49 protein-coding genes and 1 other RNA gene (1 of these 50 running past the window's edge) are annotated in these 57,671 nt (G+C 63.0%); 14 read left to right on the plus strand and 36 right to left on the minus strand.

Going from position 1 to position 57,671, the window contains the following annotated elements:
• Positions 1 to 123: 123 nt before the first annotated feature.
• The 24 genes from V6767_RS15705 to V6767_RS15820 all read right to left on the minus strand — a co-directional run bounded on the left by V6767_RS15705 (position 124) and on the right by V6767_RS15820 (position 28,206).
• Positions 124 to 960: an endonuclease/exonuclease/phosphatase family protein gene (locus tag V6767_RS15705; RefSeq protein ID WP_448474346.1), complete on the minus strand. Its 837-nt coding sequence runs from the start codon at positions 958 to 960 to the stop codon at positions 124 to 126.
• A gap of 39 nt (positions 961 to 999) precedes the next feature.
• A complete protein-coding gene (locus V6767_RS15710; protein ID WP_448474347.1) occupies positions 1,000 to 2,442 on the minus strand; it encodes a phospholipase D-like domain-containing protein in 1,443 nt (480 codons plus the stop codon).
• A gap of 146 nt (positions 2,443 to 2,588) precedes the next feature.
• The gene (gene recN / locus V6767_RS15715) at positions 2,589 to 4,256 is read right to left on the minus strand and encodes a DNA repair protein RecN (protein WP_448474348.1); all 1,668 of its coding nucleotides are present in this window, start codon (positions 4,254 to 4,256) and stop codon (positions 2,589 to 2,591) included.
• 28 nt (positions 4,257 to 4,284) lie between these two features.
• Positions 4,285 to 5,145, minus strand: a complete 861-nt coding sequence (locus V6767_RS15720; protein ID WP_448474349.1) for an outer membrane protein assembly factor BamD — start codon at positions 5,143 to 5,145, stop codon at positions 4,285 to 4,287.
• A gap of 246 nt (positions 5,146 to 5,391) precedes the next feature.
• Positions 5,392 to 6,330: a UDP-3-O-acyl-N-acetylglucosamine deacetylase gene (gene lpxC / locus V6767_RS15725; protein ID WP_448474350.1), complete on the minus strand. Its 939-nt coding sequence runs from the start codon at positions 6,328 to 6,330 to the stop codon at positions 5,392 to 5,394.
• Between the two features lie 284 nt (positions 6,331 to 6,614).
• A complete protein-coding gene (gene ftsZ, locus V6767_RS15730) occupies positions 6,615 to 8,216 on the minus strand; it encodes a cell division protein FtsZ (RefSeq protein ID WP_448474351.1) in 1,602 nt (533 codons plus the stop codon).
• Between the two features lie 58 nt (positions 8,217 to 8,274).
• The gene (gene ftsA, locus V6767_RS15735) at positions 8,275 to 9,594 is read right to left on the minus strand and encodes a cell division protein FtsA (RefSeq protein WP_448428239.1); all 1,320 of its coding nucleotides are present in this window, start codon (positions 9,592 to 9,594) and stop codon (positions 8,275 to 8,277) included.
• Positions 9,591 to 10,469 (minus strand): cell division protein FtsQ/DivIB, encoded by an 879-nt coding sequence (locus tag V6767_RS15740; protein WP_448474352.1) that lies wholly within the window; start codon positions 10,467 to 10,469, stop codon positions 9,591 to 9,593. Before V6767_RS15740 ends, ftsA begins: the two co-directional genes overlap by 4 nt.
• Positions 10,470 to 10,504: 35 nt before the next feature.
• Entirely contained in the window at positions 10,505 to 11,428 is a 924-nt protein-coding gene (locus V6767_RS15745) for a D-alanine--D-alanine ligase (RefSeq protein ID WP_448474353.1), read from the minus strand.
• A gap of 518 nt (positions 11,429 to 11,946) precedes the next feature.
• Positions 11,947 to 13,347, minus strand: a complete 1,401-nt coding sequence (murC, locus tag V6767_RS15750) for a UDP-N-acetylmuramate--L-alanine ligase (protein WP_448474354.1) — start codon at positions 13,345 to 13,347, stop codon at positions 11,947 to 11,949.
• Positions 13,347 to 14,459, minus strand: a complete 1,113-nt coding sequence (gene murG / locus V6767_RS15755; RefSeq protein ID WP_448474355.1) for an undecaprenyldiphospho-muramoylpentapeptide beta-N-acetylglucosaminyltransferase — start codon at positions 14,457 to 14,459, stop codon at positions 13,347 to 13,349. The genes murC and murG overlap by 1 nt, the downstream gene beginning before the upstream one ends.
• Positions 14,460 to 14,462: 3 nt before the next feature.
• On the minus strand, positions 14,463 to 15,623 hold the full coding sequence (gene ftsW / locus V6767_RS15760; RefSeq protein WP_448474356.1) for a putative lipid II flippase FtsW: 1,161 nt from the start codon (positions 15,621 to 15,623) through the stop codon (positions 14,463 to 14,465).
• A 3-nt stretch (positions 15,624 to 15,626) separates the two neighbouring features.
• Positions 15,627 to 17,033 (minus strand): UDP-N-acetylmuramoyl-L-alanine--D-glutamate ligase, encoded by a 1,407-nt coding sequence (murD, locus tag V6767_RS15765; RefSeq protein ID WP_448474357.1) that lies wholly within the window; start codon positions 17,031 to 17,033, stop codon positions 15,627 to 15,629.
• A gap of 4 nt (positions 17,034 to 17,037) precedes the next feature.
• On the minus strand, positions 17,038 to 18,138 hold the full coding sequence (gene mraY / locus V6767_RS15770) for a phospho-N-acetylmuramoyl-pentapeptide-transferase (RefSeq protein ID WP_230720929.1): 1,101 nt from the start codon (positions 18,136 to 18,138) through the stop codon (positions 17,038 to 17,040).
• A gap of 128 nt (positions 18,139 to 18,266) precedes the next feature.
• On the minus strand, positions 18,267 to 19,688 hold the full coding sequence (locus V6767_RS15775) for a UDP-N-acetylmuramoylalanyl-D-glutamyl-2,6-diaminopimelate--D-alanyl-D-alanine ligase (protein WP_448474358.1): 1,422 nt from the start codon (positions 19,686 to 19,688) through the stop codon (positions 18,267 to 18,269).
• Positions 19,685 to 21,148: a UDP-N-acetylmuramoyl-L-alanyl-D-glutamate--2,6-diaminopimelate ligase gene (locus tag V6767_RS15780; RefSeq protein ID WP_448474359.1), complete on the minus strand. Its 1,464-nt coding sequence runs from the start codon at positions 21,146 to 21,148 to the stop codon at positions 19,685 to 19,687. Before V6767_RS15780 ends, V6767_RS15775 begins: the two co-directional genes overlap by 4 nt.
• Before the next feature lie 45 nt (positions 21,149 to 21,193).
• Complete coding sequence (locus tag V6767_RS15785) at positions 21,194 to 22,951, minus strand: peptidoglycan D,D-transpeptidase FtsI family protein (protein WP_448474360.1); 1,758 nt, start codon at positions 22,949 to 22,951, stop codon at positions 21,194 to 21,196.
• Positions 22,948 to 23,325, minus strand: a complete 378-nt coding sequence (ftsL, locus tag V6767_RS15790; RefSeq protein WP_448474361.1) for a cell division protein FtsL — start codon at positions 23,323 to 23,325, stop codon at positions 22,948 to 22,950. The genes V6767_RS15785 and ftsL overlap by 4 nt, the downstream gene beginning before the upstream one ends.
• The gene (gene rsmH / locus V6767_RS15795) at positions 23,325 to 24,344 is read right to left on the minus strand and encodes a 16S rRNA (cytosine(1402)-N(4))-methyltransferase RsmH (RefSeq protein WP_448474362.1); all 1,020 of its coding nucleotides are present in this window, start codon (positions 24,342 to 24,344) and stop codon (positions 23,325 to 23,327) included. The genes ftsL and rsmH overlap by 1 nt, the downstream gene beginning before the upstream one ends.
• 17 nt (positions 24,345 to 24,361) lie before the next feature.
• Positions 24,362 to 24,799: a division/cell wall cluster transcriptional repressor MraZ gene (gene mraZ / locus V6767_RS15800; RefSeq protein ID WP_018063609.1), complete on the minus strand. Its 438-nt coding sequence runs from the start codon at positions 24,797 to 24,799 to the stop codon at positions 24,362 to 24,364.
• Between the two features lie 334 nt (positions 24,800 to 25,133).
• Positions 25,134 to 25,529, minus strand: an RNA gene (gene rnpB, locus V6767_RS15805) — RNase P RNA component class A.
• A gap of 40 nt (positions 25,530 to 25,569) precedes the next feature.
• The gene (locus V6767_RS15810; RefSeq protein WP_448474363.1) at positions 25,570 to 26,757 is read right to left on the minus strand and encodes an NAD(P)/FAD-dependent oxidoreductase; all 1,188 of its coding nucleotides are present in this window, start codon (positions 26,755 to 26,757) and stop codon (positions 25,570 to 25,572) included.
• A gap of 86 nt (positions 26,758 to 26,843) precedes the next feature.
• On the minus strand, positions 26,844 to 27,494 hold the full coding sequence (locus V6767_RS15815; RefSeq protein WP_448474364.1) for a DUF1176 domain-containing protein: 651 nt from the start codon (positions 27,492 to 27,494) through the stop codon (positions 26,844 to 26,846).
• A gap of 1 nt (position 27,495) precedes the next feature.
• Positions 27,496 to 28,206 (minus strand): TerB family tellurite resistance protein, encoded by a 711-nt coding sequence (locus V6767_RS15820; protein ID WP_448474365.1) that lies wholly within the window; start codon positions 28,204 to 28,206, stop codon positions 27,496 to 27,498.
• 237 nt (positions 28,207 to 28,443) lie between these two features.
• Here V6767_RS15820 and ftsH point away from each other — a divergent pair, with 237 nt between their 5' ends.
• The 6 genes from ftsH (at position 28,444) to V6767_RS15850 (ending at position 35,625) form a co-directional block, all read left to right on the plus strand.
• Positions 28,444 to 30,273, plus strand: a complete 1,830-nt coding sequence (gene ftsH / locus V6767_RS15825) for an ATP-dependent zinc metalloprotease FtsH (protein WP_448474366.1) — start codon at positions 28,444 to 28,446, stop codon at positions 30,271 to 30,273.
• Positions 30,274 to 30,454: 181 nt separating this feature from the next.
• Positions 30,455 to 31,669 (plus strand): pyrophosphate--fructose-6-phosphate 1-phosphotransferase, encoded by a 1,215-nt coding sequence (locus V6767_RS15830; RefSeq protein WP_448474367.1) that lies wholly within the window; start codon positions 30,455 to 30,457, stop codon positions 31,667 to 31,669.
• 50 nt (positions 31,670 to 31,719) lie between these two features.
• Entirely contained in the window at positions 31,720 to 32,358 is a 639-nt protein-coding gene (locus tag V6767_RS15835; RefSeq protein WP_448474368.1) for a hypothetical protein, read from the plus strand.
• Positions 32,359 to 32,457: 99 nt separating this feature from the next.
• Positions 32,458 to 33,696: a DUF3419 family protein gene (locus tag V6767_RS15840; RefSeq protein ID WP_448474369.1), complete on the plus strand. Its 1,239-nt coding sequence runs from the start codon at positions 32,458 to 32,460 to the stop codon at positions 33,694 to 33,696.
• On the plus strand, positions 33,689 to 34,330 hold the full coding sequence (locus tag V6767_RS15845; RefSeq protein WP_448474370.1) for a class I SAM-dependent methyltransferase: 642 nt from the start codon (positions 33,689 to 33,691) through the stop codon (positions 34,328 to 34,330). Before V6767_RS15840 ends, V6767_RS15845 begins: the two co-directional genes overlap by 8 nt.
• A gap of 101 nt (positions 34,331 to 34,431) precedes the next feature.
• Positions 34,432 to 35,625, plus strand: a complete 1,194-nt coding sequence (locus tag V6767_RS15850) for a lytic murein transglycosylase (RefSeq protein WP_448474371.1) — start codon at positions 34,432 to 34,434, stop codon at positions 35,623 to 35,625.
• A 78-nt stretch (positions 35,626 to 35,703) separates the two neighbouring features.
• Here the strand turns inward: V6767_RS15850 and prfB are convergent.
• The 3 genes from prfB to V6767_RS15865 form a co-directional block, all read right to left on the minus strand.
• Positions 35,704 to 36,832 (minus strand): peptide chain release factor 2 gene (prfB, locus tag V6767_RS15855; RefSeq protein WP_448469372.1). Its coding sequence is split into 2 segments (ribosomal slippage): positions 35,704 to 36,762 and positions 36,764 to 36,832, totalling 1,128 coding nucleotides; the frame shifts between segments, so codons are not numbered across the junction.
• A 79-nt stretch (positions 36,833 to 36,911) separates the two neighbouring features.
• A complete protein-coding gene (locus tag V6767_RS15860) occupies positions 36,912 to 39,362 on the minus strand; it encodes a penicillin-binding protein 1A (RefSeq protein WP_448474404.1) in 2,451 nt (816 codons plus the stop codon).
• Between the two features lie 240 nt (positions 39,363 to 39,602).
• On the minus strand, positions 39,603 to 40,811 hold the full coding sequence (locus tag V6767_RS15865; RefSeq protein ID WP_448474372.1) for an N-acetylmuramoyl-L-alanine amidase: 1,209 nt from the start codon (positions 40,809 to 40,811) through the stop codon (positions 39,603 to 39,605).
• 697 nt (positions 40,812 to 41,508) lie between these two features.
• Between V6767_RS15865 and V6767_RS15870 the strand changes: the two genes are divergently transcribed.
• On the plus strand, positions 41,509 to 44,523 hold the full coding sequence (locus tag V6767_RS15870; RefSeq protein WP_448474373.1) for an Rne/Rng family ribonuclease: 3,015 nt from the start codon (positions 41,509 to 41,511) through the stop codon (positions 44,521 to 44,523).
• 313 nt (positions 44,524 to 44,836) lie between these two features.
• Here V6767_RS15870 and V6767_RS15875 read toward each other — a convergent pair whose 3' ends face one another.
• Entirely contained in the window at positions 44,837 to 45,991 is a 1,155-nt protein-coding gene (locus tag V6767_RS15875; RefSeq protein ID WP_448474374.1) for a pyridoxal phosphate-dependent aminotransferase, read from the minus strand.
• A gap of 245 nt (positions 45,992 to 46,236) precedes the next feature.
• Between V6767_RS15875 and V6767_RS15880 the strand changes: the two genes are divergently transcribed.
• The 5 genes from V6767_RS15880 to aat all read left to right on the plus strand — a co-directional run bounded on the left by V6767_RS15880 (position 46,237) and on the right by aat (position 50,076).
• On the plus strand, positions 46,237 to 47,049 hold the full coding sequence (locus tag V6767_RS15880; RefSeq protein WP_448474375.1) for a DsbA family protein: 813 nt from the start codon (positions 46,237 to 46,239) through the stop codon (positions 47,047 to 47,049).
• A 107-nt stretch (positions 47,050 to 47,156) separates the two neighbouring features.
• Complete coding sequence (gene aroQ, locus V6767_RS15885) at positions 47,157 to 47,594, plus strand: type II 3-dehydroquinate dehydratase (RefSeq protein WP_448474376.1); 438 nt, start codon at positions 47,157 to 47,159, stop codon at positions 47,592 to 47,594.
• A 22-nt stretch (positions 47,595 to 47,616) separates the two neighbouring features.
• Positions 47,617 to 48,093, plus strand: a complete 477-nt coding sequence (gene accB / locus V6767_RS15890; RefSeq protein WP_448474377.1) for an acetyl-CoA carboxylase biotin carboxyl carrier protein — start codon at positions 47,617 to 47,619, stop codon at positions 48,091 to 48,093.
• Between the two features lie 15 nt (positions 48,094 to 48,108).
• The gene (gene accC, locus V6767_RS15895; protein WP_448474378.1) at positions 48,109 to 49,455 is read left to right on the plus strand and encodes an acetyl-CoA carboxylase biotin carboxylase subunit; all 1,347 of its coding nucleotides are present in this window, start codon (positions 48,109 to 48,111) and stop codon (positions 49,453 to 49,455) included.
• Between the two features lie 3 nt (positions 49,456 to 49,458).
• Positions 49,459 to 50,076, plus strand: coding sequence for a leucyl/phenylalanyl-tRNA--protein transferase (gene aat / locus V6767_RS15900; protein WP_448469356.1), 618 nt, complete (start codon positions 49,459 to 49,461; stop codon positions 50,074 to 50,076).
• A gap of 7 nt (positions 50,077 to 50,083) precedes the next feature.
• On the opposite strand, the gene V6767_RS15905 is transcribed toward aat, so the two are convergent.
• From V6767_RS15905 to gatB, 5 genes are all read right to left on the minus strand, one after another.
• The gene (locus tag V6767_RS15905) at positions 50,084 to 50,494 is read right to left on the minus strand and encodes a DUF2155 domain-containing protein (protein ID WP_448474405.1); all 411 of its coding nucleotides are present in this window, start codon (positions 50,492 to 50,494) and stop codon (positions 50,084 to 50,086) included.
• A 334-nt stretch (positions 50,495 to 50,828) separates the two neighbouring features.
• Entirely contained in the window at positions 50,829 to 51,227 is a 399-nt protein-coding gene (locus tag V6767_RS15910) for an NADH:ubiquinone oxidoreductase subunit NDUFA12 (RefSeq protein ID WP_448474379.1), read from the minus strand.
• An 89-nt stretch (positions 51,228 to 51,316) separates the two neighbouring features.
• Entirely contained in the window at positions 51,317 to 51,805 is a 489-nt protein-coding gene (locus V6767_RS15915; protein ID WP_448474380.1) for an N-acetyltransferase family protein, read from the minus strand.
• Positions 51,798 to 52,301 (minus strand): N-acetyltransferase family protein, encoded by a 504-nt coding sequence (locus tag V6767_RS15920; RefSeq protein WP_448474381.1) that lies wholly within the window; start codon positions 52,299 to 52,301, stop codon positions 51,798 to 51,800. Before V6767_RS15920 ends, V6767_RS15915 begins: the two co-directional genes overlap by 8 nt.
• Positions 52,302 to 52,305: 4 nt before the next feature.
• On the minus strand, positions 52,306 to 53,808 hold the full coding sequence (gene gatB / locus V6767_RS15925) for an Asp-tRNA(Asn)/Glu-tRNA(Gln) amidotransferase subunit GatB (protein WP_448474406.1): 1,503 nt from the start codon (positions 53,806 to 53,808) through the stop codon (positions 52,306 to 52,308).
• A gap of 303 nt (positions 53,809 to 54,111) precedes the next feature.
• Between gatB and V6767_RS15930 the strand changes: the two genes are divergently transcribed.
• Entirely contained in the window at positions 54,112 to 54,369 is a 258-nt protein-coding gene (locus tag V6767_RS15930) for a YjhX family toxin (protein WP_026173266.1), read from the plus strand.
• A 150-nt stretch (positions 54,370 to 54,519) separates the two neighbouring features.
• The gene (locus V6767_RS15935; RefSeq protein ID WP_448474382.1) at positions 54,520 to 55,950 is read left to right on the plus strand and encodes a DUF1254 domain-containing protein; all 1,431 of its coding nucleotides are present in this window, start codon (positions 54,520 to 54,522) and stop codon (positions 55,948 to 55,950) included.
• An 84-nt stretch (positions 55,951 to 56,034) separates the two neighbouring features.
• Here V6767_RS15935 and V6767_RS15940 read toward each other — a convergent pair whose 3' ends face one another.
• From V6767_RS15940 to serA, 3 genes are all read right to left on the minus strand, one after another.
• Positions 56,035 to 56,307 (minus strand): hypothetical protein, encoded by a 273-nt coding sequence (locus V6767_RS15940; protein ID WP_448474383.1) that lies wholly within the window; start codon positions 56,305 to 56,307, stop codon positions 56,035 to 56,037.
• 31 nt (positions 56,308 to 56,338) lie between these two features.
• Positions 56,339 to 57,094: an EAL domain-containing protein gene (locus V6767_RS15945; RefSeq protein WP_448474384.1), complete on the minus strand. Its 756-nt coding sequence runs from the start codon at positions 57,092 to 57,094 to the stop codon at positions 56,339 to 56,341.
• A gap of 117 nt (positions 57,095 to 57,211) precedes the next feature.
• Positions 57,212 to 57,671, minus strand: partial view of a phosphoglycerate dehydrogenase gene (serA, locus tag V6767_RS15950; RefSeq protein ID WP_448474385.1) — the end only. It continues 1,136 nt past the right edge of the window; the window shows 460 of its 1,596 coding nt (coding positions 1,137-1,596); the start codon falls outside the window, past its right edge; its stop codon occupies positions 57,212 to 57,214.

Genomic DNA, 57,671 nt, shown 5'->3' on the forward strand with positions numbered 1-57,671 from the left:
CGATTTGCGTCAAATATTCAATAGCTTAAAAGCCATACGCGATTCCCCTGCCCCTCAAGGGGGGAGATTATGGGCTGATGGGTTCGAGAATCAAACGAAGACCCTTCCCGGCAGCGCGTCCATTCACCCCGAAATCCGCGCCGTCCCGGTCGTCTCGCCGCTCAACACCCCCGTATCCAGCAACGCCGTCAAAGGCAGATGGTCGGAAGCCAAGCGGGCGAGGAGCGAATCATGCGCCGCCAGATCGGCGACCAGATCGTCCCGATTGGCGATGATGCGGTCGAGCGCCAGCACCGGCCAGCGGGCGGGGAAGCTTGCTCTGGGCGGCGGCAGCGCGCCGAAACTGTCCTCGAAGCGGCGCAGCGCCGAGCCATTACCCAGCCGCCACTCGTTCATGTCGCCCATGATCAGCGTCGCAGCCTCGTCGCGATTGCCGAGCAGGCCGATAATGTGGTCCGCCTGCTGGCGGCGCGAGGCGCGGAACAGGCCGAGGTGAACGGCGACGACGCGCAGGTGGATACCGCTCTTGAGCTCGATATCGGTCAAAAGCGCGCCGCGCGGCTCCAGCCCCGGCAGTTTCTCGCGGTGAATGTCGCGCACCGCGCCGTCGCGGAACAGCAGCACGTTGCCGTGCCAGCCATGGGCCCTGACGCTGGGTTCGGCTGGAACCGCGATCAGTCCGGTCTCGGCCTCGATGCGCTTCAGGTCCAGAAGCCCGGTGCGTTCTCCGAAACGGGTATCGGCCTCCTGCAGCGCGATCAGGTCTGCGCCGATCTCGCGGATCACCTCGAAGGTGCGGTCGGGATCGAAACGACCGTCGGTGCCGACGCATTTATGCACGTTGTAGGTCGCCACCCTCAGCCCCTCGCCCGCTACCGGCACGGCCGAATCCGGGCGCTTTCCGTTTTCACGGAAGGAGCGCAGCACGGCATTGGCAAGGGGAGATTTGATCGGGTTCATGTCTCACACATTTCTGATGAACATGAATATGGGTGTTTTTCAGAGATACGGCAATCCCAGCCACAAGATCCGGTCGCGAAGCCGATAGGGGAACGGCCGCTCCTGCAGCTTGGCGATCGTCACTTCCGTGGAATTGGCTCTGACGGCGCTGATGCGCGCCTGCAGCTCGGCGGCGAACTCCGTGTCGAAGACTTCGAGATCGGTTTCGAAATTCAGGCGCAGCGAGCGCGAGTCGAGATTGGACGAGCCGAGATAGGACCAGCGCCCGTCGATCGTCATCAGCTTGGAATGGTTGAACGGCCCGTTGTCGCGAAAGATCCGGCATCCGCCCTCCAGGATCTCCTCGAACTGCGCCGTCATGGCCTTGTCGACGAGCCCGAGATTGTTCTTGCCCGGCACGATGATATCGACGGCGACGCCGCGCTTGGCGGCAGTCGCCAGCGCTGACAGAAGGTCGCGGTCGGGCAGGAAATAGGGCGACATGATCATCACGCTTTCTTCCGCCACCGAAAGCGCGCCGATGATCATGCTGTTGTTGTTGCCGAGATTGCGGTCCGGTCCGGAGGGCACGACGCGGGCGATGACGCCGTCATGGGTCTCCGGGGCGGAGACCTTCCAGGCTGGCCCCTCAAGCTTTTCACGGGTTTCGAAATACCAGTCGGCGGCCGCCACGGTGAAATAATCGCCCGCTGCCGCGCCCCGCAGCATGAAATGGGTGTCGTGGGCGGCGTTCGGGCCGGTGAAGGCCGCGCGGATATTCATGCCGCCGGCGAACACCGTTTCGCCATCGATCACCATGATCTTGCGGTGGGTGCGCAGATTGGCATAGGGCAGCCGCATCTTCAAAAGCACGGCACCATTGAAGGTCGCGACCCTGATGCCGCGTTCGCGCAGGAGCGATGTGATGCGCGGGCGGGAATAGCGCGCGCCGATGGAATCGACGAGGATCCGCACCTCGACGCCGCGCTTGACCGCCGCATCAAGACTGTCGACGAACCGGCGGCCGATCTGGTCGGAGTCGAAAATGTAGGTTTCCATCAGGATCGAGCGCTCGGCCTTGTCGATCGCCTCCAGCATGGCGGCATAGGCGGCGTCGCCGGTTTCCAGCAGGTGGATGATATTCCCGTCGGTCGCCGGCATGCCCGTGACGCGGTTGCCGAGGTTCCACATCGCCCCCATGCGCGGGCCAAAGGCGGAGACGATTGCGGCGCGCCCGACATGATGCTCCTTTTCCTCGTTGGCAACGGCGTCCGGAATGCTGCCGCGCCGGTCGAGGATCGAGGCCCGGCGCATCCGGTTGATGCCGGCAACGGCATAGATCGCCGCGCCCAGAAGCGGTGACAGCATGATCACGCCGACCCAGCCGATGGCGGCGCGGACCTCGTCCTTGGTCATCGCGGCATGGATCGCCGCCGTCGCGCCGAGGAGGAACGATATCGCCGCCAGAATATGCGGCCAGTAGTGTTCCAGAAAAGTCTCCATCGGCGGCGGTCCCCTTGATTCCTGCGCCACCGGAAAATGGAGGCGGCTATCCTGTCCGTCAACGTCCCGCCCTCCAATCGCCCTGTCATGGGAGATCGGCGGGAGCAATTCCGGGTTCGCTTTCAGCTTATATCAGCAAATGCCGATCAGCCATCGCCGGCGAGCAGTTTCGCGGCCGCAGCGCGCGCCTCCGCCGTAACCTTGGCGCCGGCCAGCATGCGGGCGATTTCTTCCTGGCGGGCCTCGGGACCGATCACCTCCACATGGGTGCTGACCGTATCCTTGCCACGATCGCCCTTGGAGATCAGGAAGTGTCCCTCCGCACGCGCAGCCACCTGCGGCGCGTGGGTGACGGACAGAACCTGGACGTTCTCGGCAAGCCGCTTCAGCCGCTGGCCGATCGCATCGGCAACCGCGCCCCCGACCCCGGTATCGATCTCGTCGAAGACCAGCGTCGGCGCCGACCCCTTGTCGGCAAGCGCCACCTTCAGCGCCAGAAGGAAACGCGAGAGTTCGCCGCCGGAGGCGACCTTCATGATCGGCCCCGCCCTTGTGCCCGGATTGGTTTGCACCTCGAAGGAGACGGTATCGATTCCTTCCGCGCCCGCCGCCTCGTCATCGGCTGTAACCACGGCGGTGAACCGCGCCCGCTCCAGCTTCAGCGCCGGCAGCTCCGCCATCACGGCAGCGCTCAACTGCTCGCCGGCCACCTGCCTGCGCTCCGAAAGCGCGCGGGCGGCAGAGAAATAGGCGGTTTCGGCAGCAGTCACGGCCTCGGTCAGCGCCGCAAGCTTCGCCTCGCCGGCATCGAGTTCGTCGAGATCGGCGACCATGCGTTCGGCCAGCGCCGGCAGTTCCGTTACCGGCACATTGTATTTGCGGGCAGCGCCCCTGAGTGCAAACAGCCGTTCCTCGGTAAGCTCCAGTTCCTTGGGGTCGAAGGCCGCGCGATTCAGCGCCGCTTCCACCTCCATCTGCGCGCTGGAGAGCTTTTCGAGCGCGGCGTCGAGCAGTTCGACCGTCTCTTCCAGCAGGCCCGGCGCCTCGTGCGACTTGCGCTCAAGCCGGCGCACCAGCGAGGCGATCATCGGCACCGGCGAGGCATTGCCGTTCAAAAATTCCAGCGCCTCGGCGATGTCGCCCGCGATCCGCTCGGATTTCATCATGTTCGCGCGCTTTTCGGCCAGCGCATCCTCCTCGCCATCGACCGGAGAAAGCTCCTGAAGCTCGTCGACGGAGGCGCGCAGATAATCCGCCTCGCGCATCGCCGCCTCGATATGGGCACGATGCTGCTTCAGTTTTCGTTCCGCATCCCGCCAGCCGCGATAGAGGCCAGCGACGAACTCCGCTTCAGTCGTCAGACCGCCGAAGGCATCGAGCAGAAGGCGGTGGCCGTCAGTGTCGATCAGCGCGCGTTCGTCATGCTGTCCGTGGATTTCGACGAGCAGCCGCCCGGCCTGGCGCATCATCTGCACGCTCACCGACTGGTCGTTGATAAAGGCGCGGGTGCGCCCATCGGCCGACTGCATCCGCCGGAAGATCAGGTCGCCGTCGTCATCGAGACCGTTTTCGCGCATATGAAGCCGCACCGGATGGTCCATCGGCACGTCGAAGACCGCGATCACCTGTCCCGAATCCTGCCCATGACGCACCAAGGCGCCATCACCGCGCGCGCCGAGCGCGAGCGAAAGGCTGTCGAGCAGAATGGATTTTCCCGCGCCGGTCTCGCCGGTCAGCACCGAAAGACCCGCGCCGAGGTCAAGCTCCAGCCGCTCGATCAAAACGATGTCCCGAATGGAAAGCTGGACGAGCATGTTTTTCGCGACCTGGCGGATGCGCCGTTTAGCTCGGCGTGGCATCCGAAACAGCGGAGCCCCGGCCGGCCGATTTCGGTTCAAGCCCCTTGGAATTCAGGAGCTTATACGCACGCGCATACCACGGGCTGTCGGGATAGTTATGCCCCAGCACCCAGGCCGCGTTCTGCGCCTCGGAGACCACGCCCATGGCGTAATAGGCCTCGACAAGGCGCTCCAGCGCTTCCTCGATCTGGTTGGTGTCGGAATACTCGTCGACCACCTGATTGAAGCGGGAGATCGCGGCGACATAGTCCTTGCGCTCGAGATAGTAGCGGCCGACCTGCATGTCCTTGCCGGCGAGCTGGTCGCGGGCATAGCGGATCTTGGCGCGGGCGTCGCCGGCGTAATCAGAATCCGGATAGTTGTCGATCACCTTCTGCATCGCGACGATCGTCTGCTCGGCCGCCGTCTGGTCCTGGGTGACGTCGACGATTTCCTTGGAATAGGCAAGGCCGATCAGATACTGCGCGTAGGCGGCATCCTTGGAGTTCGGATAAAGCTGAACATAGCGCGTGCCGGATTTGACCGCCGCCTCATATTTGCGCGAACGGTATTCCAGGTAGGTCTGCATCAGGAGCGCCTGCCGCGCATAGTCGGAAAGCGGGTTCTGGTCCTGCACAGCCTTGAACTTGCGCAGCGCCTCGCTCACCTTGCCGGCATTGATGTTGGCAAGCGCCTCATCATAAAGCTGCTGGGGCGGATCCGCCTCGTACTGCAGCGTAGTGATGTCGACATCCTTGTCCCGGGAGCAGCCGCCAAGAACGATACCTGCTCCGATAATTATGGCCGCCGGCAGCGCCGCTGCGCGAAACGCTCCCCGTCTTTTCCGGTTCAAAGTATCAGACATTGCTTGTGCCCCAGTTGCGCGTCATACCGACGCATTTCTGTTTCAACCGACGTTTTACGCATATCCCGCTGCCAAGAGCAATCGCAGGCGCGCGAAAAACGCACAAATTAATGGCGCTTCAATAACGCATTCTTAAGCAGCCCGAAAGGCAGGAAGTGGCCCGAGCGGACAGAGCCAGTAAATGAAAAGGCGGACCGCCGCAAATGCGCCGATCCGCCTGATTATTTAGCTTTATCCGATAAAACCTCAGGACGCGGGCCCAGCGGCAACCACGTCTTCCTGACGCAGGCGGAAGGGCAGCGCGCCCCGCGGCGAAACGATAACGGCAGCGCCGGGCGTTTCGAACAGCTTGCGCACGGCGGCGGCATTCAGCGCGTGGCCGCCGCGATAGGAGCGGAATGCGCCGGCGAAACGCATGCCCATCATCGCCAGATCGCCAACAGCGTCGAGCGTCTTGTGACGAACGAATTCGTTTTCGTAGCGCAGACCCTCGGCATTGATGACACGGTCGTCATCGGAGATCACCACCGAGTTTTCGAGCGACGAGCCGAGCGCGAAGCCGCGCGCCCACATCGGCTCGACGTCACGCATGAAGCCGAAGGTGCGCGCGCCGGAAAGCTCCTTGCGGAACGTGTCGGCGTTCATGTCGCCGGCCCATTTCTGGCGGCCGATGACCGGTGTTTCGAAATCGATCTCGACGTCGAAACGGGTGCCGTCATAAGGCGAGAACTCGGCCCAGCCGGCACCGTTTTCAACGCGCACCGTCTTGGCGACCTTGATATAGCTGCGCTGCTTGGCAAGCTTGACGATGCCCGCCTCATCCAGCGCATCGACGAAAACCCGCGAGCTGCCGTCCATGATCGGCATTTCCCCGCCGTCCACGGAGATGACGAGGTTGTCGATCCCAAGCGCGTAGATCGCGGCCATCAGGTGCTCGATCGTGGCGATCCACTCGCCCGGATGCGTGCCGAGAACGGTGCAGAGCGCGGTCGGGCCGACATTGTCCGCCACCGCCTTGAAGCTGCTGATGCGCTTGCCGTTCTCATAGCGTTCGAACAGGATGCCCTGATCGGCCTCGCCCGGCTGCAAAACGATCGTCGCAGGCTTGCCCGAATGCACGCCGATCCCCGAAATCCTGACGGAGTTCGAGATGGTCGTCTGCAATCCGAAAATACCTGTCGACATGATCATGTCCCTACTCAACTGAATTGCGACCCTGCCTTATCAACGCCAGATACCGTGTTCAGGTTGCGGGGCGACCCCTAGAGGACGGCGTGCGCATGGCGTGCGGCGAGTCGATGCCTTGCATGTAGTTACGCATACGTCCGCACGATTCCAAATCACTGTTTCTTTCGTAATGTTACGAAACACGTAAAAACCCGGCCGCGCGGGCGACCGGGTTCGTTGTGCGAGAAGGTTTTCAAAAAAGACGGTTACCGGTCCCCTAACAAACGGGGACCGATCGGGTTTCAGTTCGCCTGACGACGCAGGAAGGCGGGGATATCGAACTGATCGTCATCCTGACGGGCCGGCTGCGCTTCGGCGCGGCGCGGCGCGTAGGGGTTCTGCTGCGGCTGAGCCTGCTGCGTGGGTTCGCGACGAGCCGCCGGCTCCTCGTGATGGCCCTCGAAGCTTTCGTCGCCGCGGCCAAGCGTGTTGGAAAGGCGCTTGAACAGGCCCTTCGGTCCACGCTCTTCATGCTCCTGACGGCGGCTTGCGCTCATTTCGCCCTGAACCACCGGCGGAAAGTCGGAGACTTCCGGCATGCGGCGCGGCTCGGCCATCTGCGGGCGCGGCTGCTGGGGAGCGGCCTGCGGCGCGGCCTGACGCGGAGCCTGAGCGGAGAAGATCTGGCTCTTCGGCTGCATCTGCGGGGCCTCGGCGCGCGGCTGCGGCTTTGCCTGCTGCGGCTGATGGCTCATCGCTATCTGCAGCTCGCGTTCCATTTCAGCTTCGGCGGAACGGATCGTTTCGGCGATCGGGTCCTGACGCGGCTGGGGGGCTGCGGGCTGGGCCGGCTGGCTCGGCTGGGCGTTGCTGGAGCGGATTTCCGGCGCGCGGGTCTCGCGGCGCGGTTCCGGCACATCCTCATCGCCGTGGTTGACCGAACGGTCGATACCGGTCGCGACGACCGAGACGCGGATGATGCCTTCCAGTTCCTCGTCGAAGGTGGCGCCGAGAATGATGTTGGCGTCCGGATCGACTTCTTCACGAATACGCGTTGCAGCTTCGTCGACTTCGAACAGCGTGAGGTCACGGCCGCCGGTGATCGAGATCAGCAGGCCCTGCGCGCCGCGCATCGAGGTTTCGTCCAGCAGCGGATTGGCGATCGCTGCTTCTGCGGCCTGCATGGCACGGCCTTCGCCGGATGCCTCGCCCGTGCCCATCATGGCGCGGCCCATCTCGCGCATCACCGAACGGACGTCGGCGAAGTCGAGGTTGATCAGGCCTTCCTTGACCATCAGGTCGGTGATGCAGGCAACGCCCGAATAGAGCACCTGGTCGGCCATCGCGAAAGCGTCGGCGAAGGTGGTCTTGTCATTGGCGATCCGGAACAGGTTCTGGTTCGGAATGACGATCAGCGTATCGACCGACTTCTGCAGTTCTTCGATACCGGCGTCGGCAAGACGCATACGACGCTGGCCTTCGAACTGGAACGGCTTGGTGACGACGCCGACGGTCAGGATGCCCTTGTTGCGGGCGGCCTGGGCGACAATCGGGGCAGCGCCCGTGCCGGTTCCGCCGCCCATGCCGGCGGTGACGAAGCACATATGGGTGTTGTTGAGGTGATCGATGATCTCATCAATGCACTCCTCGGCGGCCGCCCGGCCGACTTCCGGCTGCGAGCCAGCGCCGAGACCTTCGGTAACGCCGACGCCGAGCTGGATGACGCGTTCGGCCTTGGTCATGGTCAGCGCCTGGGCATCGGTGTTGGCGACCACGAAGTCGACCCCCTGGAGGCCTGCGGTGATCATGTTGTTGACGGCGTTGCCACCGCCGCCGCCGACACCGAATACGGTGATGCGCGGCTTCAGTTCAGTAATATCTGGCTTCTGCAGCGTGATAGTCATGAGTTTCGTTCCTTCTCGCTATGGCCGTACCGCCTAGCCGGCCAATCTCTGGTGTTCGTTAAAAACTTTCCCTGAACCACTGGCCGACGCGTGCTAGGCGTCCGCCGCCCGACGACAGAAAGCCCCGCTGCTCGCTGCCATAGGTTTCGCTCTCCGCAAGCTGCGGATAGATCAGAAGGCCGGCGGCCGTCGAAAACGACGGCCCCTTGGCCGGAAGCGGCAGACCGGAAACGCCCATCGGACGACCGATGCGGACGTTTCTGCTCAAGATCCGCCGCGACAATTCACTGAGGCCGATCAGCTGGCTCGCGCCACCCGTCAGCACCACCCGCTTTCCGACAACCGCCGAAAAGCCCGAAAGCTGGATCCGGTCGCGGATCAGTTCCAGCGTTTCCTCGATCCGCGCCCTGACGATCTTCGAAAGCAGCGCCTTCGAGACCTGACGGGGCTGGTCGTGATCATCCTCGCCGATGGAGGGCACCGCGATCATCTCGCGCTCGTCGGCGCTGGAGGTGATCGTCGAGCCGTGAACGCATTTCAACCGCTCGGCGTCTTCCATCCGCGTCGAAAGCCCGCGGGCCAGATCGGTCGTCACATGATGGCCGCCGAGGCTGATCGCATCGGTATGAACAAGCCGGCCTTCGGAGAAGACCGAGATCGACGTCGTGCCGGCGCCCATGTCGATCGCCGCGCAGCCGAGTTCGACTTCATCGTCCACCAGAGCGGCAAGACCGCTGGCGTAGGGGGTCGCCACCATGCGCTCCACAGAGAGATGCGCGCGGTTGACGCAAAGTTCGAGATTGCGCAGCGCCAGCCGTTCGGCCGTCACCACATGCAGGTCGACGCCGAGCGTCTCGCCATACATGCCCAGCGGATCGCGAATGCCGCGCTCGCCGTCGAGCGTGAAGCCGGCGGGCAGCGAATGCAGGACCTGCCGTTCCTCGTTGATCGAGCGGCGGGAGACGGCGGACAGAACGCGGCGAAGATCGGAGGAGTCCACGTCCTGCCCGCCAAGGTCGATCGCAGCGGTATAGGTATCGCTCTTCAGGCGACCGGCCGAAACATTGACGATCAGGCTGTCGATGGTGATGCCGGCCATACTTTCGGCCGCGTCCACCGCCAGCCGGACCACATGTTCGGCCGCATCCAGATTGACGATAACGCCGCTCTTGATGCCCTGGGAGCGCTGATGGCCGATGCCGATAATCTCGATATTGTGGGTGCGGCCCGGCAGAATCTGGCTTTCCTCACGCGGGGTGAGCCGCGCGATCATGCACACGACCTTCGACGAGCCGACGTCGAGCACGCTGACGATATGCGTCTTCTTGGCCGAGAGAGGCTTGGCGCGACTGAAGCCGGACGAGCGGAACAGGGTCAAAGACGCCTCCCCTTGTTCTTGAAAGTCTTTTTGAGGGCTTCTGTGGCCTCGGCGCGGCGCTCCATGGCGTCAGGCGTCAGCTGGATCGCGACCCGGTCGTCGAGACGAAGGTCGACAGCGGCAATTTCGCGCTCGAGGATCGAGCGTTCGGCCTCAAGCTTGCGCAGGCGAACCAGCGCCGCGTCGCTGCCTTTTTCCGGCAGCTTCACGATCATGCCATTGTCGAGATAGAGGTCCCAGCGGCGCTCGTCGACGCGCTTGAAGGCCCGGACGCGCTCGGAAAGCTCCGGCCATTCCTGCATCAGCTCCTCGACATCCTTGGCCGCGACATTGCCGCCCTGCCCCAGCACCAGCGGCAGGCGGCGGAACTTCGGCGCGCTCAGCGGACCGATGATATTGCCGTCACGCTCGACCATCAGGAGCCGACCGTCTTCCTGCTGCCACAGCGCATAGGGCACGCGCTCCTTCAGCGAAATCTTCAGGGTCGAGGGATAGACCTTGCGGATATCGGCATCGGCGACCCAGGGGAGGTTCAGAAGCTGGCCGCGCGCCATCTGGATATCCACGCCCTGCAGCGAATAGGCGCCCTCAAGGCCGAGGCTCTGCAGGACCACGATTTCCGAGGTCTCGCTGTTGCCCGAAATCTCGATGTCTTCCACGGCAAAACCGGCAACCTGGAACGCGGCGCGGCGCACGAGATCACCCTTGCCGGCCACGATTACGGCGTTGGCGCCGACGGCGGCGAAAAACACCAGCGCGGCAGCGCTGCCGATATGTCTGGGAGCGCCGGTGCGGCCGGTGAAGATGCCCGTCGTGGCGCGCACCAGACGGCGAAAAGGACGCGGCAATACGCCCGCGCGGCTGCCCTGAGCCATGCGATCGCTTACCCCGCTATCACCCTTTCCAGTCTTCAACGCAAACACGAAGCGTCCTCCACCATCCAACGGAGAAAAGCACCAAAACTCATGCCGGCTTCCGCCGCCATTTCAGGAACCAGGGAGGTGGGGGTCATGCCGGGCTGAGTATTGATTTCCAGCCAGATCAGCCCTTCCTCGCCCCTCTCCTCATCGAACCGGAAATCCGAACGGCTGACGCCGCGGCATCCCATGATCTGATGCGCCTGAACGGCCAATGATTGAATCTTTTGGTAAATATTCGGTTTAACTTCCGCCGGCAGAATGTGTTTTGAGCCGCCGGGTTTGTATTTTGCGTCGAAATCGTAGAATTTCTGACCCACCGGCACGATTTCGGTGACGCAGAGCGGCTTGCCGTCCACCACGCCGCAGGTAAATTCGCGCCCGCGCACGAAGCGCTCGACCATGACGGTTTCGCCATAAGGCCACTCGGACGATGTGATCGACTGCGGCGGCGCGCTCTGGCCTTCATCGACGATGACGACGCCGAAGGAGGACCCTTCATTGACGGGCTTGACCACATAGGGCGGCGCCATCGGATGCGTCTTGCCGATTTCGGAGCGCTGCATCAGCCGGTCTTCCGCCACCGGAATGCCACCGGCGGCCGCCACGCGCTTTGCCTGGATCTTGTTCATGGCGAGCGCCGAGGCCAGCACGCCGGAATGGGTGTAGGGGATTTCCAGATATTCGAGAATGCCCTGAATGGTGCCGTCCTCGCCGAAGGGCCCGTGCAGCGCGTTGAAAGCGACATCGGGCTTCAGCTCGGCAAGCACGCTTGCCACATTGCGGGTGACATCGACGCGGGTGACCCGGAAGCCTTCCGCTTCCAGTGCGTCGGCGCAGGGGTTGCCCGAGGCAAGGCTCACCGGCCGCTCGGAGGAAAACCCGCCCATCAATACCGCTACGTGTAAGGCACCCATGCCCGTCCCCATCTTTTCCAGCCAAAGCCGGAAAGCACACTCACAATGCCGCTTTTTTAAGGAAAGCGTGATGGGGCCATTAGTGAACGAGGATGGTTAATGAAGCGTTTACTTTGGTTAACCGGGGCAAAAAAATCGATGCGGTGAAACGGGTTAAGGGGGCGATGACAGCGCAGGTCAATTGATCGGGAAAGCGTGGTTTCGTCCCTGCACCCAAGGCTTTTGCTGCCTGGGACGAACTGAAACACGGTTCGGAAAATACGTTTGGTCAAGCCGCCCAAGTCCCTGATGCTCGAACCGGGCAGCGCCGTCCAACCGCGACTATCGGCATCACCCGCCCCTCTCAGCCCCCAATCTCCCCCCTTGAGGGGGAGATGTCGCGAAAGCGACAGAGAGGGGTAAAGGGCGTAAGCCCTAAAAGCCGCAAACACTGTGCTCTCGGAGAGGGTTCACCCCTCTCTGCCCCTGTCGGGGCATCTCTCCCTCAAGGGGAGAGATTGTGGGTGGCAACCTCCGAATCACGCCTGCGCCGCCAACTCACCCGGCAGCTTTGCAGCCCAGTTGGTGATGCTGCCGGCGCCGAGAAGGACGACGAAGTCGCCGGGCTTGGCGATCTTGGCCACGGCGCCCGCGAGACCCGCTTCATCGGCCAGATATTGCGCGTCGCGGTGGCCGGCGGCCTTCATGCCGGAAACCAGCGTTTCGGCATCGAAGCCCGGGCGCGGGTCCTCGCCGGCGGCGTAGACCGGAGCGATGAACACGGTGTCGGCATCGTTGAAGCAATTGGTGAAGTCCTCGAACAGGCTTTCGAGGCGGGAGTAGCGGTGCGGCTGGTGGATGGCGATGATCCGCCCCTGACAGGCCTCGCGTGCCGCCCTCAGCACCGAACGGATTTCAACCGGGTGATGGCCATAGTCGTCAAAAATCTGCGCGCCATTCCACTCTCCCACCAGCGTGAACCGGCGCTTGACGCCGCCAAAGGCGGCCAGTCCCTTGCGGATATCCGCCTCGGAAATATGCAGCCGGTCGGCGACCGCGATCGCTGCCGTGGCGTTGGAGACATTGTGACGGCCGGGCATCGGCAAGGAGAGGTTTTCGAGCTTTACCGAAGGACGGCGGCGGCGGCGGATATCAACGTCGAAGATCGTGCGCGTGCCCTCGTTGCGGATATTGGAAAAGCGCACATCGGCCTGGCGGTTTTCGCCATAGGTCACGATCCGGCGATCCTCGATCTGGCCGACCAGCGTTTGCACTTCCGGATGATCAAGGCACATCACGCCGCAGCCGTAAAACGGCACGCTCTCGACGAATTGCCGGAAGGCAGCGCGCACGCCGTCAAATGTGCCGTAGTGATCGAGATGTTCGGGATCGATATTGGTAACGACCGCGATTTCGGCGGGGAGCTTCAGGAAGGTGCCGTCCGATTCGTCGGCCTCGACAACCATCCACTCGCCCTCCCCCATGCGCGCATTGGTGCCATAGGCATTGATGATGCCGCCATTGATGACGGTCGGGTCGAGCCCGCCGGCCTCAAGCAGCGTCGCCACCATCGAGGTGGTGGTGGTCTTGCCATGGGTGCCGCCGATCGCGATCGCATCGCGGAAACGCATCAGCTCGGCCAGCATCTCGGCGCGGCGCACCACCGGCAGGTGTCTTTCACGCGCCGCCGCAAGCTCCGGATTGGCGCGCTTGATCGCGGAGGAGACAACGACGACTTCGGCATCGCCCAGATTTTCGGCCTTGTGGCCGATGAAAACGGAAATGCCCTTCTCGCGGAGGCGCAAAACATTGGCGCTTTCCGCCTGATCGGAGCCCTGCACCTTGTAGCCGAGATTGTTCAGCACCTCGGCAATCCCGCTCATGCCGATGCCGCCGATCCCGACAAAATGGACCACGCCGATCGCTTCAGGCATTCTCATCAGTCAATTCCTTCAATCTTCTGTCCCGACGCCAGCGCCTCGGCCATGTCGGCGAGTTTCTGCGTTGCATCGGGGCGGCCGGCCGCGCGCGCGGCGGCGGCGGCGGTTGCAAGTTTTTCGGGATGCACGATCGCATCCTTCAGAATGTCCGCGAAGCGCTCCGTCGTCAGTTCCGACTGGCGCACGACTTCTGCCCCTCCGTTGCGGGACACCAATGCCGCGTTGGCCGCCTGATCGTGATCGAGCGCATGAGGATAGGGCACATAGATCGCCGGCCGGCCGATCACCGAAAGCTCCGAAACGGTGGAGGCTCCCGAGCGGCAGACCACGAGATGAGCACTGGCAATCCGTTCCGCCATATTGCCGAAGAACGGCGAAATCTCTGCGGGTACGCCGAGCGCGTCGAAGCGTTCGGTGACGGCCTCGACATCTTCCGGTCGGGCCTGCTGGGTGACATTGACGCAGCGGCGAAGCTCGTCCGGCAGCGCGGCAATCGCATCCGGCACAGCGTCGGCAAAAAAATGCGCGCCCTGGCTTCCGCCGAAAACCAGCAGGTTGAAGGCTTCGCCTTCGCTTCGCGCCGGATAGGACGTCTTCGCCGCTTCCAGCACCGCCGGACGCACCGGGTTTCCGGTCTCGAATATCTTCGCGCCAAGCGGCTCTTCGGAACGGGTGAGGAAACCGCCGGCAATGGCGTTGACGCGTGGCGCCAGCATCTTGTTGGCCCGGCCCATCACCGCGTTCTGCTCATGCAGCATTGTCGGGATGCCGCCGCTTGAGGCAGCGTAAACCGGGGGCACCGTCGGGTAGCCGCCGAAGCCAATCACGGCTGCCGGCCGGTATTCTGCAAAAAGCGATCTGGCGATCCGCGACCCCCTGAACAGGGTGAAGCCGGCGCGAATGACGGAAACCGGGTTCTTCGACCCGATCGTCGCAGACGGCACGACATGGATTTTTTCAGCCGGAAAGGTCCCGGCGTAACGCTCGGCGCGGCTGTCTGTAACAAAGTGCACCTTGTGCCCGCGCGCAATCAGTTCATGGGCCAGAGCTTCAGCGGGGAACACGTGACCGCCTGTCCCCCCGGCAGCCAGGAAAAACAGTTTGCTTTCCATCATCTACTCCGCCGGTACGCCGCGCGGTCGGCCCGGCTCGAAGAAATGGTCCTGACGCGCGCGCTTGTCGGGGCGGTGGCGGGTCAGCGCCAGCACGAAGCCCGCGCCGATGCAGGTTGCGATCATGGACGAGCCGCCCGCCGAAATCAGCGGCAGCGTCATGCCCTTGGCAGGCATCAGCTGCAGCGCCACGCCGATATTGATCACCGACTGCATGCCGATCTGCAGCACGAGGCCAGCGACGGCGAAGCGGGCGAAATCGTCGCGCTCGCGATAGGCGTGGCTGAGGCCCCGCAGCACGATGAAGGCGAAGATTGCGACGATGAACATGCAGAACAGGATGCCGAACTCCTCCGCCGCGACGGAGAACACGAAGTCGGTATGGCTGTCCGGCAACCGCCGCTTGACGATCCCCTCGCCCGGTCCGAGACCGAAGAGGCCACCGCTCTGGATCGCCTTGGCGGCAAGCTCCACCTGGAGGTTGTCGCCCTCCCCGGTCAGGAACCGGTCGATACGCGAGGTCACGTGCGGCAGCCAGGTATAGGCCGCCAGAATGCCCGCCACCCCGGCGCCGCCGAGGCCCGCGATCCATATCCACGACATGCCGGCCATGAAGAAGATGCCGCCCCAGACGATGCCCAGAAGCACGGTCTGACCAAAGTCCGGCTGCGCGATCAGCAGCACCGCGGAGACGATGAACAGCATGCCGGCAAAGAGATTGCCCGGGATTTCCGGATAGCGCTGATGCTCGGCGAACAGCCAGGCGCAGACCACCGCGAAGGCGGGTTTAAGGAATTCCGAGGGCTGCACCGAGAAGCCGGCCAGCACGATCCAGCGGCGCGAGCCGTTGTTGGAGGTGCCGATGAACAGCGCCGCGACCATCGCGAGCAGCGAGCCGATGAGAATGATCACCGCAAGGCGGCGGATCATGCGCGGCGAGCAGAAGGAAAGAGAGATCATCACCGCCAGCGAGGGCACCAGGAAGATCGCGTGGCGGGTGACGAAGTGGAAACTGTCATAGCCGAGGCGTTCGGCGACGGCGGGCGAAGCGGCAAACGAGAGCATGAAACCAATGCCCATCAGCACGATGAAGGCCGCCAGCAACCATCGGTCGATGGTCCAGAACCAGTCTGCGATTGGGCCTCGCTGAACGCGACTGACCATGGATCAGGCCTCCTTGCCGGTTGCTGCAAACGGCTCAATGCCGTCAAGCGCCATGACGGCGCTGACGAAGGCATCGCCGCGTTTTTCGAAATTGCGGTACTGGTCGAAGCTGGCGCAGGCGGGCGACAGCAGCACCACCGGCATCTCGGCCTTGCTCTTCCCCGCGTCGTCTGCCGCTTGTTTGACGGCGTTTTCCAGCGTGCCGCAGATCACGGTGTCGGCAGCGCCCGAAAGCGTGGCCGAAAAGGCCTCCGCCGCCTCGCCGATGAGATAGGCGCGGGCGATCTTGGGAAAGAAGGGCGCAAGGGCCGCGATGCCGCCTTCCTTGGCGCGGCCGCCGGCGATCCAGTGGATGTCGCTGAAGGTTTTCAGCGCCGGGGCGGATGCCTCGGCATTGGTGGCCTTGGAATCGTTGACGAAAATCACGGAGCCCAATCGCGCCACCGGCTGCATGCGGTGGGCAAGACCGGGGAAGGTCGCGAGACCATCGCGGATCTCGGCGTCGGAGAGCCCGACCGCACGGCAGGCCGCGATCGCGGCAGCGGCGTTCTGGCCGTTATGCGCGCCGCGCAGAACGGGATGATCGGAAAGGTCTGCTACAACCGCCCCGTTCTCCGCAGAGACGATCGCCCCGCCATCGAAGGCGAGACCACTGCCGATATGGGCTAGATCGCTGGAAATCGGAACGACATCGTGTCCGGCCGCCTCCAGCCGTCCGGCGATCGCCGTACAATAGGTATCGTCGGCGCCGACCACCGCGCGCTTCGCCCCGGCCACCAGCCGCTCCTTGATCGCGGCATAGCGGGTCATGTCGCCATGGCGATCGAGATGGTCGGGCGTCAGGTTCAGGAGCAGGCCGACATCGGCGTCCAGCGTCGGCGCAAGGTCGATCTGGTAGGACGAGCACTCGACGACATAGATGCGTCCGGGTTGAAGCGGCGCAAGATCGAGAACGGCGTGGCCGATATTGCCGCCGACCTCCACATCGCGGCCTGCCGCCTTCAGGATATGACCGATCAGCGCCGTGGTGGTGGACTTGCCGTTGGTGCCGGTGATCGCGATCAGCTTTGCCTCGGGGCAGGTCGCGCAGCGTTCGCGCGCCAGAAGCTCGACATCACCGATGATCTCGGTCTCTGCGGCCTTCGCCTGCTCCACCACCCAATGCGGTTTCGGATGCGTCAGCGGCACGCCGGGGGCAAGGACGAGCGCGGTAAAACCGCTCCAGTCCATATGGCGCAGATCGGCGATCGGAATGCCCTTTTCCGCGGCAAGGCGGCAGCTTTCGGCATTGTCGTCGAAGGCGGTCACCTGCGCTCCGCCGGCAATCAGCGCCAGCGCGGTCGCCATGCCCGAACCGCCAAGCCCGAACAGCGCGACCTTCTTGCCGGAAAATTGCGAGACCGCGATCATCGACCTACCTGAGCTTCAGCGTTGAAAGCCCGATCAGCGCGAGGCCGAAGGAGATGATCCAGAAGCGGATCACCACCTGGCTTTCGGTCCAGCCGAGCTTTTCGAAATGATGATGGATCGGCGCCATCAGGAAGACGCGCCGCTTGGTGCGCCGGAACACGGCGACCTGGATGATCACCGAGAGCGCTTCCAGCACGAACAGGCCGCAGATGATCGCCATGACAATCTCGTGCTTGGTGGCGACCGCGACCGAGCCGATCAGCCCGCCTAGCGCCAGCGATCCGGTATCGCCCATGAAGATGGCGGCCGGCGGGGCGTTGAACCACAAAAAGCCCATGCAAGCCCCGATCACGGCGGACAGCAGCACGACGAGTTCGCCGGTGCCCGGCACATAGTTGATCTGCAGATAGGAAGCGAACACCGAGTTGCCGACGACATAGGCGATCAGCGCGAAGGAGCCGGCGGCGATCATCACCGGCACGGTGGCGAGGCCATCGAGCCCGTCCGTCAGGTTGACGGAGTTGCCGGCGGCGACGATCACAAAGGCGCCGAACGGGATGAAGAACCAGCCGAGGTCGATCACGAAATCCTTGAAGAAGGGAAAGGTCAGCGCCGAGCCGAGCGTCGCGCCGTCAATGCTGGCAAGGTTGGCCGCGTACATCATGAAGGCAACCGCGACGCCGGCAATGACGAATTCGAAGAACAGCCGGCGGCGGCCGGAAAAGCCCTTGTCGGACTGCTTGGTGACCTTGAGATAGTCGTCATAAAAACCAATCGCGCCGAAGCCGAGCGTCACCAACAGCGTGGCCACGACATAGGCATTGGAAAGATCGGCCCACAGCAGCGCGGAGCCGATGATGCCGGCCAAAATCATCAGCCCGCCCATGGTCGGCGTGCCTGCCTTCTTGAAATGGGTCTGCGGACCGTCTGCGCGGATCGGCTGGCCCTTGCCCTGGCGCAATCTCAGCGCGGCGATGATCCGCGGGCCGAACAGGAAGACGATCAGTGCCGAGGTGAATACGGCGGCGCCGGAGCGGAATGTGATGTAGCGGAACAGATTGAAAAACTGAAACCTGTCCGACAACTCCACGAGCCAAATCAGCATGAACGCCCCTTTCCAGAAAAGGCAGAGCGCGCGCCATCATTCCCTTTCGGGCCACGGCGGGCGCAGTCATTTATTGTTGTTCGCAGCATGTTGAACACCGGTATGCCACGAAATTGTTTACGCCCGGTTTACCCTTCCGCCGGATAGGTCTCGGTCAGTTTCTGAACGATGACGCCGAATCCCATTCCGTTTGACGACTTTAGCATTATCGTGTCGCCGGCCGCGACAGCGCCAACGGCGAATTCAGCCAATTCGGCGGCGTTGTCGCGATATTCCACAACAATGCTTTCCGGCAGCGCCTCGCTGAGCGCCTGCATTTCATCACCCGCTAGCCAGACATGGGTGACACCGGCTGCGACCAGCGGACCGGCCAGCGCCTCATGCGCCGGTCGGGCGTATTCGCCAAGTTCCAGCATATCGCCGAGCACCGCGATCCTGCGGCCGGGCTCGTTTCCGGAGCCCAGAAGCTCCAGCGCCGCCCGCATCGAGGCCGGGTTGGCATTATAGCTTTCATCGATCAGCGTGAAGACGCCATCGGGCGCCTTCAGACGCTGACGCCGTCCCCTGCCCTTCATCTGCTCGACGGTCTCGAACGCGCCGAGCGCGGCATGGACATCGCCGCCGGCCTCGGCGATCGCCGCAAGGGCGGCAAGCGCGTTTTCCGCCATGTGCTGGCCCGGCAGGCCGAGATTGAAGGCCGTCGGCTCCTCCGTGCCAAGGGCTGCGAGAACATGGCCGCGCTCGTTGCGCTTGTCGCTGACGGTGCGGTACTCGAGCAGGCGATAATCGGCCTTGGCATGTTCGCCGAAGGAGACGATGCGCGCGCCATGGCGCCGGGCAATCCGCGCCAGCTTGTCGAAGGCATCGATATCGCGGTTGAGGATCGCCGCGCCGTCGGGCTCCAGCCCCTCGAAAATCTCAGCCTTGGCGGCGACAATCCCCTCAATGCCGGAGAAATTACCGATATGGACCGGCGCGATGGTGGTGATTACCGCCACATGCGGGCGCACCATTCTCGTCAGCGGGCGGATTTCGCCGGAATGGTTCATGCCGATCTCGAACACGCCGAACTCGGTATCGGCCGGCATGCGGGCAAGCGTCAGCGGCACGCCCCAATGGTTGTTGAACGAGGCAACGGCCGAATGAACCTTGCCGGAGGCCTTCAGCCCGGCGGCGATCATTTCCTTGGTGCTGGTCTTGCCGACGGAGCCGGTGACGGCGATGATGCGGGCGTCCGTGCGCGCCCTCGCCGCCATCGCCAGACGCCCCATGGCCTCCAGCACATCGTCGACGACGATCATACCGCAGGTCAGCCGGCCGAGCGCCGGCAGCTTGGCCTCGGCCACAACCAGCAGCGTCGCGCCGTTCTTGGCGGCAAGGCCCGCGAACTTGTGGCCATCCACACGGTCGCCGACGATGGCGAAGAATGCTTCGCCGTGAGAAATCGTGCGGCTGTCGATCGAAACGCCCGTGACGCCTTCCGGCAGTTCGCCCACCGGACGCCCGTCCATGGCCTCGACCATTTCGGCTGATGTCCAAAGCAAACTCACGATGCGTGGCCCTCCAATGCCTTCTTGACTTCGACAAGGTCGGAGAAGGGGCGTGTCACGCCGCCCGCCGTCTGCCCTTCCTCATGCCCCTTGCCGGCTACGATCAATGTATCGCCCGTCTGCAAAAGGCCGACGGCATGGGCGATCGCCTCGGCCCGGTCGCCGATCTCCTTCGCAGCCGGAGCGGCCGCCAGGATTTCCGAGCGGATCTCGGCGGGCACCTCGGAGCGCGGATTGTCGTCGGTGACGATCACGATATCGGCAAGCCGGGTGGCGATCTCGCCCATGATAGGCCGCTTACCCTTATCGCGATCGCCGCCGCAGCCGAAGACCACGATAACCCGGCCCGTGGTGAAGGGACGCACCGCGGTGAGCACCTTCTCCAGTGCATCGGGCTTGTGGGCGTAATCGATATAGGCGAGCGCGCCGTTTTCGGCCTTGCCGGCAAGCTGAAGCCGGCCGGCAGCGCCTTCCACCTTTTCCAGCGCCAGAAGCGCGGTCCGGGCGTCAACGCCCGTTGCAATCGCAAGACCAGCAGCGACCAGCGCGTTCGAAATCTGGAACTCGCCGGCCAGCGGCAGCCGCACCTCGTAAATCGTGCCGTCATGCAGGATTTCGGCGAACTGGCTGTCACGCTTCTGCTCGACGCGCTTCAGCGCCAGAAATTCACCCTTGCGGCCGACGGTGAGCACGCGCTGGCCAGCGCCTTCCGCCGCGGCAATCGCGCGATCCGACCATTCGTCATCGGCGTTGATAACGGCCGGCGAACCGGTCGGCAAAACACGTTCGAAAAGCTGCATCTTGGCTGCGAAATAATGCTCCACGGTCGGATGATAATCCATGTGGTCGCGGCCGAGATTGGTGAACGCGCCGGCCGAAAGCCGAACGCCGTCGAGCCGGTACTGGTCGAGCCCGTGGCTGGAGGCTTCCATCGCGCCATGGGTGACGCCGTCGCGGGCAAGCTCGGCAAGCAGCGCATGCAGCGCCACCGGATCAGGCGTGGTCAGCGAGCCGTATTCGGTGCGACCGGGGGCCGTGACGCCGGTGGTGCCGATCATGGCGGCGGATAGGCCGGCATGGGCCCAGATCTGGCGGGTGAAGGAGGCGACGGAGGTTTTGCCCGCCGTACCGGTCACGGCCACCATGGTTTCCGGCTGTGCGCCGTAGAAACGGGCAGCCGCGATCGCAAGAAAGGCGCGTGGATTTTCAACCGTGAGCACCGGTATGCGGGCGTCGTCGTGAGGCGAAGCGCTAATCGCCGCGACCGCGCCGCGCTTGGCGGCGTCATCGATGAAGGCAGCGCCGTCCGCCTTGCTGCCGGCAATCGCCACGAACAGCGCGCCGGGTTCGGCCTTGCGGCTATCGGCGGTCAGAGAGGTGATGTCGAGCGCGCCGGCGCTGCCGGCAAGCGCCGCATTCAGTTCGGGAAAGGCCGTTCCGGCGAGAGCGCTCAGTTTCATCGTGTCAGTCTCTGTTCTGCACCCGGCGGGCCGGATGGCATGGCATCAGTAGGAAGCGAGGAGGGCTGCCCCTTCCGCGCCGAAATCGGGATCAACGCCGAGGATTGGCGCCGTCCGGCGAATGATCTCGCCATTCATCGGCCCGGCGTTCCAGGCGGCCGTACGACCGGGGACCCCCTCGACCTTCTTGGCATCGTCAATCGTCACCAGGACGACATATTGCGGGTTGTCCATGGGAAATGCGGCAAGAAAAGCGTTGAAATTGCGATCTTTCGAATATTTCCCATCGATAATCTTCTCCGACGTGCCGGTCTTGCCGCCAACGCGGTAGCCGGGCACCTGGCCGTTGCGGCCCGAGCCGTCCGTGCCGTTCAGCCTCAAAAGATAACGCATCTTGTCGCTGGTTTCCTTGGAGACCACGTGCTTGGCGATCCGGTCGGCCTCCTCTTGGCTGCGCGGCAGGAAGGTCGGCGTCAGAAGCTTGCCGCCATTGACCAGCGCCGCCGCGGCGGCCGCCGTCTGCAGCGAGGTTGTGGTCACGCCCTGGCCGAAGGAGACGGTCGCGGAAAAGACCCCGCCCCATTTCTGCGGGCGCTGCGGCGTTCCCGCACCGCCGATCTCGGTATCCATCTTGTCGAGCAGGCCGAGATTTTCCAGAAACGTGCGCTGGTAGTCCGGGCCGACGGCGGCCGCGATACGCGACGCGCCAATATTGGAGGAATAGGTGAAGACCTCCGGATAGGTGAGAATCCGGTTCTGGGCATGGTCGTCGCGGATGCGCGAGCGGCCGAAGATCAGCGGCGTTTTCGCGTCGACAAGGCTATTCATGTTGAACTTGCCGGATTCCAGCCCCATGGCCAGCGTGAAGGCCTTGAAGGTCGAGCCCATTTCGTAAACGCCGGTGATCGCGTCATTCAGCATCCGCGGATCGGTCGCCGGCGGCGGATTGTTCGGGTCGAAATCGGGCACCGATGCGAGCGCAATGATCTCGCCGGTGTTGACGTCCAGAACCGTGCCGGTCGCGCCGATGGCATGGAACTTGTTGACGCCCTCCACCAGAACGTCGCGCAGGATGCTCTGCACGCGCAGATCGATCGAGGTCTCGAACGGTTTCAGGTCCATCGCGCCCGACAGACCGAGGCCCATCAGGCCGGAAATGCCGTCGGTCTTGTCCATGTAGCGCTCGATGCCGGACAGGCCGCGATTGTCGATATCGACGAGGCCGAGGACGTGGGCCGCCTGCGGACCGCCGGGATAGAAGCGATGCACCTCCGGGCGGAAGCCGACGCCGGGCACGCCGGCGGCCAGAACCTGGCTCTGCTGCTTGGGCGTGATCTGGCGCTTCAGCCACACGAATTCGCCCTTCGAATTCAACAGCCGGTAGGCGCGCTTGGCATCGAGATCGGGAAAGATCGGCAGCAGCGCGTCGAGAACATCGTCGGCGCTGGTGATCATCGAGGGGTCGGCATAAAGCGACATCATCCGGACGTCGGTCGCCAGCACCGCGCCGTTGCGGTCGACGATATCCGGACGGCGCGCCAGCGTCAGCGGCATCGCCGCGCGGGCAACCGCGCCATCATCCTTGGCCAGCGAATAATGCACCAGCCGCCCGCCGATCACGGCATAGACGGCGACGAAGGCGAAGGTGACGAAGCCGACCCGGCTGCGCGCAAGATTGACGCGTTTCTTGGCCGTGCCCTGAAACACGTTGGACTCCGCAGCTTCTGGCTGTGCCTTCGCAACGCGGCGCGCCTTGGGCTTCAGCCTGGGCTTCAGTTTGAGGATGCCGGGAAGCTTGATCATGGTGTCACCGATCCGGTTATGACGATATCCGTGCCGTCGGGGGCATTGCCGGCCATCAGCGGCGGCAGCTCCTCTTCGACAGGCTCGGGAGCAATGGGAGGAAGCTGGTCGAGCGTTGCGATCTGCTCCGGTTCGGCCGGGTGCAGGTCGAGCTCGGCCGCGAAGAACTCGGCAAGCCGCGCCATGCGGGCGGGCTGCGTCAGCAGCGCCTCGTCGGCCTTCAGCAGGTCGATATTGTTCTGCTCCAGCGCGATCTGGTCATCGAGCGCGCGAACCTCATCATAGGTCGCCTCGACGCTGTATTTGATCGTGTAGGTGACCGTCGCGGTCGCGACCATGACCAGAATGAGGATGAGATCGAGCGGACGAAGCATCAGGCGCCTCCAAGGCGGGAAATATCGGCAAGGGACGGCAGGCCGAAAGCATCGAGCCCGGTTTCAGGCGCAGGCGCTGCGGTGCGGATCGCGGCGCGGAGCTTGGCGGAGCGCGCCCGCGGATTTTCCGCGGCCTCTTCCTCGCTCGCCGCGATCATGGCCTTACCCGGCTGATCGAAAAGAGCGGGCGCGGGCGCGACTTCCGGCAGGTGGCGCGAGCCGCCGGCCTTGCCGAGGCGCGCCGAAATGAACTGCTTGACGATCCGGTCCTCAAGCGAATGGAAGGTGACAACCGCCAGCACGCCGCCGGACTTCAGGGCCCGTTCGGCCGCCAGCAGAGCGCCGGCCAACTCGCCGAGCTCGTCATTGACGTAGACACGGAGCGCCTGGAACACGCGGGTAGCGGGATGGATCTTGTCCTTGGCGCGGCGCGGGGTGACGACCTCGATCAGCCCGGCAAGGTCGCGGGTGGTCGCAAACGGCTCCTCGGCGCGCTTCTTCTCGATGGCGCGGGCGATGCGGCCGGCGTTCTTTTCCTCGCCGAGAATGCCGAAAATCCGCGTCAGGTCTCCGACCTTCGCCCGGTTGACGACATCGGCAGCGGAAACGCCCTCGCCCGACATGCGCATGTCGAGGGGGCCGTTCTTCTGGAAGGAAAAGCCGCGCTCGGCCTCATCAATCTGCATGGAGGAGACGCCGATATCCAGCACCACGCCATCAAGCCCGCCTTCAGGCGCAAAGCGATCGAGCGTGGAGAAACGGGCGTGATGCAGAGAGAGGCGCGGGTAGCGCGCGAGAAGATCGCCGGCTGCAGCAATCGCATTCGGATCGCGGTCGAGACCGATAACCTCGGCGCCCTCCTCCAGCAGCGCGCCGGAATAGCCGCCCGCACCGAACGTGCCGTCGAGAATGATCTTGCCGGGCGCCGGCTTCAACTGAGCCAGCACCTCGGCAAGCATAACCGGAATGTGACGAACCGGTCCGCCATTGGCATCGATTGTGCCAGGATTCCCCGCCATTCCGTTTCCCCGTTTCATCAGGCGCCCGCCCGCCCGCCGAGACGGGCCTTGCGCGCTTGTGCCTGCGCTTCCTGAAATGCCTGCGGCTCCCAAAGCTGGAAGTGATCCGCCCGCCCCACAAATGTGACCTCCGTATCGATGCCGGTGAAATCGCGGATGAAGTCCGTGACCATCAACCGCCCCTCGGCATCGAGTTTCGCGAACACGCCGCCGCCATGGATCAGCAGCGACATGCTGTTTGCTTCCGCCGAGAACGGGTCTTCCTGATCGATCTGCCGCTCGAACCGGTCGAGTAGATCGGGACCGCCGATGCTGATTGCCGGGAAGACGAAATCCTGGAAGCAGTAGAGCTCCGTGATATTCCGCTCCGCCAGCACCGTGCGGAACACCGCAGGCACCGACACCCTTCCCTTGGCGTCGACCTTCTTGGTCGCGTTGGACAGAAACCGGTTCATTACGCGCTACTACCGACGTCTCTAGCAGTCCTTCGCAGACCGCCAACCCAAAGGAATACCCTGGAAAACCAAACCGCCCGACGGGCGAACTCAGCATGAAAAACAAACACTTAAAGCCATCGCGCCGCCCGGAAGCCGCATCCGCATCGGGCAGCGAATTTATGCTTAATGGGATAACATGGGCAGATTTGGGCGTCAATGGGATAAGCCGTTATTAACCGTGTCGACAGCGCTTTCGGAAAGGCTGATTCTATCAGCCCGCCCTTAACGAAAGCTTTCATCGCGGCATGCCAAACGGCGCGCCCAAGCGCCCGTTTTTGAATGAAAAAAGGAAATAACCAGTTGGCCTGTAAGCCGGGTTCTGTATGGCTTTGCGGTTGCCCGCAAAACGTGGCGGCCATTCATCTGGGACAGCGTTTGCACGCTGCCTCTCGCAACCCACCCGGATGACCGGCCTGGAAACAGGCTGGCGTCAAGCGCCGCGTCATCCCTATTCGGTTTTGCTCCCGGTGAGGTTTACCGTGCCGCCATGCGTTGCCGCTGGCGCGGTGGGCTTTTACCCCACCCTTTCACCCTTACCCGGCAAAAGCCGGGCGGTTTGCTTTCTGTGGCACTATCTCTGGGGTCGCCCCCGCCGGACTTTCTCCGGCACCGTGTTTCCGTGGAGCCCGGACTTTCCTCACCCTGCCGCCTTTCGGCATTGGCAAAGCGCGGCCGCCCGGCCAACTGGTCGGGCTTTCCTAGTGCGTTTTGGGATCGAAGGAAAGAGATTACGAAAACGACGGCGCGAAATCGACCGGGTAGTCCTCGCCCGCAAGCGTGCCCTTAGCCATCAGCACCGCGCCAAGCCGGCCGATCTCGTCCGAACTCTTGGCCGCCGCCCCGCAGCCGGCGGTCAGCACCGCGATCCGGGGCGATGGCGAGAAGCCGATCATCGGATAGCCGGACGGCGAATAGCTCGTGACGCAGGTGCCGGTTTCCGATTGCAGCACCTTCAGCTTCGGCATCAGATCGCAGATGATCCGGGTCAGGTGCTCGCGCGTGGCGTTATGCCCGGTCGAGCGGAACCAGTCGCGGATATCCGCCTCGCTTGAAAGCGGCACATCATCGGGATCGCCGCCGATCTTGATGTACCAGCGACCATCGGGGTAGCGGATCGGCGGCAGAAGATAGATGCCGTCCTCATCGAACTCCGCCTTGTAGATCAGGCTCGGCATGGCCGAAAGCGACCGGGCTTCTTCCTCGTCCACCTCGAAATAGGCGATGGTGCGGGCAAAGACGGTGAGGTCGATCTTCGCCGGCAGAAGCTTCTCGTTGATGGTGAAGCCGCCGGCGGCCACCAGCACCTTGTCGGCCGTCAGCGTCTCGCCGGCATCGGTGGCAACACTGACCCGCACGCCGCCATCGTTCACCTCGGTCACGGTCGCGGCGATCACCTCCGCGCCGGCCTTTCCGGCAAGCAGGGACTGCGCGGCCACAAGCCTTCGCGGCGAGATATAGCCCGCCCGGCGCGCTTCAAACACGCCCTCCGTTTTCGGCGCGAAGGCGAAGTAAGGGAATTTCTCCCGAAGCCCTGCCCCTTCGACAATTTCCGCCAATGCCCCGCATTGACCGGCGGCATCCATGATGGTTTCGACATAGCGCCCGCGCGAGCGGCCCGGCCCGACGATCAGCGCGCCGACCTCGCCGAAGAAATCGATGCCGCTGTCGCGCTCGATATCCCGGTAGCGGGCGATAGACCGGTTGGCGAGCCGCGCCCAGACCGGATTGCGGTCGATGGTGCGGGTAATGCGGCCCTCATCATAATGACTGGCGAAGACGCCGGTATGCGCGGCCTTGTCCGCCGGCTCATCCGGCCCGATGACGGCGACGCCCTCTTCCATGCCCGCAAGATGGCGCGCGGCAGCCGCGCCCATCAGCCCGCGACCGATGATGATTGTCCTGAAATGTCGTGTCATGACCCGCTCTCTGGAAACCTGCCGAAGCTTCACCGAGCATGGCCGTCAATGCAAGGGAAAGATTGGCGGAGGGTTCAAGCTATCGCTCAGGGCCCGGCCTCATAGAGCGTGAATTGCGTGTCGATCAGCGCTTCGGGCGGATCTTCGAGATTGGCCTCGTAGATCGGATCGATGACATAGTGCTTGAGCACGAAACTGCCCTTGTCGAGCGTCCAGCGCCCGGCGGAATAGGCATCGCCCAGTCCGCGCCACTTCTCGAAGGTGGAGATCGTGTTGGTCTCCGCATCGAATTCCGGATTGACCAGGATCGTGCCGGCCGAAAAGCCGGTGACCTCGGGATCGCGGACCAGCTTGGTATAGGTGTCGTCGCCGGGCTCGTAATCGACGGAATAAGCGGGCGTCGCGAAGGATACGATCTCGCCCTCTTCCGGAAACCCGTCCTCGCGGGCAAAGACATAGGCGACAGCCACGTTATAGGCGCCGATGCCGCAGGTGATCTGGTAGAGCCGCCCCTTCACATCCTCCACCGTCCCGTCATAGCGGGTCTCCGGCCATGACACGTCGAACGCCTGATCCTCAAGCCCGTCGAAGCGTTCGGCAAGATCGCTCTCGCACTGTCCGGGATGGGCGGCGACGACCATGGCTTTCGCGGTCGCAAGGCCGTCATCGGCGGCCAGGACAGGTCCGGCGGGGATGAAGGCTGCGGCCAGAAGCAGGCGGAGACGCGCGGCACTCATGTCAAGCCGCCCGCTGATCGCGCTCGATCGCCTCATAGGCCGCGTTGATGCGGGCCATGCGGTCATTCGCCGCGGCATGGAATTCCTTGGGCACGCCGCGTGCGATCAGCCGGTCGGGATGGTTTTCGGCCACCAGCGCGCGATAGCGGCTTCGGATGGTCTTGAAGTCATCATTGCGGGAGACGCCGAGCACGCCGTAGGGGTCGCGCTCGCCCATATCCATATGACGCGCGCAGATGGTCTGGAAACGAGCCTCGCTGATGCCGAAGATCTCGGCGACATGGGCCAGGAAATCCAGTTCCTTCTCGTGGATATTGCCGTCGGCCTTGGCGATATGGAACAGGCCGTCGATCACCTCTTCCAGCAGCGGGCAGCCCTCCTCGCCATCCGAGCACAGCCCCTTGAGCTTGCGTGCATAGGCATCGTAGCCGGCGATATCCTGACGGGCGAGATTATAGAGCCGGGCGACGTTGACGCGCTCTTCCTCCGGGATTTCGAAAATCTCGTGGAAGGCGGCAACCTCTTCCATGGTCACGAAGCCATCGGCCTTCGCCATCTTCGCCGAGAGCGCGATCAGCGAAACGGAAAACGCCACCTGGCGGCGGGTTTCGGGATCGCCCTCGAACAGCGTGCGCACGGCTTCGACCACGCCGGTCAGGACGTTGCCGGCGGACTGGCTGACGAAATGGACCAGTTTTTCCCAGAATGACATTCAACAGGCTCCCGGCGGTGCGACCCGCCTTCTCAAGAATCGCAAGATTGGACAAAAACGGCGACGCATGCAAGTCGAACCGAGCGGTTCAATCAGAAATTTTCCGTGATCGCACTGCGACATTTTCGTCCCGTCCCGCACGCGCTCCCGCACCGCGCCCGCCTTTTCCGATTGCCTGCCCGGCAAGCGGGTGGCTATAGACATGGGCAGGGACGCATGACCGGGAGACTTCGCGCCATGGAACGCAAGAATACATTCAACCTTGGCTATTTTCTGGTGGCCTTCCTGATCGTGATCGGGTTTCAGCTCTGGTTTACGTCGCGCGACGTCGCGCGGATCAGCTATTCCGACATGATCAACTATATCGAAAAGGGCCAGGTCCAGTCGGTGGCGATCGCCGAAAACACGATCGAGGGCAAGTTCAAGACGGCGGTGGACGGCAAGGAATATTTCGTCACCTACCGCGTGCCACAGGAACTGGCTGTCGACTTCGACAAGTACAAGGTGGATGTCACCGGCGTTCCCGACCATTCGCTTCTGACACAGATCCTCTCCTGGGTACTGCCGATCGTGATCTTCTTCGCGATCTGGGCCTGGTTCTTCCGCAAATTTGCCGAAAAGCAGGGGATGGGCCTTGGCGGCATGATGAATATCGGCAAGTCCAAGGCCAAGATCTATGTCGAGCGCGACACCGGCGTGACCTTTGACGATGTGGCCGGCGCCGACGAGGCCAAGCTCGAACTGAAGGAAGTCGTCTCCTTCCTCACCGAACGCGAGAAATACGGCCGGCTCGGCGCGCATATTCCGAAAGGACTGCTGCTGGTCGGCCCGCCCGGCACCGGCAAGACGCTGATCGCCAAGGCGGTCGCGGGCGAGGCCGGCGTCACCTTCTTCTCGATCTCCGGCTCGGAATTCGTCGAGATGTTCGTCGGCGTGGGGGCTGCGCGCGTGCGCGATCTGTTCAAGCAGGCCCGCGAGATGGCGCCCTGCATCATCTTCATCGATGAGCTCGACGCGCTGGGCCGCGCCCGCAATTCCTTCGGCATGGGCGGCAATGATGAGAAGGAGCAGACGCTGAACCAGCTTCTGGTGGAACTCGACGGCTTCGATCCCGCCGCCGGCATTGTCATCCTGGCCGCCACCAACCGGCCGGAAGTGCTCGACCCGGCGCTGACGCGGGCCGGCCGCTTCGACCGTCAGGTGGTGATGGACCGCCCGGATCGCACCGGCCGCGCCGCCATCCTCGCCGTTCACATGAAGAAAATCCGGCTTGCCGAAGATGTCGACGCCGGCCAGGTCGCGGCGTTGACGCCGGGCTTTTCCGGCGCCGATCTCGCCAACCTCGTCAACGAGGCCGCGATCTTCGCGACGAGGCGCGGCGGCGAGAAGGTGACGATGGAAGACTTCACCCAGGCCGTGGAGCGCATCGTCGCCGGGTCCGAACGGCGCGGAAGGCTGCTGAACCCGGACGAACGCGAACGCGTCGCCTTTCACGAAATGGGCCATGCGCTGGCCGCAGCCGCCCTGCCCAAGACCGATCCGGTGCACAAGATCTCGATCATCCCGCGCTCTATCGGCGCGCTCGGTTACACCATGCAGCGCCCGACCGAGGACCGCTTCCTGATCACCGCAGGCGAACTACGCGACCGCATGGTGGTGCTGCTTGCGGGCCGGGCGGCGGAAGACATCGTCTACGGCGAAATCTCCACCGGCGCCTCCGACGATCTCGCCCGCGTCACCGATATCGCCCGTCAATACGTCATGAGTTTCGGCATGGACCCGGATATCGGCCAGGCGGCGCTGGAACAGAAGCGCGCCCAATACATGCCCGAGGCCCCCGGCATGGGCGGCGCCAAGGATTATTCCGACGTCACCGCCCGCGAGATCGACCTCGCGATCCGCAAGCTGATCGACGAGGCTTATGAACGCGCCAAGGAAGTCCTCAACCAGCGCCGCAAGGACCTCGACGACGGCGCGCGCATGCTGCTGGAAAAGGAAACCATCACCCCCGACGACTTCCCGCCGCTGGTCCAGCAACCCCTGGCGCAGGCGCGGGTTCTGGGGTGAACGCCTACGTCGTGATCGCTGGTCACCTATCTACGGCAAGCAAAAAGAAACCTAGTTTACTCTGAAAGAGTTTCCAGTTGCATGCCAGCCGCGTCAAACCGATTTTATTGCTGAACGGGCTTTACACCCCGGCGCGGCTGACGCATCCATGTCGCGAAGTCGAAGCCAGGAAAGAGGTCCGATGTCCCAGCACAAAGTCGCCATGCTCACCGCCGGGGGGCTTGCCCCCTGCCTTTCCTCCGCCGTTGGCGGGCTGATCGAGCGCTATTCGGACATCGCGCCCGATACCCAGATCATCGCCTATCGCTCCGGCTATGCCGGGCTTCTGACGGGCGACAGCATGGCAATCACGCCGAATATCCGCCAGCAGGCCCATCTCCTGCACAAGTTCGGCGGCTCGCCGATCGGCAACAGCCGGGTGAAGCTCACCAACCGCAAGGATTGCGAGAAGCGCGGCCTGGTGCCGGAAGGCGCCGATCCGCTGCAGGTTGCCGCCGAGCAGCTGACGAAGGACGGAATCACCATTCTTCACACGATCGGCGGCGACGACACCAATACGACAGCGGCCGATCTCGCCGCCTATCTCAAGACCAACGGCTACGACCTGACCGTGGTCGGCCTGCCCAAGACGGTCGACAACGACGTCAAGCCAATCCGCCAGACGCTTGGCGCATGGACGGCGGCCGAATATGGCGCGGCCTTCTTCGACAATATCTCCAACGAGCAGAGCGCCGCGCCCCGCACCCTGATCATCCACGAGGTGATGGGCCGAAGCTGCGGCTGGCTGACGGCGGCGACCGCGCGCGCCTATCTCGACCGGATCAAATCGACCGAATTCGTGGACGGCATGCTGATGAACCGGGCGATGAAGATGATCGACGGCGTCTATCTGCCGGAAACCGCCTTCGACCTGGAACAGGAAGCGGACCGCCTGAAGCAGGTGATGGACGAAAATGGCACGATTTCGCTGTTCGTTTCCGAGGGTGCCTGCCTCGACGCCATCGTCGCCGAGCGCGAGGCTTCCGGAGCATCGATCGCCCGCGACGCCTTCGGCCACGTCAAGCTCGACACCATCAATGTCGGCGACTGGTTCGCCAAACAATTCGCCTCCCTGCTCGGCGCCGAGCGCGCAATGGTGCAGAAATCCGGCTATTATGCCCGTTCGGCCCCGGCCAACAATGATGATCTGAGGCTGATTCACTCGATGGTCGATCTCGCCGTGGAAAGCGCGCTCGACGGCGTTTCGGGCGTGACCGGCCATGATGTGGAACGCAGCGGTCAGTTGCGCACCATCGAATTCGACCGGATCAAGGGCGGCGGCAGCTTCGATATCGAAACGCCGTGGTTCATTGCCGCAATGGAGGAAATCGGTCAGGAAATCGCCCCCGCCGATTGACCTTTTCCGCCGCGAGGTTTTTTATAATCATTGCGGATGGAGGAATGCCCTTGAGTACCGGTATCGCGGCGGCATACGCCGCGCTCGTTTTCCTGCTCTTCTCTCTGCCTTCGGGTCGAATGCTGGATTTCGCCGACAGGCGCTATCAGCGCGGGCTAAAGGCCCTGCCGGCGGTCGGCCTCGGCATCCTGCTCGCCCGCGCCATCTTTTTCGGCATCGGCCTGGCGGCGGCCATGACCTTTGTGCACGTGATGCCGAGCGGCATGGCGCTTGCGCGGATCGTCGCCTGCGTGGTGATCGTCATCGCGGTGGTGAAGGGTTTTTCCGGCCTCAAACGCCCCTTCCCCGGCGCCGACAACGACAACATCGCCAAGCCGCAGCCCTTGCGGAGCATCTGGCAGGGGATGCGCTGTCGCGACGGCGCGGCCCGGGAAACGGCGCTGGCCGCTGCGGTGCTGGTGCTGTTCATCGGCGCATCGACTGCCACGCTCGAAACGGCAAAGATGCTCGCGGTCGCCCATCTGGCGGCAAGCGTATCGGCGCTTCTGGTTTACGCCGCCTTCGCACGTCCGGTCCTTGCCCGGCTCAACCAACGCCAGGAAACGGCCCGGCGCGAGCGCGTCGCCCGGCTGCTGCGCTCCGGCCTGCCGCGGGTCTCTGCCCGCTTCCGCAACAAGGACGCTGCCTGAAGCGCCGGATTGTGGATCAGCCCCTCATCGTCATCAAAGCGTAGCACAACCGCGTTAGCGCTTCTGTGAGACGCGGCGCGTGACGGAGGGCGAAAAGCTATGAGCGCAGTCGAATACGGCAGAGGCAAAACCGCGCGGCTCAAATCGGCGCTGCTGCAGCACAAGGCCTTCAGCCGGGAAGGCATTTCTGAACGGCTCTTCGGGCTTCTGTTTTCCGGCCTCGTCTATCCGCAGATCTGGGAAGACCCGGATGTCGACATCGCCGCGATGGAGCTCGGTCCGGGCCATCGCGTTGTCACCATCGGCTCGGGCGGCTGCAATGTGCTCGCCTATCTCAGCCGCGGCCCCGAACATATCGACGTCGTCGATCTCAACACCCATCATATCGCGCTCAACCGGCTGAAGCTCGCCGCCTTCCGGCACCTGCCCGACCAAGAGGCGGTGCTGCGCCTGTTCGGCAATGGCGAGAAAGGCAGCGCGCGCGACTACGAAACCCACATCGCGCCGCATCTCGATGCCGAAACCCGGCGCTACTGGGAAGGCCGCGACGGCCTTGGCCGCAAGCGCATCTCGGTGTTCGAGCGCAATATCTACCGGACCGGCCTGCTCGGCAATTTCATCGGCGCCGGTCATCTCGTCGCGCGCCTTCACGGCGTCGATATCACCGAATTGACGCAGACGCGCTCCATGCGCGAACAGCGCCGGTTCTTCGACGAGCGGATCGCGCCGCTCTTCGACAAGCCGCTGATCCGCTGGACCACGGCCCGGAAATCATCGCTGTTCGGCCTCGGCATTCCGCCGCGGCAGTATGAGGAGCTGGCGAAATCGAGCGAGACCGGCACGCTCGCCCCGGTGCTGCGGCAAAGGCTGGAAAAGCTCGCCTGCCAGTTCCCGCTCCACGAGAACTACTTCGCCTGGCAGGCCTTCGCCCGCCGCTACCCGGACGACGGCCCGATGCCGACCTATCTGCAGGCGGCAGCGTTCCCGGCCATCCGCGCCAATGCCGAGCGCGCGACGGTCCATCACGCGAACTTCACCGAGCTGCTTGCGGGAAAACCCGCCGAAAGCGTGGACCGCTATGTCCTACTCGACGCGCAGGACTGGATGAACGATGCGCAGATCAACGCGCTGTGGAGCGAAATCACCCGGACCGCGCGGCCCGGCGCGCGGGTGATCTTCCGCACCGCCGGTGAGAAGAGCATCATCGAAGGCCGGCTTGGCGCGGAAACCGCCGGGCAATGGAGCTATCTCGCGCAGACCTCGCGCGAACTCGGCATGCTCGACCGTTCGGCGATCTATGGCGGTTTCCACATTTACGAGAAAAAGCGGAATGTCTGACGTCCCGGCGCGCGACCATGCCGCTGCCATGGACGCGATGTACCGCTACCAGCGGCATGTCTACGACCTCACGCGGAAATACTACCTGTTCGGTCGCGACAGGCTGATCGCCGACCTCAATTGCGCGCCCGACGACACGCTGCTGGAAATCGCCTGCGGCACCGGCCGCAATCTCGTCAGCATTGCAAAGCGCTACCCCGGCGTTCGGCTTTACGGCCTCGATATATCGGAGCAGATGCTGGTCTCGGCGCGCGCAAAGTTCGCGAATGCCGTCAGCCCGCCCGTACTCGTCGCCGCCGACGCCTGCGACTTCACGCCGGCCGCGTTGGGCGAGACCGGCTTCGACCGCATCGTCATCTCCTATGGCCTTTCGATGATCCCCGACTGGCAGCAGGCCGTGAAACTCGCAAGACGCGCCCTTAATCCCGGCGGCTCGCTTCACATCGTCGATTTCGGCCAGCAGGAAGGACTGCCTGCCTGGTTCCGCGCAGGCCTCCTAGCCTGGCTCGCGAAATTTCACGTGACGCCGCGCGCCGATATGGTGGCCGTGCTTGAGGCCGAGGCGATCGATGCCGAACTTGAGTTCGAAACCATCGGGCGCGGCTATGCCTGGCACGTCATCCTTCGCGCATAAGCAACAATTTCAGTTTTTAATGAAAGCTTAGGTGGTCTAGGCTAGCGTGCGAACCGATTTGACGGGTCCCATGCGGGCCGAAAGTTTCTGAGGAGACGTCTATGCTTTCAAAATCGATCCGGGCGGTTGTCGTTGCCGCCGGACTGACATCACTTTTCGCCGGCCCCGTTGCCGCCCAGCAATGCGGCGGCGATTTCGGCAGCTTCCTGAGCGGGGTCAAGGCCGAGGCCGTCCAGCGCGGGCTTTCGCCGCAGGCAGCCGACGCCGTGCTTTCGGGCGCATCGGTCAGCCAAAGCGTGTTGAACCGCGACCGCGCACAGGGCGTCTTCAAGCAGACCTTCCTCGAATTTTCGCAGCGCACCGCCAGCAATTCGCGTCTGCAGACCGGCAAGAAGAAGATGCAGCAATATGCCAGCACCTTTGACCGCGCCCGCCGCGAATTCGGCGTTCCCGCCGGCGTTCTCACCGCCTTCTGGGCGATGGAGACCGATTTCGGCGCCGTGCAGGGCGACTTCAACACCCGCGATGCGCTGGTGACGCTGTCCTATGACTGCCGCCGCCCGGAAATCTTCCGTCCGCAGCTTATCGCGCTGATCGAGATGACCCAGCATGGCGATTTCGATCCGGCGACCGAAACCGGCGCCTGGGCCGGCGAGCTCGGTCAGGTGCAGATGCTGCCGGAGGATATCATCCGCTTCGGCGTTGATGGCGATGGCGATGGCCATGTCCGCGTCAAGAAGAGCTCCCCCGACGCGCTTCTGACCGCCGCGAACTATATCCGCAGCCTCGGCTGGCGTCCGGGCGAACCCTGGATCCAGGAAGTGGTGCTGCCGCAGAACCTGCCCTGGGACAAGACCGGCTTCGGCGGCGGGCTGACCGCCGGCCAGTGGTTCAAGCTCGGCGTGCAGCCGCGCGACGGCAATACCCGGTTCTCCAACCTGCAGACCGCTTTGCTGATGCCGCAGGGCCGCTTCGGTCCGGCCTTCCTCGCCTATCCGAATTTCAACGTCTATCTGGAATGGAACCAGTCCTTCATCTACACGACCTCGGTCGCCTTCTTCGCGACCCGATTCGAGGGCGCGCCCGCTTATAATGCCGGCAATCCCGAACGCGGCCTGAGCGACAGCCAGATGAAGCGTCTCCAGCGCGTGCTTGCGCAAAAAGGCTACGACGTCGGCGATATCGACGGCATTCTCGGCGCCGGCACCCGCAACGCCGTGCGCGCCGAACAGCTCCGCCTCGGCATGCCCGCCGACGGCTGGCCGACCGTCCAGTTCATGCAGCAACTGATGTAAGGTTGCAGGCAGACAAACACGAAAAAGCCGCGCCGGAGCAAATCCGGCGCGGCTTTTTTATGCGGCTTCAATGGAGCGTCAGTCGATATCCTCGACGCCCTCGCTATTGCCCTCGATGCGGTGGGCGAGCGCTGCTTCCATGAAGGGCGTCAGCGCGCCGTCGAGAACGTCCGACGGCGACGTGCTTTCAACGCCGGTGCGCAAGTCCTTGACGAGCTGATAGGGCTGCAGCACGTAGGAGCGGATCTGGTGGCCCCAGCCGATATCGGTCTTGGAGGCTGCTTCCTGATTGGCCGCGTCCTCGCGCTTCTGCAGTTCGGCCTCGTAGAGGCGGGCGCGCAGCATGTCCCACGCCTTGGCGCGGTTCTTGTGCTGGGAGCGCTCCTGCTGGCACTGCACCACGATCCCGGTCGGGATATGGGTGATGCGGACGGCCGAGTCGGTGGTGTTGACGTGCTGGCCGCCGGCGCCGGAGGAGCGATAGGTATCGATCCGGCAATCGCTTTCGTTGATGTCGATCTCGATCGAATCATCGACCACGGGATAGACCCAGACGGAAGAGAACGAGGTGTGGCGGCGCGCATTGCTGTCATAGGGCGAAATCCGCACCAGACGGTGCACGCCGGATTCGGTCTTCAGCCAGCCATAGGCGTTGTGGCCCTTGACGTGGATGGTCGCGGACTTGATGCCGGCCTCTTCGCCGTCATGAACTTCCAGCACCTCGACCTTGTAGCCCTGACGCTCGGCCCAGCGGGTGTACATGCGCAGAAGCATGTTGGCCCAGTCCTGGCTTTCCGTGCCGCCCGCGCCGGAATGGACTTCGAGATAGGTGTCGTTGCCGTCGGCCTCGCCGGAAAGCATGGCCTCGACCTGACGACGCTCGACATCGGCGAGCATCTTGCGCAGGCCCTGTTCGGCATCGCGCACGACGTCCTCGTCGCCCTCTTCCTCGCCGAGCTCGATCAGTTCGATATTGTCGGAAAGCTCGTTTTCGACCCGGCGCACGGCGGAAATACCGTCTTCGAGAAGCTGGCGCTCGCGCATCAGTTTCTGCGCTTCAGCGGCATCATTCCAGATATTGGGGTCTTCAGCCTTGTTGTTCAGCCAGTCCAGCCGTTTGATTGCCTGATCCCAGTCAAAGATGCCTCCTCAGCAGGCCAACACCCTGCTTGATATCGTCGACAATACCTTCGATTTCCGCGCGCATGATACTCTCTGTCGTTCCTGAAAATCCGTTTGGCCGGTGAATAAGCGGGCGGCGGGCGGATGTAAACCCCGCCGCCGCCTCAATAGAGGCCGCTGGAACCGGTGGAGATCGCCTTCTGGGCCTGCGGGGATTCACGCAGGATCTGCTCGGGCGACTTGTAGCTGCTCATGTCGATCACGTCGAAGGCTTCCGCCGGGCCGGAACCGGGCTTGAACGCCTCCATGATGACATTGGGGCCGGAGCCCGACGCCCGCATGCCGGTCGAACGGTTGACCGCGATATTGGTCATGCCTTCCGGCTCGATGAAGTTTTCCTTGGGCAGCGTCTTCAGCGCGTTGGTCATGAACTCGTTGAAGATCGGGGCCGCGAGCCCGCCGCCGGTGCCATGACGGCCAAGCGTGGCGGGCTGGTCGAAACCGATATAGAGGCCGGCCACGAGATTGGGCGTGAAGCCAACAAACCAGGCATCCTTCTCGTCATTGGTGGTGCCGGTCTTGCCGGCGACCGGGCGGTCGAGCTTGACCGCGCTTGCCGCCGTTCCGCGCTGCACCACGCCTTCCATCATCGAGGTGATCTGGTAGGAGGTCATCGGGTCCAGCACCTGCTGGCGGGCGTCCACCAGGATCGGTTCGCCCTGCCCGCTCCAGACCGGCGCGTTGCAGTTTTCGCACTCGCGCTCCTCATGCTTGAAGATGGTCTTGCCGTAACGGTCCTGGATACGGTCGATCAGCGTCGGGTTGACCTGCTTGCCGCCATTGGCGATCACCGCATAGGCCGAAACCAGCCGCATCACCGTCGTCTCGCCGGAGCCAAGCGACATGGCGAGCACCGGGTCCATGTGATCGTAGATGCCGAAGCGCTCGGCATAATCGGCGACCGTTTCCATGCCAAGGTCGTTGGCAAGGCGCACCGTCATCAGGTTCTTCGATTTCTCGATGCCGGTGCGCAGCGTCTGCGGCCCGGAGAAGTCGCCGGAATAGTTCTGCGGCTTCCAAATCTCGCCGCCCGATTCGAACTCCACCGGCGCATCCATGACCACGGAGGCCGGCGTATAGCCATTGTCGAGCGCCGCGGCATAGACGAACGGCTTGAACGAGGAGCCCGGCTGGCGCATCGCCTGGGTGGCGCGGTTGAACTGGCTCTTGGCAAAGGAGAAACCGCCGACCATGGCAAGCACGCGGCCCGTTTCCGGGTCCATGGCCACGAGGCCGCCCTGCACCTTCGGCACCTGGCGAAGGCGGTAATTATTCCCCTCGCCCGTCGGCTGGACATAGACCACATCGCCCGGCGACAGCACGCCTTCGGGACTGGTGGCGTTCTTCTTGCCCTTTTCGAGGAAGCGATAGGCCCATTTCATGTCGGCGGCGGGGATGAAGCCGGTATCGCGCGCCTCGGCCACCCGACCGGCGGCATCGAGCGGCGGACGCAGGCCGATCTCGGCGCCATCCGCGCTGACGTTCAGCACGACCGCGATCTGCCAGTCCCGCACGTCCCAGAGCGGCGTCATCTTCGCGAGCACCGGGCCCCAGTCCTCGGCGGTCGAGATCTGATCGATCGGCCCGCGATAGCCGGCGGCCTCGTCGTACTTGATCAGCCCGTCGCGCAGCGCTTCCTGGGCATAAAGCTGCATCTGCGGATCAAGCGAGGTGCGCACCGAAAGGCCGCCTTCGTAAAGCATCTCCTCGCCATACTCGTCCTTCAGTTCGCGGCGCACGGCCTCGGCGAAATACTCATCGCCGACAACGGGCTGGTTCTGATAGCCGGAAACGACGCCAAGCGGCTCGGCACGGGCGAGGTCAGCCTCCGCGGCGGTGATATAGCCGTTTTCCTCCATGCGGCTGATCACCCAGTTGCGACGCTCGATCGCGGCATCGGGATGGCGATAGGGATCGTAGTTGGCGGGCCCCTTCAGAACCGCAGCGAGATAGGCGCTTTCGGCAATCGTCAGGTCCGAGACCGGCTTGTCGAAATAGGTCAGCGCGGCATCGGCGATGCCGAAGGCGTTGCGGCCGAAATAGACCTCGTTCAGGTAGAGTTCGAGGATCGTGTCCTTGGAATAGGCCTGCTCGATGCGGAAGGAGAGGATCGCTTCCTTGACCTTGCGCTCATAGGTCTGGTCCGAGGACAGAAGGAAGTTCTTGGCAACCTGCTGGGTAATTGTCGAGGCGCCGACGGGACGGCGGCCGGTGCCCATATTCTTCACGTTGGTGAACACCGCGCGGGCCAGACCGACGACATCAATGCCGGGATGGGTGTAGAAATTCTTGTCTTCCGCCGAAAGGAAAGCGCCGCGCACCCGCATCGGAATGGCATCGATCGGCAGGAACAGGCGACGCTCATGGGCATATTCGGCCATCAGCTCGCCATTGCCGGCATAGACGCGGGTCGTCACCGGCGGGGTATACTGCGCAAGCACCTCGTAGTCCGGAAGGTCCTTCGCCACATTGCCGAGATAGATCCCGATGCCGACGGCAACGACCAGGAAAAGCGCGCAAGCGAGGCCGAAGAGATATCCGATGAACTTGATCACAGTCACGTGTTTTTCATACCTTGTCCTGAACGCGGCGCCGGTGACGCAGCCTTCGCCGCGCCCCGAGTTTCCGGCAGGCTTTGCAGATGCTTTCCCGCATCGCCCCGCCTTCGCCGCCGTCGATTTATCGCAGATATCGCCCGCTGGCCCGAATTAAAATACCCCGTCATCCTTTTTACAACGAATGTGCGCTTTTTGCGACGACAGCTTTGATAAACCTCTCTTTATCGTCCGAACGGCCTATGGCATGGCCGACACCATCGGGCTGCGATAGCGCGTTACCGCATCGACCAGCCTGCCGACGAGCTTGTCGCGCCAGACCGGATCGAGCATGCGCTTCTCATCCTCGGGGTTGGACAGGAATCCGATCTCAAGCAGGATTGATGGAATATCCGGCGCTCTCAAGACCATGAATCCTGCATAGCGGTGCGGGTTGTTGATCAGGCTGATCTGGCCCTCGAAGGAGGCGACAACCTGATCCGCGAGCGAAATCGAAAAGCTCTGGGTCTCGCGCCGCGTCAGATCCAGCAGGATGTCGGTCACCTCCTCCGGCTCGACCGAGGCCTCGATCCCCATGATCTCGTTGGAAAGGTTTTCGCGCTTGGCGAGCGCCGCCGCCAGACGGTCGGAGGCCCGGTCGGAGAGCGTGTAGACAGTCGCGCCCGAAATATCCGGCTGGTTGAGCGAATCGGCATGCAGCGAAATGAACAGGTCCGCGCCATGCTGGCGGGCCAGTTCGACGCGTCTGGTGAGCGACAGATATATGTCTTCGTCGCGCGTCAGATAGGAATCATAGCCGGGCACCGCCTGCAGCTTGCGGGCGAATGCGCGGGCGAAATCGAGGGTGATGTCCTTTTCCAGCGTGCGGGTATCCTCGCCGATCGCGCCGGTGTCTATGCCGCCATGGCCGGCATCGATGGCGACAACGAAACTGTCGTCCTCCTCCGGCGTGGCAACATCCTGCCGGGCAAAGGTTGTGGCAGGCGTTTCCTGCCGGCCGGCGAGAAGCTTTTCGAAGACCGCTTCGTCAGCGATCGCAAGGTCGATCACCAGACGGAAGCCGGCGTCGCCTTCCTCGCGCACTTCCGCAAGCGTCATTTGGATCGGCTCGCGCGCCGAGAGCACGATGCGCGACTGGCCGGGCCCGGTGACGCCGTAGCGGATATCGCTGATCAGGCCGCGCGCGCCGACCGCGTCATCGGAAAAACCGAATGCGGTGGCGGGCAGCGTGATCACCAGCCGCGCCGGGTCTTTCAGGTAGTGATAGCTGAATTCGGGCTCGCGATCGAAATCCACCACCAGCCGGGCCCGCGCATCATCGCCGACAAGCAGGGCGTTGTAGGCGATCAACGGCGCGGCGGCATCCTCGTCGGACGCAAGCGCCGGAGCGGATGGCGAAAGCGCGCACGCCAAAGCGAGAACGACAAACAAAGGTCGAAGCACCAGCATCGTCAATCGTGCAAAAACAAGGCTTTGCTGCCTTCCCCTCATGCCACCTCTCACCGGACTTTCCGTGCGAACCCGCTTTCGCCTTCAAGGCCTCCCGTTTAAGGCCAGACGCATGGCAAAAACGTGACGCTTTGCGAAACATATCGACCTTCGCCACAACCTTGCGTCGTAATAAAGCAGATTCGGCAATTTCTCAAATATTACCGTGGATTGGATTTTTCTTGCTATTGCATCAACGAATACATACTAATGTGGCTCAGGTGGACATTTATGACGGGACAATTGCGCGCGAGGGCAGCCGGTCTTTCCACGATTGGCGCCACATGAAGCGATTGAGCGTCCGCCGTCGTTCCACTCAACGGACAGTATTTCCTGGCCGGCATACGCTACTCACAAAAGCGTTGCGGCTTAAGGGTCAATGCTTCCAGGGCTTTCCCGGAAGCGATTTCATCGCCCCGAATTCGGGGTTAGGCAATGTTTGTTTCGACTGGCTATATATGAGAACGAAGCGTCAAATTCTTCCATCGGCCCGCGCCCCCTTCGAGGGCGCCGGACTGATTCGAGAAGCAGCCGCCCGCGTTTCGTTGCGACGGTCGGACATTATTTCATCCGGCGTTTACGCTGGCGACCAATTCCGGACAAGGGCAGCGACCCGCTCCGAAGCCGCCAGCCATGCGCGCCGAGGAGCTCATCTTAAATGGCAGATAAAATGCTTATTGACGCGTCTCACGAAGAAGAGACACGCGTCGTTGTCGTCCGCGGAAATCGTATAGAGGAGTTCGATTTCGAATCGCAGCACAAGAAACAGCTGCGCGGCAATATTTACCTTGCGAAGGTCACGCGGGTGGAGCCCTCTCTCCAGGCCGCCTTTGTCGATTATGGCGGCAACCGCCACGGCTTCCTCGCCTTCTCGGAAATTCACCCCGACTACTACCAGATCCCGCTCGCCGATCGCGAAGCGCTGCTGCGCGAAGTCTCCGACAGCGATGACGACGACGATACCGACAGCGCGCTATCGCAGCCGTCGGAAGCCTCCGAAAAGGCCGCCGCCGAGGGCGAGAGCAAGCCGAAGCCCCGCACCCGCCGTGGCCGCGCCAAGTCCTCCAAGGCCAAATCCGAGGACGCTAAGGCCGAAGAGGCCAAGCCGCAGGACGCCAAACCGGACGAAAGCGCCGAGCCCAAGGCCGAAGCGACCGCCGACAGCGACACCGCTGAAAAGGCCGATGCGGCGGAAGCCGACGTCAAGACGGCGGACGCCGATGCGGCAACCGCCGAGACCGACGACGAAGCCGCCAAGAAGCCGAAGCCGCGCCGTCGCCGCAAGCCTGCGGCGAAGAAGGACGCCAAGGCCAGCGACGAGGCCGAGAAGCCCGCTGAAGCCGAAGCCTCCTCAAACGACGGCTCCTCCGAAGACGACTCTTCCAACGACGGCAAAGGCCCGACGCATATGGCCGCCGAGGTCGATGCCGACACGGTTTCCGAAGACGTGGACGATGACGACGACAGCGTCGAATCCGTCGGCGCCGAGGACGCCATGGAGGAGGTGCCGGAATACAACCACCGCAAGGCGCGCAAGCAGTACCGCATCCAGGAAGTGATCAAGCGCCGCCAGATCCTGCTGGTGCAGGTCGCCAAGGAAGAACGCGGCAACAAGGGCGCGGCGCTGACCACCTATCTGTCGCTTGCCGGCCGCTATTCGGTGCTGATGCCGAACACCGCGCGCGGCGGCGGCATTTCCCGCAAGATCACCAATCCGGCCGACCGCAAGCGGCTGAAGGATGTCGCCAAGGACCTCGAAGTGCCGCAGGGCATGGGCGTGATCCTGCGCACCGCCGGCGCCAATCGCACCAAGGCCGAAGTCAAGCGCGACTTCGAATATCTGATGCGGCTTTGGGAAAATGTGCGCACCAAGACGCTGACATCGACGGCCCCCTGCCTCGTCTATGAGGAAGGCAGCCTGATCAAGCGCTCGATCCGCGACCTTTACAACAAGGATATCAGCGAGATCATCGTTTCCGGCGAAAACGGCTATCGTGAAGCGAAAGACTTCATGAAGATGCTGATGCCGAGCCACGCCAAGGTGGTGCAGCGCTATCGCGACGTCCACCCGATCTATTCGCGCTCCGGTATCGAAGCCCAGCTCGACCGCATGCTGCAGCCGCAGGTGACGCTGAAATCCGGCGGCTACCTGATCATCAACCAGACCGAGGCGCTGGTCGCCGTCGACGTCAACTCCGGCCGCTCCACCCGCGAGCACTCGATCGAGGATACCGCGCTTCAGACCAACCTCGAGGCGGCGGAAGAAGTGGCGCGCCAGCTTCGCCTGCGCGACCTTGCCGGTCTCGTGGTCATCGACTTCATCGACATGGAAGAAAAGCGCAACAACCGCGCCGTCGAGAAGAAGCTCAAGGACTGCCTGAAACACGACCGGGCGCGCATTCAGGTCGGACGCATCTCGCATTTCGGCCTTCTGGAAATGTCGCGCCAGCGCATCCGCGCTTCGGTGCTGGAATCCACGACCCAGGTCTGCAGCCATTGCGGCGGCACCGGCCATGTGCTTTCGCAGTCCTCCGTCGGGCTGCACGTGCTGCGCGGCGTCGAGGAATATCTGCTGAAGAACACCACGCACAACATCACCGTGCGGACCACGCCCGAAAACGCGCTCTATCTGCTCAACCAGAAGCGCAACACGATCGTGGATTACGAGGCCCGTTTCGGCGTCGAGATCATCATCAAGGCCGACGCCACGCTGACGACCAGCCATTTCGAGATCGATCGCGGCGAGCCCGTGGAGACGCCGGTCAAGATCGAAACCCTGCTCGATTTCCCCGATGAGCCGGAAGACGACATCGTCGAAGAGGTCAACGAAACCGAAGACGACGACAAGCCCGAGGCAAGCGCCGACGACGACAATGGCCGCTCGCGCCGCAAGCGCCGCCGCCGCCGTGGCCGCAACGGCCAGCAGAACGATGAGGGCGACAACGAACAGACCGCCGAGGCGAGCGGCGATGACAACCAGTCATCGGCCGGTGACGACGGCGACCAGGGCTCCGACAAGCCGCGTCGCAAGCGCCGTCGCGGCAAACGCGGCGGACGCCGCAACCGCAGCGACGAAAATGGGCAGCAGACAGCCGACGGCAACAACGCCGACGCGGCGGAAACATCGGTTGAAGGTCAGTCTGACAACGACCAGGCGGATGATGCGGGCAAGGCCCAGCCGACCGAAGAGGTCGCTGCTGAAGCGGTAGCCTCCAATACGGTCAGCGACGCGCCGGCCACAGAGGCCGAAGCGGAGCAGACCGCATCCGACCAGCCGTCCGAGGTCACCGAGGACGAGGCGATGGCCGAGATCGAAGGCCGCAAGCCGCGCCGTCGCCGCAAGCCCAAGCGCGCAGAGAGCGAAGCGCCGGTTGAGCAGGCAGACGCGGAAACGGCCAAGGAAGCCGTCGAGCAATCTCCTGCCGAGCCGGCCGGCGAAACCGAAGTCGAGGAAGATGCGACCGTCGAAGCAGCCGCCGATCTCGACGACGAGGCGGCTGCCGCTCCTGCCGTGGAAGAAGCCGCAGCAGAAGACGCCCCCAAGCGCTCCAACCGCGCCTCCAACGTCAGCCATTCCGCGCCGGTGGTAACCTCCGACGGCGCAAAGGCTGAAAACGACGACGAGGAAGCCAAGCCGAAACGCGGCTGGTGGAACCGCCGCGGCTTCTTCTGAGCCGGTTGACATGAATGAACAAGAGGCCGCCGTTTGCAAAAAACGGCGGCCCTTTTTGTTTTGGACCCTTAACCCAGGGTCTCTCCGCATAGCCTCCCAATCTTCTCGCCCCGCCGGGGGGAGATGTCGCGACAGCGACAGTGAGGGGGGAGTCTATCCCCTCGAACGCTCTCACGATTTGAAACGCTGAACCACCCTCACTGCCCCTTTTGGGGCATCTCTCCCGCCAGCGGGAGAGAATATGGGGAGCAAGACCGCCTCCGCGTGCCAATAGCCGTGCTCACAGGACGAACGCGGCGTGACGTTATGACTATCACCCCGGCAGCCAGTTGCCGATCCGCTCCACGGCTCCGGCGATCTCGGCCTCGGTGCCCGCGTAGGAAAGCCTCAGATAGCGCCCGCCGTTTTCCGGGTCGAAATCGACGCCGGGCGTGACCGCGACATTGGCCTCGTGCAGGATCTGCCGGGCGAAGGCGAGGCTGTCATTGGTGTAGCGCGAGACGTCGACATAGGCGTAGAACGCCCCGTCCATCGGCGAGGCGACGGGAAGGCCGATCTCCGGCAGCGCGCTGGTCAGGAAATTGCGGTTGTTGCGATAAATCTCGCAATATCCGTCGAGCTGATCGCGCGCTGTAAGCGCCGCCTCCGCGGCGATCTGGGAAAGATCGGGCGCGCAAATATAGATGTTCTGCGTCAACTGCTCGAACACCCGCACCAGCTTTTCCGGCAACACCATCCAGCCGATCCGCCAGCCGGTCATGCAGTAATATTTCGAGAAGGAGTTGATCACCACCGCCTCGTCGGTGAAGGACAGCGCGCTCGCCTCCTCGCCCGAAAACACCAGGCCGTGATAGATCTCGTCGGAGATGAAGGCGGTTCCGCGCGCATGGCACCAATCGGCAAGCCGCTTCAGCGCCGCGCGACCGGTCACCGTGCCTGTGGGATTGGCCGGGCTTGCGAGCAGCACGCCTGCAAGCGAGACGCCGTGCGCCCTCTCCGCTTCCTCCAGAGCTTCCGGCGTCAGCGTGAACTCGTGCTCGGCATTGGCGTCGACCTCGACCACCTTGAGGTCGAGCGCCTTCAGGATGTTGCGGTAGGCGGGATAGCCGGGCCTTGCGATCGCAACCGCGTCGCCGGCATCGAACAGCGCCAGGAATGCGAGATTGAAGCCGGCCGACGACCCGGTGGTGACGGCAATGCGGGCCGGATCGATTTCGACGCCCATGCGGGTGCGGTAATCCTCGGCGATCGCCATGCGCAGGCTTTCGCGGCCAAAGGCGTCGGTATAGCCGAGGCGTCCGTGTTCCAGCGCCGCGCGGGCGGCCGCAAGCGCGGCGTCGGGGGCCGGATGCGAGGGCTGGCCGACGGCCATGGAAATCACCGGCCGGCCAGCCTTCTTCAGCCGGTTCGCCTCGGCCAGAACATCCATGGCCAGGAATGAATCGATGTCGCTGCGCTTCGACGGCATGCCGTTTCCTCTTTCAGATGGTCCGGTTCCGGGATGGACCAATAACCCGGTCCCCGCAATGCCGCAGCGCAAAAAAACGGGATTTTGATCGGCAGGGCGGCAGAATTGAGCCCGCCGCTCTGGACAACGCCGCCATTTGCGCACAATTGGTTTCTAAGAGCGATCCGGGCCTGAAAGCGCGGGGCTGCGCACAACCAATGACTGTTTCGCATATCGGCGAGACGAGGATGCCGGAAGGGGAGAACATGTCTTCAAAGGGACTGACACTGGCGGTGACCGCTATTTTTGCGACGGCAATCGCATCGGCGGCAGCCACCACGGCAGCGATCTACCACTTTGCCCCGAACCAGGACACGGAAACAGCGGCTGCCGCGCCGGCAGGCGATCAGGCCGATTTCGGCCAGCGCGTTCATGATTACCTCATCAGCAACCCGGAAGTGCTGCTCGACGTGCAGGTGGCGCTTCAGCGCAAGCAGGCGGATGAGCAGCAGGCCCAGGCCTCTGAAGTGATCGCCCAGAATCAGGACAAGCTCTACCTACCGGCCTATGACAGCGTGATGGGCAATCCGGACGGCGAGATCACCGTCGTCGAGTTCTTCGACTATAATTGCGGCTATTGCCGCCGCGCGCTTGACGACATGGACGCGATCATCGCCACCAATGACGATGTCCGCTTCGTGCTGAAGGAAATCCCGGTGCTCGGTCCGGAATCCGAAGCCACCCAGCGCATCTCCTACGCCTTCTTCAAGGCCGCGCCCGAGAAGTACGAGGAGTTCCACCGCGCGCTGATGGGGTCCGGCGCGCGCGCGACCGAAGCCACTGCCCGCGCCGTGGCGGCCTCCCTTGGCGTCGACAATCAGGCGATCGACCAGGCCATGCAGGAATACCCGGCGGAAGAGGCTCTTCAGGAGCATTTCGGCCTTGCCGGCGCGCTCGGCGTCTCCGGCACGCCGTCCTACATCGTCGGCGACGTGATGCTGCCCGGCGCGGTCGGCGCCGACCGCCTGCAGGAGACCATCAACAATATCCGCGACTGCGGCAAGGGCGTGTGTTCTTGACTATTTTTGGCTGAACAAGCTTAACCACATCCCGGCAACGGTGTGTCTTGGGGCTTTTCCTGTAAGGCTTGAACGTCTATAGGAGAAGGCGAAACCGGAATTGATGTATGACACGCGCGATCTTCGTCCTCAACGGACCAAATCTCAATCTGCTGGGCCAGCGCGAGCCCGGCATTTACGGCGGTATGTCGCTCGCCGCGATTGAGAATGAATGCCGCAAGCTCGGCGAGGAACTCGGTTTTTCGATAGACTTTCGGCAGTCCAATCATGAGGGCATGCTTGTCGACTGGCTTCACGAAGCCAATGAGAAGGCGGCCGGCGTCGCCATCAATCCCGGTGCCTACGGGCACACATCCATTGCGCTTCACGACGCGATCCGCGCCATTGCCGTGCCGGTCGTGGAGCTCCATATCTCCAACATTCATGCCCGCGAGGCGTTTCGCCACAAGAGCATGATATCGCCTGCGGTGAAGGGGGTTATCTGTGGTCTCGGACAAGATAGCTACCTTCTGGCGATACGCGCTCTCAAAACCCTCGCGGAATAACAAGAACAAAGGAAAACATCCCATGGCAGATCAGAAGAAGGCTGTTGACGCGAAGCTCGTGCGTGAACTGGCGGTCATCCTCAACGATACCGAACTGACGGAAATCGAGGTTGAGCAGGACGGCATGCGCATCCGGGTCGCCCGTGAGATCATGGCCGCTCCGCAGCAGATGATGCACTACGCCCCGGCCCCGGCAGCCGCTGCGCCCGCCCCCGCCGCTGCTGCTGCCGCAGAGCCGGCCGCCGCTGTCGCCGCCCCCAAGCATGATGACGCCGTCAAGGCCCCCATGGTCGGTACGGTCTATCTCGCGCCCGCTCCCGGCGCGCGGCCCTTCATCGAAGTCGGCGCCAACGTCAAGGAAGGCCAGACGCTGCTGATCATCGAAGCCATGAAGACGATGAACCAGATCCCCGCGCCCAAGAGCGGAAAGATCGTGCAGATCCTCGTCGATGACGCCCAGCCGGTCGAGTTCGACGAAGCGCTCGTCGTCATCGAATAACGGGTGGCAGAGCTCATGTTTTCCAAGATCCTGATCGCCAACCGAGGCGAAATCGCGCTTCGCGTTCTGCGCGCCTGCAAGGAGCTCGGCATCGCGACCGTTGCCGTGCACTCCACGGCCGACGCCGACGCCATGCATGTACGGCTTGCCGACGAGAGTGTGTGCATCGGCCCGCCGTCGTCGCGCGAGAGCTATCTCAACATTCACCAGATCGTCGCGGCCTGCGAGATCACCGGCGCGGACGCGGTGCATCCGGGCTACGGCTTCCTGTCCGAGAACGCCAAGTTCGCGGAAATTCTCGAAGCCCACGGCATCACCTTCATCGGCCCCACCAGCGAGCATATCCGCATGATGGGCGACAAGATCACCGCCAAGACCACCGCGGAAGATCTCGGCATTCCGGTCGTTCCGGGCTCCGCCGGTTCCGTCGATACCGATGACGACGCTTTCCGCACGGCGGAAGAGATCGGCTATCCGGTGCTGATCAAGGCGACGGCCGGCGGCGGCGGGCGTGGCATGAAGCTCGCGCGCTCCAAGGACGACCTGATCGAGGCCTACCGCACCGCGCGCGGCGAGGCCGCTGCTGCCTTCGGCAATGATTCCGTCTATATGGAAAAATACCTCGACAAACCGCGCCATATCGAGGTGCAGGTGTTCGGCGATGGCGAGGGCGATGCCGTCCACCTCGGTGAACGCGACTGCTCGCTGCAGCGCCGCCACCAGAAGGTCTGGGAAGAGGCGAATTCGCCGGCGCTCAACGTCGAGCAGCGCATGAAGATCGGTGAGATCTGCGCGGAAGCCATGCGCAAGATGAAATATCGCGGCGCCGGCACGATCGAGTTCCTGTATGAAAACGGCGAGTTCTATTTCATCGAGATGAACACCCGCCTGCAGGTCGAGCATCCGATCACCGAAGCGATCACCGGCATCGACCTCGTGCACGAGCAGATCCGGGTTGCCGCCGGCGCCGGGCTTTCGGTCAGCCAGAAGGACATCACCTTCTCCGGCCACGCGATCGAATGCCGCATCAACGCGGAAAATGCAGCGACCTTCCGGCCGTCGCCGGGCACGATCACGCATTTCCACGCCCCCGGCGGGCTTGGCGTGCGCATCGATTCCGGCGTCTATCAGGGCTACAAGATTCCGCCCTATTACGACAGCCTGATCGGCAAGCTGATCGTTCACGGCCGCACGCGCGTGGAATGCATGATGCGGCTGAAGCGGGCGCTCGACGAGTTCGTCGTCGACGGCATTGACACGACGCTGCCGCTTTTTCAGGATTTGATCGCCAATCAGGATATCGCTAATGGCGATTATGATATCCACTGGCTGGAACACTATCTGGAAAACAAACCGAAGTAGCTCATGGAAAGAGGCAGCGCAAAAGGCAGCGGCATAACCCCGGAACTGCTTTTGAATGCTTACAGCATCGGCCTCTTCCCCATGTCAGAATCGGCCGAGGATACCGAGCTGTTCTGGGTCGAGCCGGAAGTCCGCGGAATTATCCCGCTGGATGGGCTGCATATCTCCCACAGCCTGCGCAAGCAATTGCGCAGGTCCCCTTACGAAATCCGTTTCAACCACGATTTCGACGCCGTGATGGCCGCCTGCGCCATGCCCGCGCCGGATCGCCCGCAGACCTGGATCAATGCGGAAATCCGCTCGCTCTACAACGCGCTGCACCGCATGGGCCACGCCCATTCCGTGGAGGCCTATGAGGATGGCGCGCTTGTCGGCGGGCTTTATGGGGTATCGCTGAGGGCCGCATTTTTCGGCGAGAGCATGTTTTCCCGCCGTCCAAATGCCTCGAAAATCTGCCTCGTGCATCTGGTGGAACGGCTGAGGGCCAACCGGTTCCAGCTTCTCGACACGCAGTTCACCACCGACCACCTGAAGACGATGGGCGCGATCGATATTTCCAAGGATCGGTATATGACGCTCTTGAACGCGGCGCTGGTGTGGCCGGATCAGCCGTTTCCCTGAGCGGAAATCAGGGCGCGGGCACGTCCGCGCTTGCAACGCAATCGGTCAGCCAGACGTCGTAGATCGGGTCTTCCACGGCGTTGAGCGCTGGCGAATCGGCGAACATCCAGCCAGAGAAGATGCGGCTGACATCGTTCTGCAGCGACACCTTGTCGACCTGCACGAAAGCGTCGATGCGCTGCTCCTCTGTATCGTCACGCGAATAGCAGACCCGAGGGGTCACCTGCAGTCGACCGAACTGCACGGTCTCGCCGACATAGGCATCGAATGTGTAGGTACGGCCGGTAATCTTGTCGATGCCGCCAAAGACCGCCACGGGATTTTCAACGCGGGCGGCAAGAGCGGGCGTCGCCGTCGCAAGCGCCGCCGCGACGAGGCCGAATGTCGCGACCGTTTTCCCAAAACCCGTTTGACGCATCATTCATCCTTCTTAGCTGGAAACGGTGCGATTGCCACGCCGGTTTGCTGACAAAGCCCGCCCCACTCTCCTTCGTCACCCTCGGGCCTGTCCCGAGGGTCTAAGCACGTATCAAAACGACAAGCGTTTCGGACCAGACAAACCACTAAATGCACTCGCTCCGGAACGCCAACTCCGCTCGTGTGGAGCAGTGGTTAGATCCTCGGCACAAGGCCGAGGATGACGTCCGTAAAAAGGACAGGTCTGCCAACAGTCTGGCGCAGTGAAAGCCGCGCTTGTCTCATTGTCACGCTGGCGAATGATTCGTTACCGTTCAATTGCGGCAGAAACGCAGTCAACCGCCGGGAGTCCAGGCGTCGTAGTCGCCGGTGACTCGGTCACGCTCGCCCTGAACGGCAAGCGAGCCCTTGGGGCGATAGGCGTAGGCCGTGCCGGTCTGGTTGGGGTTATGCGGCTTTTCCCATTCGCGCGGCTTGTAGCCCTGCTCGGTCGGCGGCGTATCGATGCGGTGGTGCATCCAGCCATGCCAGCCGGGGGGAATGGAGGAGGCGTCGGCATAGCCCTTGTAGATCACCCAGCGGCGCTTCAGACCATAGGTGGACATGCCGCCTTCGTAATAGACGTTGCCGAACTCGTCTTCACCGACCTTCTTGCCGAAGCGGCGCGTGAACACATCCGTGCCGATGGTCGATCCGTTCCACCAGGTGAACATCTTGGTCAGAAAGCCAGCCATTTTCTTTCCTTCGTCCCGGCCCGGAGGCCATTTTCCGTTAGTCCGTGTATGGCGCGTCACGCCGCTCTTGTCCAGAGCGACGAGACGTCTCACGCGCCGTGAAGCTTCATTTTGAAGCCGTGATGCGACTTGCGAAAGCCGAGCCGCTCATAGAAGCGGTGGGCATCTTCCCGCGCCGTGTTGGACATCAGTTGCACCAGACGGCAACCCTCGATCTTCGCCTCGTCGATCGCCGCTTCGATCATCTTCGCCCCGATGCCGCGGCCGCGCCAGTCAGGGTGGGTCTGCACCGCCTCGATCGTCAGCGAGGCCCCGCCCCTTCCCGTCAGCGTGCGGATATAGGTTGTCTGGAAGGTGCCGACGATCATGTCATCAAGCTCCGCCACATAAAGCGTGTTGCTGGCCGATGCCTTGATCGCCTCGAAGGCGTCGCGGTAATCGTCATAGGCCTCGTCAGAGGTGGTGTCGCCATGCCCGCCAAGCGTGTCGGCGGCGAAGATCGAGATCAGCACCGGCAAATCGTCAAGGCGGGCCTCGCGGATGACGAGATTTTCCAGATCAGCCGTCCGTTCAGACATTGGCAAGGTCCTTTTCCATGCGGATGGCCGGAATGCCCGAATTGGGCGCGCCGCATTCATTGTGACGCCCGACCTCGCGCATGCCATGCGCCTCGTAAAAGCGGATCGCCGGCGCGTTCTGCGGCACGACTTCAAGCGCCAGCCGCTTCGCATTCGGAAAGCAGGTCTCGATCTCGGCGAAAAGCTGTTCGCCGATTCCCTGCCGCTGGAAGCCGGGCAGCACGTAAAGCTGGCTGAGATTGACGATCTCGGCATTATCCTTGTCGGGTGCTGCAAAGGCCATGCCGCCGATCATGACGCCGCTGTCGGCCACCAGGAATTCGCCATGGGGCCGGCGCAGCCGACGCAGCATCGCTTCCGGCGACAGCCAGCTATCGATGATCTTCTCGACCTTTTCGGGCCCGAGAATCTCGTCATAGGTGACATGCCAGGTCTCGGCCAGCAGGCTGCACACCGCCGGAATATCCGCCTCCATCGCTGTGCGGACAAAGAACATAGGCTTACTCCGTGACGCCCAGCTTTTCCTTGACCAGCGCCTGCACCGCCTGCGGATTGGCCTTGCCTTGAGAGGCCTTCATCACCTGGCCGACGAACCAGCCGGCAAGCGAGGGCTTGTCCTTGACCTTTTCGGCCTGTTCGGGATTGGCGGCGATGATCTCGTCGACGATCTTCTCGATCGCGCCGGTATCGGTCACCTGCTTCATGCCGCGGTCTTCGACGATCTGTTTCGGGTCGCCGCCTTCGTTCCAGACGATCTCGAACAGGTCCTTGGCGATCTTGCCGGAGATCACGCCTTCCTTCAGCAGGTCGAGAATGGCGCCGAGCTGTTCCGGCGAGACCGGCGTTTCGTCGATGCCCTTGCTTGCCTTGTTGAGCGCGCCGAGCAGATCGTTGATCACCCAGTTGGCGGCAGCCTTCGCATCGCGGCCCTCGGCAAGCTTCTCGTAATAATCGGACACCGCCTTGTCGGAGACCAGCACGGATGCGTCATAGACCGACAGGCCGAGCTTTTCGACGAAACGGGCCTTCTTGTCGTCGGGCAGTTCCGGCAGGTCTTTCGCCAGTTCCGCGATGAAGGCATCGTCGAATTCGAGCGGCAGCAGGTCCGGATCGGGGAAATAGCGGTAGTCATGCGCGTCTTCCTTGGAGCGCATAGACCGGGTTTCGCCCTTGATCGGGTCGAACAGGCGGGTCTCCTGATCGATCGCACCGCCCTCTTCCAGAATATCGATCTGGCGCCGCGCCTCGCTCTCGATCGCCATGCCCACGAAGCGGATCGAGTTGACGTTCTTGATCTCGCAGCGGGTGCCGAATTCACCGCCCGGCTTGCGCACGGAGACGTTGACGTCGGCGCGGAGCGACCCCTCATCCATATTGCCGTCACAGGTGCCGAGATATCGGACGATAGTGCGGAGCTTGGTGACATAGGCCTTGGCCTCGTCGGCAGACCGCAGGTCCGGCTTGGAGACGATCTCCATCAGCGCCACGCCCGAACGGTTCAGATCGACGAAGGAGAAGGAGGGATGCTGGTCATGCATCAGCTTGCCGGCGTCCTGCTCCAGATGCAGCCGCTCGATGCCGATCTCGATATCCTCGAAATTGCCCTGTTTGTCCGGCCCGAGCGAAATCGTGATCGTGCCCTCGCCGACGATCGGGTCCTTGTACTGGGAAATCTGGTAACCCTGCGGCAGGTCCGGATAGAAATAGTTCTTGCGGTCGAAGATCGAGCGCTTGTTGATCTTGGCCTTGAGGCCGAGACCGGTGCGCACGGCCTGCTTCACGCATTCCTCGTTGATGACGGGCAGCATGCCGGGCATGGCCGCATCCACCAGCGAGACATTGGCGTTGGGCGCCTTGCCGAATGTGGTGGACGAGCCGGAGAACAGCTTGGCATTGCTGGTGACCTGCGCATGCACCTCAAGACCGATGATGACTTCCCAATCGCCGGTCGCGCCGGGAATCAGGCGTTTGGGATCGGGCGTGCGGGTATCGACAATGGTCATGGTCAGCTCATCGTTCATTCACGGGATATCGTTGGTGAGGTAGAGCAAAGTGTGGCAAGACGCAAGCGATTGGGTGGGCCGCAGCCCTTCAAAACCTTGACCTTCGGCCGCAGCGCGACTATCTCGTGTCGGTCAACACGGAGTGTTTATGTCTAACCGTCAGGAATCCCGGTAAGGGCCCTGCCCGCTCTGCCCCTTGGGGCATGATGCGCGCAGCGGCCGAAAACGAAGAGCCCCGCAAGGCGAATGCTTTCGGGAACCGTTTTCACGCGTCTTCAGGACGCCCATCCGGAATTGACGACCATGGACATCTCGCGCGATGAACAGCGCATACTTCATCTGCTCGCCCAGGGCGGCAGGATCGAACTCATCAGAACCGAAAAACGGAAGATCGAGCGGATCGACTGCTACACCCGCGAGGGTTGGCGCTATCCCGGCCTCGACCTGACTTTGTTTCGCAAGCTGAAGGCCAAGCGGGCGATCCGTTCGCGCGGCGGCCGCCCCTACCAGATCACCGCACGGGGACTGGAACTGGTGCGAAGCCAGCCGGACAACCGGTAAATAAGGGGGGCGGCGCATATCTGCGCCGCGCCTTTGCACCGTCGGGCAGTGAGCTGCGTCAACCTGCCGCGGTCCCGAAACTATTACACGTCACAAAATTTCTTCAACTTTACCGCTAACTCGGGTATCACAACCTAGAGGAGATACCCGATGAAGCTAAAACCAGTTGCCATTGCCGCGCTCAGTCTCGCGGTGACATTCTCGCCGGTGGTCAACGCTCCGGTGTTTGCCCAAACCCAGGTCGAGGCCAAAAGCCCGCTGACCGAGGAACAGGCAAAGGCGATCGTCTATTCGATCTATGTGATGGCCTATCCGATGGTGCTGATGGATGTCAGCACGGCGATCTCCACCAATGTCGCCGAACCGGGAGGCGTCAGCGCGCCGATCAACCAGTTCGCCAATCTGGCGGCCTTTCCCGACGCCTCCTTCGACACCGTTGTCCGGCCCAATGCCAACACGCTCTATTCCTCGCTCACCTATGATGTTTCGAAGGAACCGCTTATCATTTCGGTTCCGCCGTCGAAGGGGCGGTACTACCTCTTCCAGATGATGGACGAGTGGACCGAGGTCTATGCCGCACCCGGAAGCCGGACCACCGGCGATGACGCCTATACTTTCGCGATCGTCGGCCCCGGCTGGGAGGGTAAACTGCCCGACGGTGTGCGGGCCTATCAAAGCCCCACGGCCAATGGCTGGATGCTCGGACGGATCGAAACCAGGGGCAAGGACGATTACGATGCCGTCCATGCCTTCCAGAAAGACCTGAAGGCCGTGCCCCTCAGCGCCTGGGGAACCGACTATGTTGCGCCGAAGGGCACGGTCAACGCCGCCCAGGACATGACCTCCCCGGTTACCCAGATCGAAAAGCTCGACGGTGTGGCCTTCTTCCAGCGCTTCGCCGAGCTGATGAAGAAAAACCCGCCCCACGCCAACGACGATTCCGCCGTCGACCTGATGCGCCAGATCGGGCTGGTGCCCGGCGAAAGCTACGATCCGTCGAAACAGCCGCAGGCCGTGCAGGACGCGATCGCAGAGGCGCCCGCCAAGGTTCTGCCCTTCATCAAGAACACCTGGGTGAAATCCGGCGAACTCGTCAACGGCTGGCGGATCAATCTGACCGGGATCGGCAGCTACGGCTCCGACTACATGCATCGCGCCGGCGTTGCCTTTGGCGGGCTCGGCGCCAACAAGCCGGTTGACGCCGTCTATCCCAGCGCCTTCGTGGATGCCGATGGCAATCCGTTCGACAGTTCCAACAATTATGTCCTGCATTTCGACAAGGGCGAAACCCCGCCGTCGCGCGCCTTCTGGTCGGTCACGCTTTATAATCAGGATCAGTTCTTCGCCAAGAATGCGATTGACCGTTACACGCTCGGCAGCAACGACCCGCTGAAGAAAAATCCCGACGGCTCGATCGATATCTACATTCAGCGCGAATCGCCCGGCAAGGACAAGGAAGCCAACTGGCTGCCGGCGCCCGAGAGCGGCCACTTCAGCCTGACGATGCGCCTCTACTGGCCGGAACTCGCCGTGCTGAGCGGCGCCTGGAGCCCGCCGGCGGTCGAACTTGCAAATAATTGAGTGCGACGAGAAAGGGCCGCGCTTTTTAAGAAGGCGCGGCCCGACCTTTTCTTCATCCTGGAATGACTCGGGTGGGCGCCGCGGTCAGGCCCCGGCAATCTCCGCCCGCAGCGCCGCGCATTCCTCCGCAAGGCTTGCCGTCGAAACCGGCCTTCCCGCGCGCCGGTACCAATAGCCGGCATTGCGGTCATCGCCTTCGATCCGGTGGCAGAGCGCATGGGCGGCATCGAACAGGCTTTCGCCCTCATGCGCCTGGCAAAGCTCATGGGTCGCCTCCCATGCCGGGCCCATTTTGAAGTGGGCAGCCGCAAGCTGTTCCAGCGCCTGATCGAGCGCGTTCAGCGCGGATGTCTGCATGATCCTCTCCTCGTGATCTCCCGGGTCCGGTTCAGCCGAGCCCCTGTATTTCCTCCGGCGCCGCGAGCCGTTCGAACTGCGGCCGGCAGAGATGATAGCCCTGCACCAGACCGGCGCCCAGTCCCGCAAGGGTATCCAGTTCCGCCGCGGTCTCAACCCCCTCGCAGATCACCTCGACCGACATGTCGTCCGCCAGGGCAAGCATATGGCGAACAATCCTCTGGCGCGAGCGGTTGCTGTCGATGCCGCGCACCAGCGCCATATCCAGCTTCAGGATCGACGGCGTGACGTCGGCGAGGAGCGACAGTCCCGAATGGCCGGCGCCGAAATCATCGATCGCGGTGCGGAAGCCGAGCTCTTCATAAACCGTGAGGATCGCATTGAGCCGATCGGCGTCGATCTGCTCGCCTTCGGTAAACTCGAAAATCAGCCGCTCGGCGGGCACGCCGCAGCGACGGCTGGCGGACAGGGTCAGCCGGATGCAGGCCCGCGGCTCATAGATCGCGCGCGGCATGAAGTTGATCGAGAGCCGCGCCCCTGTTTCCACAAGTCCGAGCCCGCCGGCAAGCTCGACCGCCTTGACACGGCAGCGCTGGTCGAACGCATAGAGGTTGTCCTGCGTCACCTTGCTCAAGACGGAGGCAGCCCCCTCGCCGGCAGTGCCGCGCACCAGCGCCTCATAGGCAAAAATCGAGCCGTCGCGGAGGTCGATGATCGGCTGAAATGCCATGGAGAAATCAAATGCCAGGGCCTCGCCATCTCGGCAGCCGATACATGTTTCAGGCATTCATACTCTCTTCGATTGGCGCGTTCGCAGATACATCCCGTCAATGTAGAGCACTTTCGACACAAAAAAAGCCCGGCTCCCAAAAGGAAGCCGGGCCGTGATTTTCAGAAACTGCCTCTATTCGACCGCGAATTCCAGCGGCTTCGCCTGCTTGATCGCCGGATGGGCGAGCAGCTTGTCGAGGACTTCCTGCTTCGGCTCCTCGTCAACGTAGAGCAGCGCGATCGCGTCGCCGCCCTGGTTGTCGCGGCCGAGCTGGAAGTTGGCGATGTTGACGCCGGCGTCGCCCAGCGTGGAGCCCATGAAGCCGATCATGCCGGGCACGTCGGTGTTGGCGATGTAGATCATGTGGCGACCGACATCGGCATCCATGTTGATGCCCTTGATCTGGATGAAGCGCGGCTTGCCATCGGAAAACACCGTGCCGGCGACCGAGCGGGTCTGCTTCTCGGTGGTGATCGTCAGCTTGATATAACCATCGTAAACGCCTGATTTATCACGCTTTGCTTCCTGCAGGATGATGCCCTTGTCCTTCACCATGATCGGCGCCGACACCATGTTGACATCAGCCACGACC

The sequence above is a fragment of the Martelella sp. FLE1502 genome (assembly GCF_053484255.1).

What these genes read in the sequence shown, in the direction of transcription:
- accB (WP_448474377.1), top strand. Translation starts at nt 47,617, where the DNA reads ATGGCAGATCAGAAGAAGGCTGTTGACGCGAAGCTCGTGCGTGAACTG.
- V6767_RS15810 (WP_448474363.1), bottom strand. Translation starts at nt 26,757, where the DNA reads ATGACACGACATTTCAGGACAATCATCATCGGTCGCGGGCTGATGGGC.
- ftsZ (WP_448474351.1), bottom strand. Translation starts at nt 8,216, where the DNA reads ATGACTATCACGCTGCAGAAGCCAGATATTACTGAACTGAAGCCGCGC.
- recN (WP_448474348.1), bottom strand. Translation starts at nt 4,256, where the DNA reads ATGCTCGTCCAGCTTTCCATTCGGGACATCGTTTTGATCGAGCGGCTG.
- V6767_RS15815 (WP_448474364.1), bottom strand. Translation starts at nt 27,494, where the DNA reads ATGAGTGCCGCGCGTCTCCGCCTGCTTCTGGCCGCAGCCTTCATCCCC.
- murC (WP_448474354.1), bottom strand. Translation starts at nt 13,347, where the DNA reads ATGAGAATGCCTGAAGCGATCGGCGTGGTCCATTTTGTCGGGATCGGC.
- ftsL (WP_448474361.1), bottom strand. Translation starts at nt 23,325, where the DNA reads ATGCTTCGTCCGCTCGATCTCATCCTCATTCTGGTCATGGTCGCGACC.
- murD (WP_448474357.1), bottom strand. Translation starts at nt 17,033, where the DNA reads ATGATCGCGGTCTCGCAATTTTCCGGCAAGAAGGTCGCGCTGTTCGGG.
- murG (WP_448474355.1), bottom strand. Translation starts at nt 14,459, where the DNA reads ATGGAAAGCAAACTGTTTTTCCTGGCTGCCGGGGGGACAGGCGGTCAC.
- V6767_RS15845 (WP_448474370.1), top strand. Translation starts at nt 33,689, where the DNA reads ATGTCTGACGTCCCGGCGCGCGACCATGCCGCTGCCATGGACGCGATG.
- V6767_RS15910 (WP_448474379.1), bottom strand. Translation starts at nt 51,227, where the DNA reads ATGGCTGGCTTTCTGACCAAGATGTTCACCTGGTGGAACGGATCGACC.
- V6767_RS15865 (WP_448474372.1), bottom strand. Translation starts at nt 40,811, where the DNA reads ATGCTGGTGCTTCGACCTTTGTTTGTCGTTCTCGCTTTGGCGTGCGCG.
- V6767_RS15905 (WP_448474405.1), bottom strand. Translation starts at nt 50,494, where the DNA reads ATGCGTCAAACGGGTTTTGGGAAAACGGTCGCGACATTCGGCCTCGTC.
- V6767_RS15930 (WP_026173266.1), top strand. Translation starts at nt 54,112, where the DNA reads ATGGACATCTCGCGCGATGAACAGCGCATACTTCATCTGCTCGCCCAG.
- V6767_RS15875 (WP_448474374.1), bottom strand. Translation starts at nt 45,991, where the DNA reads ATGCCGTCGAAGCGCAGCGACATCGATTCATTCCTGGCCATGGATGTT.
- lpxC (WP_448474350.1), bottom strand. Translation starts at nt 6,330, where the DNA reads ATGTCGACAGGTATTTTCGGATTGCAGACGACCATCTCGAACTCCGTC.
- V6767_RS15945 (WP_448474384.1), bottom strand. Translation starts at nt 57,094, where the DNA reads ATGCCTGAAACATGTATCGGCTGCCGAGATGGCGAGGCCCTGGCATTT.
- V6767_RS15940 (WP_448474383.1), bottom strand. Translation starts at nt 56,307, where the DNA reads ATGCAGACATCCGCGCTGAACGCGCTCGATCAGGCGCTGGAACAGCTT.
- V6767_RS15780 (WP_448474359.1), bottom strand. Translation starts at nt 21,148, where the DNA reads ATGAAACTGAGCGCTCTCGCCGGAACGGCCTTTCCCGAACTGAATGCG.
- V6767_RS15830 (WP_448474367.1), top strand. Translation starts at nt 30,455, where the DNA reads ATGTCCCAGCACAAAGTCGCCATGCTCACCGCCGGGGGGCTTGCCCCC.
- gatB (WP_448474406.1), bottom strand. Translation starts at nt 53,808, where the DNA reads ATGACCATTGTCGATACCCGCACGCCCGATCCCAAACGCCTGATTCCC.
- V6767_RS15820 (WP_448474365.1), bottom strand. Translation starts at nt 28,206, where the DNA reads ATGTCATTCTGGGAAAAACTGGTCCATTTCGTCAGCCAGTCCGCCGGC.
- V6767_RS15785 (WP_448474360.1), bottom strand. Translation starts at nt 22,951, where the DNA reads ATGATCAAGCTTCCCGGCATCCTCAAACTGAAGCCCAGGCTGAAGCCC.
- mraZ (WP_018063609.1), bottom strand. Translation starts at nt 24,799, where the DNA reads ATGAACCGGTTTCTGTCCAACGCGACCAAGAAGGTCGACGCCAAGGGA.
- V6767_RS15915 (WP_448474380.1), bottom strand. Translation starts at nt 51,805, where the DNA reads ATGTCTGAACGGACGGCTGATCTGGAAAATCTCGTCATCCGCGAGGCC.
- V6767_RS15880 (WP_448474375.1), top strand. Translation starts at nt 46,237, where the DNA reads ATGTCTTCAAAGGGACTGACACTGGCGGTGACCGCTATTTTTGCGACG.
- accC (WP_448474378.1), top strand. Translation starts at nt 48,109, where the DNA reads ATGTTTTCCAAGATCCTGATCGCCAACCGAGGCGAAATCGCGCTTCGC.
- mraY (WP_230720929.1), bottom strand. Translation starts at nt 18,138, where the DNA reads ATGCTGATTTGGCTCGTGGAGTTGTCGGACAGGTTTCAGTTTTTCAAT.
- V6767_RS15710 (WP_448474347.1), bottom strand. Translation starts at nt 2,442, where the DNA reads ATGGAGACTTTTCTGGAACACTACTGGCCGCATATTCTGGCGGCGATA.
- aroQ (WP_448474376.1), top strand. Translation starts at nt 47,157, where the DNA reads ATGACACGCGCGATCTTCGTCCTCAACGGACCAAATCTCAATCTGCTG.
- rsmH (WP_448474362.1), bottom strand. Translation starts at nt 24,344, where the DNA reads ATGGCGGGGAATCCTGGCACAATCGATGCCAATGGCGGACCGGTTCGT.
- V6767_RS15935 (WP_448474382.1), top strand. Translation starts at nt 54,520, where the DNA reads ATGAAGCTAAAACCAGTTGCCATTGCCGCGCTCAGTCTCGCGGTGACA.
- ftsW (WP_448474356.1), bottom strand. Translation starts at nt 15,623, where the DNA reads ATGGTCAGTCGCGTTCAGCGAGGCCCAATCGCAGACTGGTTCTGGACC.
- ftsH (WP_448474366.1), top strand. Translation starts at nt 28,444, where the DNA reads ATGGAACGCAAGAATACATTCAACCTTGGCTATTTTCTGGTGGCCTTC.
- V6767_RS15870 (WP_448474373.1), top strand. Translation starts at nt 41,509, where the DNA reads ATGGCAGATAAAATGCTTATTGACGCGTCTCACGAAGAAGAGACACGC.
- V6767_RS15850 (WP_448474371.1), top strand. Translation starts at nt 34,432, where the DNA reads ATGCTTTCAAAATCGATCCGGGCGGTTGTCGTTGCCGCCGGACTGACA.
- V6767_RS15745 (WP_448474353.1), bottom strand. Translation starts at nt 11,428, where the DNA reads ATGGGTGCCTTACACGTAGCGGTATTGATGGGCGGGTTTTCCTCCGAG.
- V6767_RS15720 (WP_448474349.1), bottom strand. Translation starts at nt 5,145, where the DNA reads ATGTCTGATACTTTGAACCGGAAAAGACGGGGAGCGTTTCGCGCAGCG.
- aat (WP_448469356.1), top strand. Translation starts at nt 49,459, where the DNA reads ATGGAAAGAGGCAGCGCAAAAGGCAGCGGCATAACCCCGGAACTGCTT.
- V6767_RS15920 (WP_448474381.1), bottom strand. Translation starts at nt 52,301, where the DNA reads ATGTTCTTTGTCCGCACAGCGATGGAGGCGGATATTCCGGCGGTGTGC.
- V6767_RS15740 (WP_448474352.1), bottom strand. Translation starts at nt 10,469, where the DNA reads ATGGCTCAGGGCAGCCGCGCGGGCGTATTGCCGCGTCCTTTTCGCCGT.
- V6767_RS15705 (WP_448474346.1), bottom strand. Translation starts at nt 960, where the DNA reads ATGAACCCGATCAAATCTCCCCTTGCCAATGCCGTGCTGCGCTCCTTC.
- V6767_RS15840 (WP_448474369.1), top strand. Translation starts at nt 32,458, where the DNA reads ATGAGCGCAGTCGAATACGGCAGAGGCAAAACCGCGCGGCTCAAATCG.